This is a genomic window from Enterovibrio sp. QJM3NY_24 (genome assembly GCF_057786035.1).
Window position 1 is genome coordinate 1 of record NZ_CM173520.1, and the last position, 57671, is coordinate 57671.

At 46.9% G+C, this 57671-nt stretch carries 42 protein-coding genes; 27 read left to right on the top strand and 15 right to left on the bottom strand.

The features are described 5' to 3' along the window. Positions 1-1014 (top strand): substrate-binding domain-containing protein, encoded by a 1014-nt coding sequence (locus tag AC3CIC_RS16370; RefSeq protein WP_016960459.1) that lies wholly within the window; start codon positions 1-3, stop codon positions 1012-1014. A 33-nt stretch (positions 1015-1047) separates the two neighbouring features. Then, positions 1048-1893, top strand: coding sequence for a patatin-like phospholipase family protein (locus AC3CIC_RS16375; protein WP_488516376.1), 846 nt, complete (start codon positions 1048-1050; stop codon positions 1891-1893). Positions 1894-1957: 64 nt separating this feature from the next. Here AC3CIC_RS16375 and AC3CIC_RS16380 read toward each other — a convergent pair whose 3' ends face one another. The 4 genes from AC3CIC_RS16380 to zigA form a co-directional block, all read right to left on the bottom strand. After that, on the bottom strand, positions 1958-2725 hold the full coding sequence (locus AC3CIC_RS16380; RefSeq protein WP_488516377.1) for a nuclear transport factor 2 family protein: 768 nt from the start codon (positions 2723-2725) through the stop codon (positions 1958-1960). Positions 2726-2928: 203 nt separating this feature from the next. Continuing rightward, positions 2929-3390: a Fur family transcriptional regulator gene (locus tag AC3CIC_RS16385; protein ID WP_394209446.1), complete on the bottom strand. Its 462-nt coding sequence runs from the start codon at positions 3388-3390 to the stop codon at positions 2929-2931. A gap of 194 nt (positions 3391-3584) precedes the next feature. Then, positions 3585-3788: a hypothetical protein gene (locus AC3CIC_RS16390; protein WP_488516378.1), complete on the bottom strand. Its 204-nt coding sequence runs from the start codon at positions 3786-3788 to the stop codon at positions 3585-3587. Beyond that, positions 3785-4993: a zinc metallochaperone GTPase ZigA gene (zigA, locus tag AC3CIC_RS16395; protein ID WP_016960464.1), complete on the bottom strand. Its 1209-nt coding sequence runs from the start codon at positions 4991-4993 to the stop codon at positions 3785-3787. The genes AC3CIC_RS16390 and zigA overlap by 4 nt, the downstream gene beginning before the upstream one ends. A 346-nt stretch (positions 4994-5339) precedes the next feature. On the opposite strand from zigA, the gene AC3CIC_RS16400 reads away from it, so the two are divergent. Both AC3CIC_RS16400 and AC3CIC_RS16405 read left to right on the top strand, forming a co-directional pair. Then, positions 5340-6236, top strand: a complete 897-nt coding sequence (locus tag AC3CIC_RS16400; RefSeq protein ID WP_488516379.1) for a 1-aminocyclopropane-1-carboxylate deaminase/D-cysteine desulfhydrase — start codon at positions 5340-5342, stop codon at positions 6234-6236. Between the two features lie 178 nt (positions 6237-6414). Next, the gene (locus AC3CIC_RS16405; protein ID WP_488516380.1) at positions 6415-8625 is read left to right on the top strand and encodes a sensor domain-containing phosphodiesterase; all 2211 of its coding nucleotides are present in this window, start codon (positions 6415-6417) and stop codon (positions 8623-8625) included. A gap of 127 nt (positions 8626-8752) precedes the next feature. Here the strand turns inward: AC3CIC_RS16405 and AC3CIC_RS16410 are convergent, their stop codons facing one another. From AC3CIC_RS16410 to AC3CIC_RS16425, 4 genes are all read right to left on the bottom strand, one after another. Beyond that, positions 8753-9106: a hypothetical protein gene (locus AC3CIC_RS16410; RefSeq protein ID WP_017003332.1), complete on the bottom strand. Its 354-nt coding sequence runs from the start codon at positions 9104-9106 to the stop codon at positions 8753-8755. Positions 9107-9187: 81 nt separating this feature from the next. Then, complete coding sequence (locus tag AC3CIC_RS16415) at positions 9188-9910, bottom strand: YebC/PmpR family DNA-binding transcriptional regulator (RefSeq protein ID WP_016960469.1); 723 nt, start codon at positions 9908-9910, stop codon at positions 9188-9190. Between the two features lie 192 nt (positions 9911-10102). Further along, the gene (locus AC3CIC_RS16420; RefSeq protein ID WP_488516868.1) at positions 10103-11668 is read right to left on the bottom strand and encodes a family 16 glycosylhydrolase; all 1566 of its coding nucleotides are present in this window, start codon (positions 11666-11668) and stop codon (positions 10103-10105) included. Positions 11669-11766: 98 nt separating this feature from the next. Next, positions 11767-13170 carry a carbohydrate porin gene (locus tag AC3CIC_RS16425; RefSeq protein ID WP_488516381.1) on the bottom strand — a complete coding sequence of 468 codons (1404 nt, stop codon included), beginning with the start codon at positions 13168-13170 and terminating at the stop codon, positions 11767-11769. Positions 13171-13841: 671 nt separating this feature from the next. On the opposite strand from AC3CIC_RS16425, the gene AC3CIC_RS16430 reads away from it, so the two are divergent. After that, entirely contained in the window at positions 13842-21479 is a 7638-nt protein-coding gene (locus AC3CIC_RS16430) for a glycoside hydrolase family 17 protein (RefSeq protein WP_488516382.1), read from the top strand. Positions 21480-21816: 337 nt separating this feature from the next. Beyond that, positions 21817-22131 (top strand): hypothetical protein, encoded by a 315-nt coding sequence (locus AC3CIC_RS16435; RefSeq protein ID WP_488516383.1) that lies wholly within the window; start codon positions 21817-21819, stop codon positions 22129-22131. A gap of 635 nt (positions 22132-22766) precedes the next feature. Here AC3CIC_RS16435 and AC3CIC_RS16440 read toward each other — a convergent pair. After that, positions 22767-23684 carry an IS5 family transposase gene (locus AC3CIC_RS16440; protein ID WP_488515876.1) on the bottom strand — a complete coding sequence of 306 codons (918 nt, stop codon included), beginning with the start codon at positions 23682-23684 and terminating at the stop codon, positions 22767-22769. A gap of 77 nt (positions 23685-23761) precedes the next feature. Here AC3CIC_RS16440 and AC3CIC_RS16445 point away from each other — a divergent pair, with 77 nt between their 5' ends. The 10 genes from AC3CIC_RS16445 (at position 23762) to AC3CIC_RS16490 (ending at position 38083) form a co-directional block, all read left to right on the top strand. Further along, on the top strand, positions 23762-24016 hold the full coding sequence (locus AC3CIC_RS16445) for a hypothetical protein (protein WP_488516384.1): 255 nt from the start codon (positions 23762-23764) through the stop codon (positions 24014-24016). Between the two features lie 39 nt (positions 24017-24055). Beyond that, on the top strand, positions 24056-25018 hold the full coding sequence (locus AC3CIC_RS16450; protein ID WP_488516385.1) for a transposase: 963 nt from the start codon (positions 24056-24058) through the stop codon (positions 25016-25018). 391 nt (positions 25019-25409) lie between these two features. Then, a complete protein-coding gene (locus AC3CIC_RS16455) occupies positions 25410-26246 on the top strand; it encodes a delta-class carbonic anhydrase (RefSeq protein WP_488516869.1) in 837 nt (278 codons plus the stop codon). Between the two features lie 246 nt (positions 26247-26492). Next, positions 26493-28511, top strand: a complete 2019-nt coding sequence (locus AC3CIC_RS16460) for an alkyl/aryl-sulfatase (protein ID WP_488516386.1) — start codon at positions 26493-26495, stop codon at positions 28509-28511. Positions 28512-28926: 415 nt separating this feature from the next. Further along, a complete protein-coding gene (locus AC3CIC_RS16465; RefSeq protein WP_488516870.1) occupies positions 28927-30561 on the top strand; it encodes an ABC transporter substrate-binding protein in 1635 nt (544 codons plus the stop codon). Between the two features lie 51 nt (positions 30562-30612). Continuing rightward, on the top strand, positions 30613-31593 hold the full coding sequence (locus tag AC3CIC_RS16470; RefSeq protein WP_394209457.1) for an ABC transporter permease: 981 nt from the start codon (positions 30613-30615) through the stop codon (positions 31591-31593). A 48-nt stretch (positions 31594-31641) separates the two neighbouring features. Next, positions 31642-32580, top strand: coding sequence for an ABC transporter permease (locus AC3CIC_RS16475; RefSeq protein WP_488516871.1), 939 nt, complete (start codon positions 31642-31644; stop codon positions 32578-32580). Continuing rightward, entirely contained in the window at positions 32580-33533 is a 954-nt protein-coding gene (locus AC3CIC_RS16480; RefSeq protein ID WP_016961545.1) for an ABC transporter ATP-binding protein, read from the top strand. The genes AC3CIC_RS16475 and AC3CIC_RS16480 overlap by 1 nt, the downstream gene beginning before the upstream one ends. 17 nt (positions 33534-33550) lie before the next feature. Next, a complete protein-coding gene (locus tag AC3CIC_RS16485) occupies positions 33551-34519 on the top strand; it encodes an ABC transporter ATP-binding protein (protein WP_394209788.1) in 969 nt (322 codons plus the stop codon). 102 nt (positions 34520-34621) lie between these two features. Then, entirely contained in the window at positions 34622-38083 is a 3462-nt protein-coding gene (locus AC3CIC_RS16490) for a hypothetical protein (RefSeq protein ID WP_488516387.1), read from the top strand. 83 nt (positions 38084-38166) lie between these two features. On the opposite strand, the gene AC3CIC_RS16495 is transcribed toward AC3CIC_RS16490, so the two are convergent. Then, entirely contained in the window at positions 38167-39168 is a 1002-nt protein-coding gene (locus AC3CIC_RS16495; RefSeq protein ID WP_488516388.1) for a LacI family DNA-binding transcriptional regulator, read from the bottom strand. Between the two features lie 406 nt (positions 39169-39574). On the opposite strand from AC3CIC_RS16495, the gene AC3CIC_RS16500 reads away from it, so the two are divergent. Continuing rightward, positions 39575-40492 carry an alpha/beta fold hydrolase gene (locus AC3CIC_RS16500; protein WP_016961549.1) on the top strand — a complete coding sequence of 306 codons (918 nt, stop codon included), beginning with the start codon at positions 39575-39577 and terminating at the stop codon, positions 40490-40492. A 52-nt stretch (positions 40493-40544) separates the two neighbouring features. Here AC3CIC_RS16500 and speB read toward each other — a convergent pair whose 3' ends face one another. Further along, positions 40545-41459, bottom strand: coding sequence for an agmatinase (speB, locus tag AC3CIC_RS16505; protein ID WP_488516389.1), 915 nt, complete (start codon positions 41457-41459; stop codon positions 40545-40547). A gap of 284 nt (positions 41460-41743) precedes the next feature. Here speB and AC3CIC_RS16510 point away from each other — a divergent pair, with 284 nt between their 5' ends. Next, complete coding sequence (locus tag AC3CIC_RS16510; RefSeq protein ID WP_488516390.1) at positions 41744-42871, top strand: patatin-like phospholipase family protein; 1128 nt, start codon at positions 41744-41746, stop codon at positions 42869-42871. 128 nt (positions 42872-42999) lie between these two features. Here AC3CIC_RS16510 and AC3CIC_RS16515 read toward each other — a convergent pair whose 3' ends face one another. Next, positions 43000-44634: a methyl-accepting chemotaxis protein gene (locus AC3CIC_RS16515; RefSeq protein ID WP_488516391.1), complete on the bottom strand. Its 1635-nt coding sequence runs from the start codon at positions 44632-44634 to the stop codon at positions 43000-43002. A gap of 506 nt (positions 44635-45140) precedes the next feature. On the opposite strand from AC3CIC_RS16515, the gene AC3CIC_RS16520 reads away from it, so the two are divergent. The 5 genes from AC3CIC_RS16520 (at position 45141) to AC3CIC_RS16540 (ending at position 49294) form a co-directional block, all read left to right on the top strand. Next, on the top strand, positions 45141-45476 hold the full coding sequence (locus AC3CIC_RS16520) for a zinc ribbon domain-containing protein YjdM (RefSeq protein WP_016961553.1): 336 nt from the start codon (positions 45141-45143) through the stop codon (positions 45474-45476). 204 nt (positions 45477-45680) lie between these two features. Then, entirely contained in the window at positions 45681-47060 is a 1380-nt protein-coding gene (locus AC3CIC_RS16525; protein WP_488516392.1) for an ABC1 kinase family protein, read from the top strand. A gap of 108 nt (positions 47061-47168) precedes the next feature. Further along, entirely contained in the window at positions 47169-47804 is a 636-nt protein-coding gene (locus AC3CIC_RS16530; protein ID WP_488516393.1) for a YdcF family protein, read from the top strand. Positions 47805-48517: 713 nt separating this feature from the next. After that, positions 48518-48991, top strand: coding sequence for a GNAT family N-acetyltransferase (locus AC3CIC_RS16535; protein ID WP_488516394.1), 474 nt, complete (start codon positions 48518-48520; stop codon positions 48989-48991). A gap of 114 nt (positions 48992-49105) precedes the next feature. Further along, positions 49106-49294: a hypothetical protein gene (locus AC3CIC_RS16540; RefSeq protein ID WP_488516395.1), complete on the top strand. Its 189-nt coding sequence runs from the start codon at positions 49106-49108 to the stop codon at positions 49292-49294. Positions 49295-49302: 8 nt separating this feature from the next. On the opposite strand, the gene AC3CIC_RS16545 is transcribed toward AC3CIC_RS16540, so the two are convergent. After that, positions 49303-51555: a peptidase U32 family protein gene (locus tag AC3CIC_RS16545; RefSeq protein WP_394209464.1), complete on the bottom strand. Its 2253-nt coding sequence runs from the start codon at positions 51553-51555 to the stop codon at positions 49303-49305. Between the two features lie 179 nt (positions 51556-51734). On the opposite strand from AC3CIC_RS16545, the gene AC3CIC_RS16550 reads away from it, so the two are divergent. Then, positions 51735-52388: a glutathione S-transferase gene (locus tag AC3CIC_RS16550; protein ID WP_488516396.1), complete on the top strand. Its 654-nt coding sequence runs from the start codon at positions 51735-51737 to the stop codon at positions 52386-52388. A 215-nt stretch (positions 52389-52603) separates the two neighbouring features. Further along, complete coding sequence (locus tag AC3CIC_RS16555) at positions 52604-53092, top strand: ABZJ_00895 family protein (RefSeq protein ID WP_017006511.1); 489 nt, start codon at positions 52604-52606, stop codon at positions 53090-53092. Between the two features lie 40 nt (positions 53093-53132). Here AC3CIC_RS16555 and AC3CIC_RS16560 read toward each other — a convergent pair whose 3' ends face one another. Beyond that, positions 53133-54128 carry a DMT family transporter gene (locus tag AC3CIC_RS16560; protein WP_488516397.1) on the bottom strand — a complete coding sequence of 332 codons (996 nt, stop codon included), beginning with the start codon at positions 54126-54128 and terminating at the stop codon, positions 53133-53135. Positions 54129-54277: 149 nt separating this feature from the next. Between AC3CIC_RS16560 and AC3CIC_RS16565 the strand changes: the two genes are divergently transcribed. Beyond that, positions 54278-54733 (top strand): Lrp/AsnC family transcriptional regulator, encoded by a 456-nt coding sequence (locus AC3CIC_RS16565; RefSeq protein ID WP_017006513.1) that lies wholly within the window; start codon positions 54278-54280, stop codon positions 54731-54733. 123 nt (positions 54734-54856) lie between these two features. Here the strand turns inward: AC3CIC_RS16565 and AC3CIC_RS16570 are convergent, their stop codons facing one another. After that, entirely contained in the window at positions 54857-55330 is a 474-nt protein-coding gene (locus AC3CIC_RS16570) for a peroxiredoxin (protein ID WP_016961563.1), read from the bottom strand. Between the two features lie 424 nt (positions 55331-55754). Here AC3CIC_RS16570 and AC3CIC_RS16575 point away from each other — a divergent pair. Next, positions 55755-57322 (top strand): IS3 family transposase gene (locus AC3CIC_RS16575; RefSeq protein WP_488516398.1). Its coding sequence is split into 2 segments (ribosomal slippage): positions 55755-56235 and positions 56235-57322, totalling 1569 coding nucleotides; the frame shifts between segments, so codons are not numbered across the junction. Positions 57323-57671 lie beyond the last annotated feature (349 nt).

The following is a 57671-nucleotide window of genomic DNA, read 5'->3' on the forward strand; positions in this document are numbered from 1 at the left end:
ATGGCAACAATGAAAGACATCGCGAAATTAGCCGGTGTTTCCACCTCTACCGTGAGTCATGTGATCAACAAAACACGCTTTGTCAGTGATGAAATTGCAGAGCGTGTGAATACAGCCGCGAAAGAACTCAAATATTACGCACCTTCCGCATTGGCAAGAAGCCTTAAAATCAGTCGAACCAACACGTTTGGCATGATCGTGACCACCTCGACCAACCCCTTTTTCGGCGAAGTGGTCAAAGGGGTTGAACGCAGTTGTTATCTGGCAGGCTACAACTTGATTTTGTGTAACACCGAAGGCGATGCTAAGCGCATGAAAGCCTCCATTGAAACCTTGATGCAAAAGCGTGTCGACGGTTTTATCTTGATGTGTTCAACCCTAGAAGGAGAATACACTGAGGTGCTTGAACGCTTGAGTAGTGTGCCTGTGGTGGTGATGGATTGGGGGCCGATTTCGCTGCCTTGCGACAAAATTCAAGATAACTCCTTGCGAGGCGGTTATCTTGCCACCAAACACCTGATTGAAAAAGGTCATCGCGAGATTGGCTGTATCACAGGGCCGTTGATCAAACACCAAGCAAAAATGCGTTACGAAGGTTTTAAGCGCGCGATGAAAGAAGCGCAATTGCCGATCAAATCACAATGGATTGTCGAAGGGGATTTCGAGTGTGAAGGCGGTTATCAAGCGCTTGAGCAATTTCAGACAAACGGCACGATGCCGAGCGCCATTTTTGCCGGAAACGACATGATGGCGATGGGCCTGATCAATGCCGCACAAGCTCATGGGATTAGCGTTCCTGATGATCTTTCCATCATGGGATACGATGACATCCACATTGCGAAATATATGTCGCCGTCGCTTTCTACCGTTCACCAGCCCAAATATCGTTTAGGCAAAGCGGCGGTCGATGCGCTTATACAGCGCATTAATCACAAAGACAGCGAACGCCAAATTGTCGAGTTAGAACCTGCCGTCGTTGAGCGTTGCTCCGTCGCGCAATATGTCGTCGCGTAAACGCTTAGTCGTGCAATAACGGGGGAGTAAGCCATGAAAACTGTCGGAGCAAATGCGCTGGTCGTTGAAGGCGGTGCAATGCGAGGGATTTTCTCTTGCGGCGTACTCGATCATTTTATGGCGCAAGGTTTTTCGCCGTTTGATAGTTTCTGGGGAGTGTCAGCTGGGGCTAGCAATCTCGCTGCCTATCTGGCAAACATGCCCGGTCGCAACCGCAAAATTTACCTCGACTACAGCCTTCGCAAAGAATTCATCAGACCTGCAAAATTCGCCCTAGGTGGAGATTTAATGGATCTTGATTGGATGTGGAAAATTACCCTCGAAGAGTTAGGGATTGATAAACGTGTTCTACAAGCCGATCCGCGACCTTTCTTCCTCGGCGTGACACGACAAGACACGGGCGAAGCAGAATATTTAACGCCACATGTTGATGTGTTGGCGGAAACCATGAAGGCCAGCAGCGCCTTGCCGGTGATGTATCGCCAAGGTGTTGAACTCGACGGTGTGCATTACGTGGATGGTGGTGTAGCGGATGCGATTCCTGTTGCCGAAGCCATTCGCCGCGGCGCTACTAAAATCATGGTGCTACGAAGTCGCCCCACTTGTTATCGAAAAACTGCGCCTAAATTTACAGCCCTCACAAAACGACTCCTCAAAGATCACCCAGCGTTAATCACGCCAATGCTAACGCGTCATGTTCGTTATAACGAGGCGCTGGAACTGATCAATAACCCGCCTAAGGGCGTCGAAATCATCGAGATCTGCCCACCTGAATCGTTTAGATTAAAACGCCTGAGCCGTGACACAGCCTCACTGGAAAAAGGCTATGACATCGGTGTTGTAGCAGGGCAAGAGGCGATCGCGCGGTGGCTCCGCTAGATGAATGGAAAAGAGATATGCAGGTGACAGATAAGCCGCGTCTGTAGCTGCCAGGCAATAACAATCAGAACTTGCCGTTGAGGTTGTTCCAGTCAGCACGCGGTGGAACGGTTTCGACGGTATCCCAATGCTCGACAATTAGGCCGTTGTCGAGCCGAAATAAATCATAAAAAGCACTGTGAATGCCTTCCCGATAACCCTCACAAACGCTCAACACAAAGTTGCCATCTGCCAATGTGCGATGGTGCTGTTGATAATGAATGCGAGGGGAGCCATCGGCCTCTGTGTCCAGCAGTGCAGTACTTAGCGCCTTGATATCGTCCGTCAGCGCTGGGTTGTGTTCGACGTAGCCCGCAGCAGCAACATAGTCGGGTAGGGCGTTGGTGTTTCGTTCTATCAACACGTCTTTCACAAAGGCGTTGATGCACTGGCGGTTACTCTCGGTTTGATCTTGATCTTTCACCTGCGTTTCGCCATCAATCATCGAATGACCTGACGCATTGCGCGCTTGCTTTAGTTGAAGGTTATCCCAATGCTCGACGGTGCGTTCACCTTCAAACCGGAATACTTCAAAACAAATTTTTTCACTGCTGAAGTCATATTCGGTATGTGCGAAGACAAAATCGCCATCTGAGAAAATTCGAATGATTTCGACGCGTGGGTTGGTTTTGGCTAGTCGGGCGAACAATTCCGCTAGCCCAACGTCGCCTTCTTTGGTGAGCGGGTTGTGTTGTATGTATTGTTCTTGGTCGACGACCCTGACTGATTCTGGATCTCCCGTTTCGATCCCTTTTAATAAGTCATGGATGCTTTGTTTTCTTAGCGTGTTCATGTGCAAGATCCCTTTATCGCATTTTTCTGTCGCCTATGCCCATAGCCTAGCGTGTTTTGAGTATTCAAATTGGCTAGCTTTTGATTCAACGGAGAAATGGTGAGGTGAAGAAAAAGGAGAGGGCGATTTACGTTGTTAACACTGTGCCTATCGCCAACCCAATGCATTCATCGTTCAGGTCTAAGCACAGCGATCAATTGTCTTTATGCCGCTGCGGACAAGCACGTTTCACACACGCAATTGAGTTCTATTTGTGGGGTGACTAAGTGAAATCCCGCGGCTTGGACACTGTTCTTCAGCGTTTCAATCGTGGACTTCTCGATATTGATTTCACTGACTTTATGACACTGATTACAGATCAGAAATTGAGGAACACCATGTGCGTGATCGCAAGTGATGTGGGCACAGGCGACAAATTTGTTGGCAAGGTTCAACTTGTGGACGAGCTTTTCATTCTGAAGGAATACTAAAATTCGATATACCGACATCGCGGGTATCGTCTCTCCAAATTCGTTCCTGCAAAAATCAATCAGCTCGTAAGCAGAGAGCGCTTTATCGGACTTAATCAAGCCCGTGAGTACGTGCTTTCGCTTTTCTGTTAAGCGCGATCCGTTCGCTTTGCAATGCTCCTCAGCATGGTGAATAACTGCTGCTACGCTCTTCATGATTTTTACCTAAATTAATGTGTCTGGTTGGTGCCGCCAGCGATTGTGCTTTCTAGAATCTATATCGCTTAGGCTGTCTTATTCCTCTCGGTACAGCGTGGTTCTGGCGAAGATTAGAGCAGATCATCGGTCGTCTTTTTCTATCCGGAATATATCTGTTATGGCTTCAAAGTCATAGATAAGATCCCGATAAATCATAGGGCTCTGCTGAGAATGTCTTCTGCGGCGACAGCTAACTTGTCTGAAAGCGTGCGCTGCCAGATGGCCATGTTTGTGTCTTCACGATAAATATCGCTTAACACGTCGGCGGTGTTTCCTTCAAAAGAATATCGAGAGAGGATGTGTCTTGGTGGCGCCCCTGCCGTTTGACGCTCATTGTTGATTGCAATGTTACTCATTCACTATGCTCCCACGCCGGAAAAGGGTCACTCAAAGCGGTCCAATAGCGATTGCCAAGTAGCAATTCATCTTCTGATAACAGGCATTCATCCAGAGCACTTATCATGGATGCTTGATCGAGATTTTGACCAATGAAAACGAGCTCTTGGCGCATGTCGCCATAAGGCTTCGTCCACACTTTCATAATTGCCGCGAGATGTTCTTCGTTGGTTGGCCATTGTTCTTTGGGAATGGAATGCCAGAACATGCCAGCAAAACCATATCGAGCCATTCCGCCTGCTTGACTCCACTGACCTGCATATTCAGGGCGTGACGCGAGCCAAAAATACCCTTTGGAGCGAATGAGTTTGCCAAATTGCTCGGTGTTGTGAATAAACTGAAAAAACTTGTTGGGGTGAAACGGACGGCGGGCTGAATAGGTAAAGCTGCCTATGCCGTATTCTTCAGTTTCAGGTTTGTGTTCACCTCGCATTTGTTTTAGCCATCCCGGCGCTTGCTGGGCACGTTCAAAATCAAAAAGACCGGTGTTGAGCACGTCATTGATATCCACATTTCCGTTGGCGATAGGGATGATGCGAGCGTGTGTATTGAGGGCTTTGAGAATAGCGATAAATCTTTCTATCTCTGAAGTTTCGACAAGGTCTGTTTTGCTTATTAGAAGCACATCGGCAAACTCGACTTGGTCAATCAGTAACTCGGCGACGCTGCGTTCGTCATCTTCACCTAGGGACTCTCCCGTTTCTTGCAGATACAGCGCTTCGTCATAATCTTTTAGAAAATTCACCGCATCCACGACGGTTACCATCGTGTCTAGTGTCGCCACATCTGACAGTGAAACCCCGTTGTTATCTGAGAAAGTAAACGTTTCGGCGACAGGCAAGGGCTCGGAAATGCCTGTGGATTCAATGACCAAATAATCGAATCGACCTTCCTCAGCAAGCTTAGTGACCTCCAACAGAAGATCTTCTCGTAAAGTGCAACAAATGCAGCCGTTACTCATTTCGACTAACTTTTCATCGCTTCGATTAAGTGAGACATCGTTTTGTACAATGGCTGAATCGATATTGATTTCGCTCATGTCATTCACAATGACAGCGACTTTTCTCCCTTGTCGATTGTTAAGAATGTGGCTGAGTACTGTGGTTTTTCCTGCACCAAGAAACCCTGAAAGAACAGTGACAGGTAAGCGGAATGGTGGAGTCATGTTGAAGCTTCCATTTTGATACGTTCATTTTATGCTCAATATATTGTTATGTTATAACGTATCATTTATATATTTCAACCTGTGTATCACATTCACTGCGTGGCAATGTGCAATTTGTACTGGATTGAAAGTGTTTGGCGTGATCTTGATAGCTTGATGTTTCTATGGTTATCAATCCATTGAGTCGCTGAGGGAGAAAGTGCGAAGAAAGAGCAAGTTTGTTTGCTTATTGTTCTGTTAGAGATCAAGTAAAGGGTGAATTCTATCGTGTTTGGTTTTCCTTTCTCTGTAAGAGAGCGGGTATACTGCACCTTGTTATTTACCGCCAGTCTTGCAGTCACTATCCATGAAACTTGCCAATAGCCCCGTTACCCAGCATGTGTTTGAAGAGATCCCGTTTTACTTGAAACGCGATGATTTGCTACACAGCCAATTTTCAGGCAACAAAGCGCGAAAGCTGATGTCGCTTTTGCAGCATGACGATCCCAATATTTCGCACTTGATTGGCTATGGTTCACCGCAGGCAAATTCTTTGCTTTCTTTAGCTGCATTGGCGGCCATCAAAGGGTGGCAGTTGGAGTTTTATGTAGACAGGATCCCAAGCTGGCTTAAAGCGCGTCCAATCGGCAACTATCGTGGTGCGCTCGATCTGGGGGCAAAGGTGATCGCGATGTCCGACATTTGCGCCGAACCGATACATCCTGAGGTGTTTATCAAAAAGCATCGGCAGGATGCGCATCATTTACTGGTGCCAGAAGGTGGCCGATCACCCATCGCGGAAGCGGGTGTAAAAACGCTGGCTGATGAGATTGTAGAGTGGGCACGATTTAATCAAGACAAACCCATTGTTGTTGCTTTGCCATCAGGCACGGGCACAACGGCATTGTATTTAAATAAACATCTTAACCAACATGGCATTGACGTGCTGACCTGCCCATGTGTGGGTGGAAAGGACTACCTGACGACACAATTTAATGATCTGAATGAAGCCAACCATCCAAAGGTATTATCGCGCAGCCAGAAACATCATTTTGGCAAGCTGTACGAAGCGGACTATCGAGTATGGCAATCTTTACTCGATCAAACCCACATTGAGTTTGACCTACTGTACGACCCTTTAATGTGGCGTTGTTTACTGGAATGGTATCCGAAAAATGTGGATAAGCAGCTGCTGTATATCCATCAAGGTGGTGTGTTAGGCAATGAAAGCATGTTGCCGCGTTACCAGCGAAAGTTTGATTGAGGCACAACGGCTCCTAATCCCGTGCATTGCTGTGATCTGGATGCATTGCATAATTTCTCCACGTATTGTCTTCACTGCTAAGACACCCGCCGCATAGTCAAAAAAGCATCAACATCAGACTCTTTACGCACTCAGAGGTTGCTACGCTTTCCCCAGCACGCAAAATCCGAGGAAGGTAATGCAAGAAAATACAGCACGACGTTCCTTCGAGAACGCCGTACATCGTCAGTTGCGTAAACCTCTGTTTGCCAATTTAGCTATCTTCTTCGGCATATTGCTGAGTTTCTATTTCTCGTCGTTTTTTACCTTCGAGCCGATGGGTTTCTTTGTCCTGTCGTTTGTTAATGCGTTTATGGTGGCAGCGATGTTGTTGCTAGGGTTGCGTATTCTTCCTGCCATTATTGCCGCACTTTTTGTCCATCAGTTGCTGTTCGTCGATGTGCCCATTGTGCACGTACTTCTATTGGCGACGACGTTACCTATTCCGCCGATTATTACGACCCTTGCGTACAGCAACGCCGTGAAAAGAGTGAAAGCCCACAGTGTTCTTTTGAAAGTGGGGGTCTATTTTCTGTTGTTTGGCATGATCTTACCTGTACTTCAGGCACTACTGCTCACGTTAGTGGCATCCCTTTCTGGTATTTTCCTCGGTGCTGAATTCATCTTATTGTCGTCGGTGAGTATGTCACTCACTCACTTGATCATCACACCGTCACTTTTTGTGTTCTTGAGCGTTTTGTTTTGGTCGGGAAAAGACAAGTACATCGCGTTAGACAAGAATATTTTCAGGATGAATAGCTCACCGTGGGCTTACCGTGTTTGGTTGGCAATGCTCGCTATTTTTATCGTCGTTAAGCTGTTCTTACCCGATTCTCTGATGCTTTACTCTCTTGGCTTTGTCTCAATGGTCATTGTGTTTATCGGAATAGGACGCTTTGGGATTTTACGCCCAATGCTAATCGGCTCTGTTGTGGTCAGTATTATTGTTTACAGCGCAACCACACAAGTTAACGCGGCGATGGCGTTAGACGACGAATATGTCGCATTGATGGAGATACTCACAGCATTTGCTATTTTGGCTTACATTCACGGCAGTTCATCTATCCGAAGTTTCCTGATGTCGAATGAAAAAATCCGCGTAGAACGCACGGATCCTTACACGGGACTCTACAATCTTTCACAGCTCAAAGAGGATATGGTGCACTGTGAGCAGCCTATATTGGTGTTTTTTGATTTGTGGCCAACCCTGACCAAACTTGCCGGAATCGGGCACAGCGGCCAGGCACAATTGCTACGTCAAATCACTCGTGAGCTCTTTGCAGCACGATCAGATATCAAGCGCGCATATCGTCCACCGTTTACGACGGGCGTGTTGTTTTTTCTACCGCAAAAAGAGGATATCCAAGGCGAATTGGTGACTTTGAGCTTAATGCTGGATGAGTTTCAGTTCTACTGGCAGGGTACGTCGATCAGTTTAGTTTCACACACATTGCATTGTTGGACACTGACCAATGATGAGGATTTGGACGCTAAAATATCGGTGTTTTGTGATCAGCCCTATTTAGCGAATCAAAAGATTTGTTGGTTTGATGACAATCAGCTTTCTGGGCAAAGAGTGTCACGGTTGATCACGGTGCAACATGCGCTCAAAAACAATGAGTTTGAGCTTTTCTGCCAGCCCTATCGAAACCTGCAAGACCCATCCGCAGCCAGCAGTTTTGAGGTTTTATTGAGGTTGCGCCCAGCAGATGGAAGCTCGTTAGAGCCCGAAGAGTTCTTCCCCATGATCAATGAGTTTGGTGTAGAAGCGAAATTGGACAGATGGGTGATCGAAAATACATTCAAGCAACTATCGACACATCTTACGCAGTGGAATTTAATTAACCGCTGCGCCATTAATCTCACGGCAAAGTCCTTGGGGGATGAAGATCTTTCCGCTTATGTCCTTTCTCTTGCCAAGATATATCAGATACCGCTAAACCGTATTTGTTTTGAAATCACAGAATCTGCAGCGTTGGAAAATGAAGCGCAAGCCATTACGACCGTTGAAGCGTTGAAAGAGGCGGGTTGTAATATTGCGTTGGATGATTTTGGAACGGGATACGCGAGCTTTTCTTATTTGCGTCGTATTCCGGTGACGGTACTAAAAATCGATGGTGAGTTTATTCGCCATTTGCCGACGAATCCCACAGACAAGCTCATTGTGCAGTCGATCAGTTTAGTGGCGAAGAACATGTCATTGGTGACTGTTGCGGAGTACGTGGAAACGGAAGAGCATGCCACTTTATTAAAGGAATTGGGGATTAACTATGCGCAGGGTTTTGGCATGGCTAAACCTATCCCATTGCTTCAGCACATTGGGGCAATGAACGCATTGGCGCAAACGTAAAACCAATCGGAATACGTATTGCTCGCGCGTGCGTGCGTACACGCTGAATGAGCAGGGCGGCAAAGAAAAAGCCAGGATCAAGATTCTGGCTTTTTCGCTTCTAAACGATTTGAAAACGGTCTGACGTTTAGCTGCGCTTAGGTTGCTTGTAAGTGCGACCCGCTGCCGCGTAAGTATCGCGGTTTTTGATTTCAAACTGGGTGTAGAAGAACCATGCAACGAAAACGATCACGTCATCGCCCACGTTCATCACGTGTTCGACGTATTCTTCTTCTTTGCCTTCATCATTCAGCTCGGTGAAAACATGGTAAACGCGGTTTACGCCACTTTCGGTTTCAGCCAGTGAGAATTGGCCGGTCATTGAACTTGCGGCTTCTGCAACTTCAGCATCATCACACGCTTTCAATACTTCCAGTGCTTCCGGCAAGCTGGTTTTTTCACACAGTGTTTTTACCAGCGTTTCAAAATCTTGTTGTTCCATGGAGGAATCCAACCTGTTACTTAGATATATAACGGAAAATGCCCGGTCGAACCGGGCATTTCGTGACGCAGCGTAGAGGTATTACTCCTCGATTTCTGCGTTGTGGTATACGTTTTGTACGTCGTCGCAATCGTTCAGCATGTCCATGAATTTGTCGAAAGCTGCAACATCGTCGCCTTTCACTTCGGTCATGGTTTGTGGAACGAAGGTGATTTCTTCAACATCAATTTCAACGTCAGGCATTGAATCTGCCAGCGCGTTTTTGACTTTGAAAAATTCAGTCGTTGGGGCAAATACTGTGATCACGCCATCTTCGCATTCAATGTCAGTGACATCAACGTCTGCCATCATCAGAGCTTCTAGTACGGCTTCTTCGTCATCGCCAGCGAACTGGAATACAGCTTGATGCTCGAACATGTGAGCAACAGTACCAGGACCACCAATTTTAGCGTGTGTTTTCACGAAGCACTGACGTACTTCCATGTAGGTGCGGTTGTTGTTGTCAGTTAGACAGTCAACAATCACAGAGAAGCCACCTGGACCAAAACCTTCGTAGCGAGCAACTTCATAGTTTTCACCGCCGCCGCCAGCAGCCTTTTCAATCGCTTTGTCGATGACGTGGCTTGGCACCTGATCTTTTTTTGCTTTTTCGATCATGCGCTTTAGCGAAAGGTTCGTGTCTGGATCGCCGCCACCGTTCTTCGCGATAACATAAATCTCTTTGCCGTATTTTGAATACAGCTTAACTTTGGCGCCTTGGGTTTTCGCCATTGCATTTTTGCGAACTTCGAAACTGCGTCCCATGGGGAGTTACTCTCTATAATTTACGTTTGTTGAAGTAGGTGGGATTTTATCAATCACTGCTTTGGTTTTTCCAGTATTAAAGTGATCTGAGCACCATGAAATGCCATGTCTGATCAAATCTGGTCGCTTTTGCACATTTTATAGGCGTAAAAAAGGCGGCTTACGCCGCCTAGTTATCATGTTACAGAGAGATTACTTCTCGTAACGAACGTTGTCGATGTTAAGGACCATTGGACCAGTAGGCTCAATAACAAAGATGTTTTTCAGACCACCAATGTTCGCTTTTGCACCTGGTGCGAAGCGGTTTCCATTGTTGATCAGTTCGGCAACGTTGATGCGAACTTCTTTCCATTGACCAATTGGAGGAAGCTCAACGTCAATATCACTTGATGCAGGCCAGCCACTATCAACGCGAACCATAATGCCTGTACCAGGCGCTTGTTCTTCGACCATCATGTCAAACACGATCTCTCCACCGTTCATCCAATCTGTCATGTTGACTTCAGGGGATTCGAAGTAGAAGTTACCGATTTCGCCCGTTTTCTTGATGCCCAGAACGTTGCCACGTCCAGCGACTTCTTTGGTCTCAGTGTAGATCTTGAACTGCGGATCGTATTCTTTCGAACGCAGGTGCTTGTCGAGTTTGTCGTCATACAGTGTGAACAATGAACCACGAGCATAATCTGGACCCGGAATGATGATTTCCGGTGCAGCAGTACCTGCTACAAACTGTGCGTCTTCCGATACCGTGGCACATCCTTTTCCAGATGCAGGATCTTTTGAACATTCGTAAACACGAACGAAATCCACTTCCATGGTTTGTGGGAAGATAGCATCGTCGATACCGCCTTCATTGGCGTTAGACGCCCATGAACCACCCAATGCTAGGTTAAGGATCATATGGAAGCGTTGGTTGAACGGCGCATCACTTTCGCCAGTTACCCATTTTCCGCCTTCTTTGTATTGGCTGTACCAACCGTCAGAGCGTTGAGTACCATAGTGAACGTCGTCCACGTACCAGCGCATTTCATCCTTTTCCCACTCGATAGAGTAGGTATGGAAGCCATCTGCTGGGTTAATGTGACCAGGAAGCTCATACTCTGCCGCCGTGCTCACGTTATCAGGCCATTCGCGACCGTAGTGAAGCGTACCGTGGATACGACCTTCTTCTTTACCTGCTTCTGCACCAAGCTCATCCGTTGGTGTCTTCAGGTTAACCGCTTCGACAATATCGATTTCGCCGGACGCAGCCCAACCACCATAAACATAGTCAGTCGGCAGCATCCAAATTGCTGGCCAAGTACCTTGTCCGAATGGCAGTTTAGCGCGAACTTCAAAGCGCCCATATTGCCAATCGCCTTTGTTCATGGTTCTTAAGCGAGCTGACGTATACGGAAGCGTCGCTTTGTGGCGGCTCTTACCTTCTGGGTCAGAAGGGCCAGTAAACTGATAGTTGCGTGCAACGATGTGCAGTTTTCCATCTTCTACGAACGAGTTAACGGGGCGTTTTGTGTAGCATTGACGCTCGGCATTACCGCCCCCGTAGCAGTTTACTTCGTGATCCCATTTGTTCTTATCAATGGTGTCACCGCTGAATTCATCGTTCCAGATCAGCGTCCAAGATGCGTTTGGTTGCACCACAGCAACGCTGGTGTCTGGGCCCGCTTGAACGGGTTGATACACTTTCGACTCACAACCTACCATGGCGCCTAAAATCGCGGTGGCCAACAGTGCACGTCGATAAGGGAAATTACTCATCATTGTTTCCTTACTCGTCGGCAATTCATGAGAATTGCTAAAAATCTCTTATTTTTTAGGGCTACACATTTAGCGTAGCCAGACATGACGTGAACGGCTTACCAGTAGGCATCAGCCTGAATGCCAAAGACGATATCGTCTTTTAATTTCACTGAAGGGTCTGTTGAATCACCCGTTGTCCAAGACAGTGGCAGGTATGTTGCCGTGAATCGAATTTCTGCAGTTGAGAGGCCGTCAGACAATACAAATGTTGGTGCAACAGTAAATTTCGACTGATGCCATGTACCGCCATTCTGGGTATTCTCGTAGTAGCCCGTTTCTGTCTGAATAATAAAGTTGTCACGGACAGGGAAGATGTTACGCATCATCACAGAGACCCAGTAGTTGTAGCCGCCGTCGTCAGCACCTGCAGTGGAGTTAGTCCCTTCATCGTTATACTGTGCTTGGATGGAAGGGAAGAATCCGATACCAGAACTATTGGTATAGCCACCCCAAAGCAGAGCACGTGCAGACAACGCATCTTCTTCACGGTGAGTGATCAAGTAGTATGGGTCGCCAAAGTAGTCTCCCCATTCACCCGTGTGGTAGCCTTGAGTCAGCGAGCCTGGTCGCAGAGAGCCATAATCAGAGATGGTTCCACCAAGGAGGTTTCCTGAACCTAGACCACGACCAACTTGCGCAATGGCATAAGAGAACGCATTCCCTTCAAGACCAAAGAAATTGAGCATGTGGTAAATGGCAGTTGCGTCGTAACCCGTGTCAGCCCACTCTTTACCGGTGAAATCCCAGTTGTTAGGCATGTACTTGTAATTACCTTGAACTGTTAACGCACCCAATGTGTAAGAGGCATGGAAAGTGTGCATTGGGTTATTTTGGTTAGACTGAATACGTTGTCGGTCGGCTTCGTTGAAGATGAATTCATCGTTTAGTGCGATATCACCTGCGTTATTCGTTTGATACGCAGCATCGACAAAATCATCATAGTCGCCGGTTAGACTGATGTTTCGGTCGCTGGAGATATAAGCTACATCGATAAATCCATCGCCGACTTCGTAATCTTGAATACCCACGCCAAGACCATCTAGATCGGTATAGAAAAAGTCGGTCATAAAGATGTAGTTTTCTTCGCCGAGTTTTCTTTTACCGCCCCAAAGTGTCCCTGAACGTGTGAGACCATCCATTTCGACAAAACCGATGAGATCATCAAACTCGGTATCACCGACACCAATGTGGATGCGAAGTTGTTGGTCGTCGTTAATATTGGTAATTGTGGTAAAACCAAAATTACCGTCATTGTCAGACTCCAATCCGAGTCGACCTAGTTGTTCTTTTTGACCACCGATATCCGCCTTCTTGAAGTCATTTTCCTTGCTGGCAAAAAAACCAGCACGGAAGTAACCGTGGAATTCTACTTCGTCAATGATGGCTGCGTTCACAGCGGGCAAACCCGAAAGGGCAGCAGCAGCGCTTAGCACGGCCATCGATAATCTGGACTTTTTCATTCTCACTCCGTCAGAGATTAGGTTACCCCTAAAAGAAAGCGCTTTCTTATCATGGTATTTTAAAACCCGAATTTATCCTTACAAATGTCAGACACCCGAGTGACAGAAGAGGAAGTAAGTATCGAGTTTGACTAGATTTTCAGTGCCACATGTATAAAAAGTTAGCAATAGTGATTCCACATGAAACCAATAAACCGCTAGTCATGTGACAAACTAAGCAGGGTCCTTTGATAGTGCAAATTTTACAGATGAAAACATTAACCATTTCACATTAAATTTACATTTTGTCTTCAAAGTTAGTGACCATTGCATTTTATTATGGATATTGATGCATATTTGTTTTCAATTTGTGTGATGTGACTCATGAGTGAGAATCTTGCATTTCCTACATCTCATACCGTGGATCTTCTCTTTCTATTCAATGTAAATTGGAGATTGTTGTTGAGTTGCACTGCCACTTAACAATAAATTTACATTATGCGCGAGGTTCATACCTTGATGGCAGTAAAGCTGGGTAACCGGCTTTATTTTGAAGATAAAGTGAAAGCGCTTTCTTTTTGGCAATGACACCCACTTTGCAAAAAGATTTCTCCGTTCGGCAGGGGAGCTCTAAGACCAGCGGTAAGCACTGGCTCGTCGCTGATTAGATGTAGGACAAACATACGGACGACATGATGAAGAATTTCTTAGCTAAGACGGTGTTACTAGCTTCCGTCGCATTGGCTGGGTGTGGCGGTGGCGACGATCCAGTTAGTGGAACGTCAGTGACCGGAGATGAAAGCAAAACACCTCAGTTTTATACAGTTCACGAGAATGGCTCAGGTCTGAACTCAGACTTGAACCTCACGAGTTATGGCTGGCAGCTAAATGACAAGTCCGGGTTGACCGGTTTTGCCGGTGCTACTAACGATCATGTTAATGTGGCAGCTCCTCCTTTTGCGGATGGAAATGGTAAATCAGATGATTGGGGTTGGGGTGCGGCGGTCGCAACAACGGATAATACGAACGTGCCGCAGGCGACTCGCCAAGGTTCGTTGGATTTTTCAGGTTATGCAAATGGCTACATGTCGTTTGAAGTTAAAGGCAATCTGACCAAGCCCGTTACGATTGGTTTTCAAACAGGCATGCCAGCAGAAGACCCAGAAGCCATCGGAGCTGATAACACTCGTCCGGGTACCGAAAATGGTGTTGTGTTTTCACCACAACAAAAATCGGCTAACAGCAGCGCTTCGGCTCGAACGACAACCAGAGAATTCAACACTGAGTGGAAGAAGTTCACCATCCCAATGTCAGAGCTTATCGCCGATAAGAAAATTGACTTCACTGACGTTACTTCTCCAGTTTACTTCAAAGGCTTAGAAGACGAAGACGAGCAAGGTAGAACGCTGCAAGTTCGTAATATTGCTTTTGCAAAAAAACTGACTGACATGCCAAGTTTCGATGATGAAGATGCCGGGTCAGGTTCAGGTGGCGGCGGCAGCGTCACACCGGGTGAAGGTGAAGTAACTGCTCAAGCGTTTATTGCTTACAGTGGTGAAGATGATAGTTTTGCAATGGAATACTGGGGTGATAACTGGGGCAGCGGTACGACTTATACTGTGCTTTCTGATGACCAGTATCCAAAGACTTTCGAGCTTACCAGCGGAAATACTTGGGGTGCGGACGCGATAGCGATTGCTTGGGGTAATGAGCCTGAAAACGCGATTGATATTTCGTCTTACAATTTTGCGCGCTTTAAAGTTCAAACTGACGACTATTCAGACATTAAAGTTTCAGTGCAAAGTGCAACTCAAGATAAAAGCGAAATTGTTTACCCATTGTCGCAGAGCACAGCGCTAAGCAATGGATGGGTGGAGATGGAAGTGCCGCTTCCAGCATTCACAGATATGACCTGGTTTGCGTTGTTATTTGAAGGCAATGCAGGTACAGCCAAAATTGCAGATATCGAATTCATTACTCGTTCTGTGACTTCTGTGAAATCCGCTTACATCGCATACAGTGACGAAGATGATACCTTCTCAATGGAATATTGGGGTGATAACTGGGGCAGTGGTGCAGTGCTTAATGCGCTAACTGGCGACCAATACACCAAATCATTCTCTTTAGCCAGCGGTAACAGCTGGGGTGCTGATGCTGCAGCTGTAGCGTGGGGCAATGATGATGCAAATGCGGTTGATGCATCTGCATTTAAATTTGCTCGATTCAAAGTTCAAGCTAGCTCCGCATTTTCTACTGTTGAAGTTTCGGTGCAGAGTGTTTCTGAAGCCGAGGATAAGAATACCTACAACCTATCAAGCGGTACGTCGCTAGAAAACGGTTGGGTTCAAATGGAAGTGCCTATTCCACAAACTTCTGATATGAAGTGGATTGGCTTGATCTTCAACGGTCAAGGCACCTTGAAGTTTGCGGACGTTGTGTTGGTATCAGCAAGTGGTTCTGATGGAAACACTGATGGCGGCACCGATGGCGGCACCGATGGCGGAACTGACGGCGGCACCGATGGTGGCACTGACGGCGGCACCGATGGTGGTACTGACGGCGGCACCGATGGTGGTACTGGCGGCGGCACTCATGGTGGCGTTGAGCTAGCAGCACAACCTGCACCAACAGGAAACTTCCCAGTATCTAGCGTGACTAATGGCGATGCGCCAGGCGAAGCTGTTCTTGGTAACGCAAAGCTCACTGCGATCTCATACGGTGCATTCCGCACAACGACACGCACCGAAGCAAATGTACCCAGCGTGACCGATCTGAAAGAAGATCTTAAAATCATGCACGCTTCAGGTATTCGCATGTTGCGTACCTATAACACACAAGGTTTCTCAGATACTGAAAATCTGCTTATCGCAATTAGCCAACTGAAAGAAGAAGACGCAAGCTTCGAAATGAATGTGATGCTTGGTGTTTGGATTTCAGCGTTGAATGCATTCTCTGATCAGCCTATTGACCATTCTCAGGAAAGCCCTGAGAACGATGCAGAAATGGACAAAGCGGTTGAGTTTGCTCAAAACTACCCTGACATTATCAAAGTGATTGCTGTTGGTAATGAGGCAATGGTTGAGTGGGCAAGCAGCTACCGTGTTGAGCCAGGCATTATATTGAGCCGCGTTAACGAGCTTCAAGCACTGAAAGCTGATGGCACAATTAGCAATAACATCTGGATCACCAGTTCTGAGAACTGGGCGGTTTGGGCCATCAACAACGATTACTACCGTGGCCACGAAGCAGATATCAAAGCGCTAATTCAAGCCGTTGATTATGTCTCTGTTCACGTTTATCCATTCCACGATACACAGTTTGATCCTGAGTTCTGGCGTGTTCCAGCTGACGAACAATCAATGTCTCGTCAAGCACAAGCGGATGCGGCAATGGGTCGTGCATTTGGCATGGCAATGACACAGTTTGACGATGCACAAACGAGCGTATTGTCTGTTGACAGCACCAAGCAAGTTCACATTGGTGAAACGGGTTGGTCAACGCTTTCAAGTGAAGGCTATGGCGCGGGTGGTACAGGTGCAGCGGATGAGTACAAGCAAAAAGCGTACTTTAATGCGATGTCTGACTGGGCAGGTGAATATGGTGCGTCCGTGTTCTTCTTCCAAGCATTCGATGAACCTTGGAAAGGCGATTCAAGCAACCCAAGTCACTCAGAGCAACACTTTGGTTTAGTTGATATCAATGGCAATGCGAAATACGCCATTTGGGATCAAGTTGATGCCGGTGCTTTCGACGGGATTACTCGTGGTGGCAACCCAATCGTTAAATCAAATGGTGGTAACGCGCAAACTGTTATCGACGGCATTCTTGCTATCCCATATGCGTTCAACGCAGGTGGTGTGATAGAAGGCAATGAGTACACGATTTATAACGGTGCGGTTAACGCTAACCTGACGGCGGTTGCGTGGGAAAATACTGCGTGGCTTGCTGCAAACCCAGACAAGCAAGTTCTTGAGCTAACGACGCCGCCAACGGCGGGTACTGCGAAAGATTGGGGTTGGGGAGCAAGTGCTGCTGTTTCTGGCAGTTCTGGCCAAAACCTGACTGGTTTTGAAAACGGTTACCTGATGTTTGACATCAAAGGCACCACGACAACTGCCATCAACATTGGCTTCCAAACAGGTGCATTTGGTGATAGCACTCGACCACAAACGAACAATGGTGTTGCGTTTGGTCCAGGTGGTTACTCAATTACCTCTGAGTGGCAGTCATATAAAATCCCTGTTACTGAACTGACTAGCGCTACTTCGCCTGATTTCACAGACGTGACTTCACCGATTTTCTTCCAAGGTTCAACTGACGACGGCGGTGTTCTAGAACTGCGCAACGTTCGTTTCAGCAAGACTGGGGAAACTGATGGTGGAACCGACGGTGGCGGCACTGGCTCATCAGGTACTGGATACATCCTGTATACAGGTCAAGAAAGCACAATCACTTTTGAAGATTTACAAGCGTGGAATGGTGCGGGCATCGAAAGCGTTACGGGTGGAACCTATGACCCAGCGCTTACGCTGACTGTTACAGACGGCTGGGGTGCATTGGCTTGGGTTAACACCTCAACTACGGTAGACATCACGCCATATACACACGCTGAGTTCAAAGTGCTGACTGATGCCGACCAAGTTCGTGTTTCAATCAGTAGCCAAAGTGAAGGTGAGAGTGCAAATGATTACTCGCTTTCAACAGGCACTGATTTGACCGGTGGCTGGGTGCAAATGTCTGTACCGTTACCTGCCTACACAGATATGACGACGTTTGCTGTTGTACTTGGTCAGAACGGAACATTACAAATTGCGGATGTTGCATTCGTAAACAATGACACTGATGGTGGAACAGAAGCTCCAGAGACAGCGTATATTCTATATACCGGTCAAGAGAGCAACTTTGCTTTCGAAGACCTGCAAGCTTGGAATGGTACGAGCATTGAAGATGTAACGGGTGGTACTTATGACCCTGCACTTGATGTGACAGCCACCAACGGCTGGGGTGCGTTAGCTTGGGTAAGCTCTATCAACCCAGTAGACGTTACGCCATATACACATGCTCAGTTTAAAGTGAAGACAGATCTAGACGCAGTTCGTGTGGCGATCAGTAGTCTGACTCAAGATGAAGATGCAAATGATTACATGCTGTCGACAGGTACTGCGTTAGACGGCGGTTGGGTGCAAATGGAAGTTCCATTGCCTGACTTTGATGATATGACCATCTTCGCTATCGTACTTGGACAAAATGGCGCACTGCAAATTGCTGATGTTGCATTTGTAAATAATGACACCGATGGTGGTACTAACGGCGGTACAACAACCGTTGGTGATGGCATTGATTTCGAAACCAACACGCTAGCGTGGGAAGTGTTCGAAAACGATGACAACCCTGCGATTGAGTTTGTTTCCAACCCAGATGCTTCTGGTACAAATAACTCAAACACTGTCGCTAAAATCATTGCGCGCACCGCTGGTGCGCCATGGGCTGGTGCGATCACGCGTGACGTTGAATCGTTTACGCTGGATGCATCAAACAGTGTTGTTCGCATGATGGTTTATAAAGACAAAGCCAGCACAGTTCGCTTCAAATTGGAAACAGCAAGTGGTTATGCGCAAGAGCTTCTTGCCCAAAACACAGCCGTTAATCAATGGGAAGAACTGACGTTTGACTTTTCTGATGTTGCGTCATTGTTTGATGGTCCAGTGACTGGCGTGGTTATATTCCCAGACTTTGTCGATGCGGATACTACGCGTAGCGCTGATACAACAATGTATTTTGATAACGTCACTTTCAATGCAGAAGGCACCGATGGCGGCACCGATGGTGGTACTGACGGCGGCACCGATGGTGGTACTGACGGCGGCACCGATGGTGGTACTGACGGCGGCACCGATGGTGGCACTGACGGCGGCACTGACGGCGGCACCGATGGTGGTACTGACGGCGGCACCGATGGTGGTACTGACGGCGGCACTGACGGTGGTAATAACGGCGTAACAATCACTGCGAGCGATATCATCGACTTCGAAGCGAACACGGTAACGTGGGAAGTGTTCGAAAACGATGACAACCCAGCGGTAGAACTTGTTGCTAACCCAGATACCTCTGGAGCAAATGTCTCGGCTACTGCAGCCAAGCTCATTGCACGCACCAATGGCGCACCATGGGCTGGTGCTATCACTCGCGACGTGGAACCGTTCACTCTTGATGCGACCACCAGCGTTGTTCGTATGATGGTGTACAAAGACAAAATCAGCACCGTACGCTTCAAATTGGAAACGGCGAGTGGTTATGCGCAAGAGCTTCTTGCCAACAACACGCTTGTTAACCAGTGGGAAGAGCTGACGTTTGACTTTTCGTCTGTTGCAGACCTGTATGACGGTCCTGTTACTGGCGTAGTCGTGTTCCCTGATTTCGTTGATGCAGATACTACACGTGATGCAGACGCAGTCATGCACTTCGACAACATCACCTTCAATGCTGCTGGCACTGACGGTGGTACAGATGGCGGCACTGATGGTGGTACCGACGGTGGCACTGACAGCGGTATCGACAGCATCGACTTCGAAACCAATGCAGTAACGTGGGAAGTGTTCGAGAACGATGACAATCCAGCGATTGAACTTGTTGCTAACCCAGACACCTCGGGTGTAAACAGTTCAAGCACCGCAGCTAAAATCATTGCGCGCGCCGCTGGTGCGCCATGGGCAGGTGCTATTACTCGCGACGTTGAGTCGTTCACCCTTGATGCGACCAACAGCGTTGTTCGTATGATGGTGTACAAAGACAAAGCTAGCACCGTACGTTTCAAGCTGGAGACGGTCACGGGTTACGCGCAAGAGCTTCTTGCTAACAACACGCTTGTTAACCAGTGGGAAGAGCTGACGTTTGACTTCTCGTCTGTCGCAGACCTTTATGACGGTCCTGTTACTGGCGTAGTCGTGTTCCCTGATTTCGTTGATGCAGATACCTCACGTAATGCAGACACAGTGATGCACTTCGACAACATCTCCTTCAATGCAGTTGGCTCGAATGGTGGCACTGACGGAGGTACCGATGGTGGCACTGACGGCGGCACCGATGGTGGTACTGACGGCGGCACCGATGGTGGTACTGACGGCGGCACCGATGGTGGCACTGACGGCGGCACCGATGGTGGCACCGATGGTGGCACCGATGGTGGCACCGATGGTGGTACTGACGGCGGCACCGATGGTGGTACTGACGGCGGCACCACAGGTAACACTCCAATCGTTATCTTTAACGATGCAGCGAACCCTCAGTGGGTAGCGTGGGATTGTTGTGGTGGAACCACGCCACCTGTAATCACTGATAGTGATGCTGAATACGGCGAAGTTACTTCCTTCCAAGTGGTCAGCGCGACAGTAAATGGCTTCAGTTCCCGTGAAGGTGTTGCAACGAACCCACAGCCAATCGATGTGAATGCATGGATGGTAGAAGGTACAATCTCGTTTGATATCAAGCTAGTTGCGGCAGGTGATGCACCAGCAGATGACTGGAAATTCAAAGTTGAATCAAATGGCGGTCCTGATAACGGCGGTGAGTTCGTAGAGTTGAGCTTAGGTACGCTTCCTGAGTTGAATACTTGGAAGCACTATACGTTTAACCTGAGTGACCTATCCAACAACGGGCTAGACCTCACAGCGATCGATCTTGTCATGGTATTCCCAGCATGGGCTACCGGAGTAGGCTCCGAGTATCTCGTCGACAATGTGATTATTTCTCCTACTGGTGCTGATGGTGGTACTGATGGCGGTGGAACCGGAAGCGGTGAAGCCGGTGATGCAAACACTTTCGTCACATTTAATGGTGAGCAAGATACAATTGGTCTTCAGTTCGTTGGTGATCAATGGGGTAGCGGTGTCGTACTTACTGCAAACAGCGGTGATGCACCTTACTCAGATACCATTACCAGTTCGCCAGCGAGCAACTGGACGGGTGAAGGTCAATCGGCGACCGTTCAATGGGCGACAGCAGTGATGGAGACCACTAACACAGCGGGTGCCAACATTGCGTCATATACTCACTTCTCTTATAAAGTGCAGCAAAGCGACTTTTATGAGACGAAGATTGAGTTCCAAAGCGGTAGCAGTGGAACGATGACGTATTTGGTGAGCAGCCAGAATCCAGCTGGCAACATCAATGGTGGTCAAGTTGTGACAGAAGATTTGGGTAACGGTTGGTTGAAAGTCACTGTACCAACACCTAGCCATTCTGATATGAAAGTGATTGGTATCATCCTTAAGGGTGATGTTGCAGACACTGGTGATATTAAATTCGCGGAGTTTGAGTTCACCACTCAGTAACAATCGTTTTTCATTCTCTATTAAAAGGAGCCCACTTTGGACTCCTTTTTTATTTCCCATCGAAAGAAATAGTTGGAGCGGAAGTATAAGGTAAATAACGTGGACACACACCCTGAAAATGGAAATCGGCGTTACCTGACTTGCATCGTAAACGGCTTTCTGGACTTCGTCTGCCAGACCGTTAATTTTTTTTCCTTTCGTAAACACATCCACTTATCAGGTAACGGCCTGAGACTTATGTATGACGAAAAACGCCATATTCAATCAGCTGTCAGCGGCAATACCAACAATCGTTAAATAATGCTCACTTCTGAGATTCCAACCAGCGAATTAGCCAGTGCTTGGGCTCGTATTTTTAACTATTCTTAGGGTGTGTGTCCCTGTATTTTTGCAATTCGTAAGCGGTGTAACCTCTACCTCTGCGGGGGGGATAGTAGGCGTAACAACTGGTACTCTAGCTGCAGCAACTGGTTGGGGAGCACCTTTTGCGCCTGCGTTGGCAGTATCTTCTGGTACTTACACGGCTTATAAGTTAGATCAAGAAATTGATATGATTTGGGATTATCACAAGCCAAAACTAGTTGATATAATATCAGTGGGGTACGAAGTGGGAGCGGATGCTATTGATGATGTTAGAAAGTATTTTGACTAAAACCTCTCTTTGAATTTGATTTAGTTGGATTGGGTTAAATGACCCTGAAATTTCTGTTGAAATCTAATTTTCAATAGAAATTAAGATTTTTACTTTTAAAGAGAACTTGATGCGCATGGAAGAGCTCCTTTTATTCATTGTTTTTTTATTAAGCTGCATGAGTTTTGTCAGCTTTATTTTGTTGTCCATTTACATTGGTTTTCTAATGAAAAAGTTCGACAAGGATCGCTACAATGACATTTACATTATGCATTTTCCAACTTCTCCCTATCTTACAGTTAGTTATGTATTCAATGGCCTTGTGCTTGGAATGTATCCAAAAGATAAGTGGTGGGTGTTCTATGTATCTAGGGTGGCGATAGCTATAAATATGATTAGCTTTTTTATTATGTTGTTAGGTGTATATTTTAATTCTTAATCAATGAGTCGAATAATTTCTGGAACAGACACCCTAAGAATAGTTGGAATATAACTTCCCAGGCATTACTAGCGACGACATTGTGAATTGGCGCTTGCGAGCTCTGAAAGACTTTTAATAAAGGAGCAGTTATCGTGACAGAAAATAGGTGTGTGCCAAAGGGCCTTGTTGATCAAATCGTTAAGCTAACGAATTGATCCTATTTGATTTTAACGGCCTAACCAGTTGGTTTTCTAACAGGCATACCGAGTCTTATGACTTTGTTCATTGCCTTGACGTTCGCTAACGCTTCTCCGACTTGTGCGTTGTAATCTCTTAACGTCAATTTTGGACTGAGTAACTGCTTATAGCGGTACATCGCCGTTTCTGACAATGACCGTTTGTGATAACCACTTTCTTGTTTCCACGTGGCGAGATCACCCGATTTTAAGGCGCTTACAGCTATGTTTCGAGGATGCCCTTCCTCCCAAAAACCTGCGTTACTTCTCGGAGGAATGGTGGGTGTTATCCCCTTATTTTTCAATACACGATGGCACGCTTTAGTATCATAAGCACCGTCAGCGCTCACTTGTTGAATCTTTCGACGAAGCGGATTCAACAACGTCGGTAAGACTTCATTATCACCAACACTATCCAAGCTCACTTCAGCAGCAATGGTCTCGTGCGTAGCGGCATCAATAGCGAGGTGCAACTTACGCCATACTCGGCGTTTTTCTTTACCATGCTTACGCATTTTCCATTCACCTTCCCCATACACTTTTAGACCAGTGGCATCGATGACGACATGAGCGATAGGCCCACGGCTTGGAGAACGATAGTGAACTTCGACGGTCTTTGCTCGCTTGCTAATACAGCTATAAGAAGGAGACGTCAGTGGAACATCCATGAGCACAAACAGCGAGTTAATGAATCCTTCGAGTGCTCGCAAAGGGAGCTTGAAAACTCCTTTGATCATCAATGCCGTCTCAATCGATGCATCACTAAATTGGAAACCCCGACCACGCTTCCCATGGTGTTTATTGCAGCGCCAAGATTTGATGGCAGCAGCATCAATCCAAAAGGTGACCGAGCCACGATTTTTCAGGGCTTGGTTGTATTCTTTCCAGTTGCTGATCTTGTGCTTGGATTTGCCCATCATCATCTACCTGTTTGAGGTCCTGATGATCTGATCGCGGCTATTGATATTAGTTCAATGATTTAGGAAACAACGCCGTGCCAAAGTGTAAACTGGATGATGCCGTCTTCATTGCGGAGACAGCAAACCCCAATTATCCAGATGAAAAAACGGCAAAATATAGTTTGCTAGGTTGTAAGGCTTGTGAGTCATTGAAAGAAATTAGACGAGGGCCTGAAGAGGATCGTTGGGGGTCTTCCAAAACAGAAACTGTTGAAATCGATTATGACTATGCTGCGAAAAACTACGGTTTATCTGCAGAGGAAATCAAAAACAAGATACATAGCGTATAAAACCATCTTTAGCCCAGCTTCTTGCTATTTAAATTTCCAATGACAAAAGCCCGCTCATCTCTTATCAGTGTTGACGCCACGCCTTACTATCACTGCGTTTCACGCTGTGTGCGACGCTCGTTTCTTTGCGGTTATGATGACAAATCCCAGCAAAGCTATGAGCACCGCAGAGAATGGATTGAAAAACGTCTGTTAGCGCTGGCAAAGGCATTTTGTATCGATATTTGTGCATACGCGATTATGAACAATCACTACCACGTCGTATTACATATCAATACGGAAAAGGTCAAAAGACTGTCACCGCACCAAATCGTTGAGCGGTGGCTGGCGTTTCATCAAGGCCCCGCACTTGTTCAGCGCTTCATGCAGGGAGATAAACTCTCCGATACAGAAACAGAGCGATGCAGCGAAATCATAGAAGTTTGGCGAGAGCGTCTTATCTCAATCAGTTGGTTAATGCGGTTACTCAACCAGCACATTGCCTCAGAGGCCAACCGCGAAGACAAATGTACAGGCCATTTCTGGGAAGGGCGATTCAAAAGCCAAGCGTTATTGGATGAAAAAGCCTTAGCCGCTGCCATGGCGTACGTGGATTTGAATCCAGTGAGAGCCGCCATGGCGGAAACACCAGAAACCTCAGAGCACACGTCCATCAAGGCGCGTATTGAATCGCTAAAGAAAGCAGAAATTACCGCTGCCCACTTATTCCCGTTCGCAGGAAACCCGCGACAAGACATGCCTGATGGCATCCCCTTTCGGTTGATGGATTACCTCGCGCTTGTTGATTGGACAGGCAGACAAATCCGAGATGATAAAAGAGGGAATATAGACAACACGCAGCCATCATTGCTTGAACGGCTGGGCTTTGACAGTGAAAACTGGTTGAGCACCTGCACATGTATAGAGCGAGGCAGCATGATTGGCACAGAATCGTCACTGAAAGCGGCGTTACCTGACTTGCATCGTAAACGGCTTTCTGGTCTTCGTCTGCCTGACCGTTAATTCTTCTTCCTTTCGTAAACACGTCCACTTATCAGGTAACGGCCTGAGACTTATGTATGACGAAAAACGTCATATTCAATCAGCTGTCGACTGCAACGTGTCATTCAATTACTCGCCATTTTGATTTCAATGACAAAAGCTCGCGCCCCTCTCATTTCCTCCTTGATTCGTTAATTCGATGTTATTCCCATACACAGTGTCATTCACTTTTGAGAACTGGGTTCGTATGTGTGGCATATGAATGGTTGGAGGGTTAACTTCTGTTAGCCTTTTTGGCATTCGCACTCACAGCGAATGTGGATTGGCGCGTAAAGCCTAAAAGCGTCTTATGAGTCGAACCTCTGATTTGAACTAACAAGGGAGTGAACCTGTGAAAAAAAGCAAACTTTGTATCATCGTATTGGCCAGCATCGCGTCTTTTGGTGTGGTGGCAAAAAGCGGCGATGGGAACGTGTCTGATGAAGCGATTGCAGAACAGCGTAGTGAGCTGGCAGAAAATACGGCTGGTGAAGGATTCGGCCCTCAGTCTCCAAGAGACATCGATTCGCATGAAGGTCGCAACACGTTGTCATTTAACCCAGCGCCGGAATACACACAGATGAATCTGTGTAATATCCACTTCCATAAAAATGCGGAGCACAAAGGGGGAGAATTCACGAAGTATGCAGGCAATGGTGACGGTCATGGTTACCAAAGCGGCTTCCAATATGCCGGTAAGCTGAGTGCAGCTGAGCTTGCGCCTGTGAAAGGTAAAATCTGTTCAAGCAAGCATGGCGACGTGAAGCCGGGTGATACGATCGAAGTGCATTATGTTCATACCACTGCACAAGTTGAACCAGGGGCAACCTTGGGTTCATGTTTTAATGACGCTAACAAAAATCCACAACTCCGCGTAGAAACGCAAGTTTACGTGGTGGTAAATGACAATACTGCGTTGGATTTTGAAAAACTGAATGAGCATGAGAAGAAAGACGGCGTGCATCAGGCGATCAACATGCCAAACAACACAGGTAAACCTATTCAATACGCGGGCTCAACGACGGGCCCTGGATATAATGAAGAAGGCTCACCATTCCAAGTGACGTGGAGTGTTCGCCCTAAGGTTGCCAAAGTAAATATTGCGACCGTTGGTGAATGGTGTGAGGGCAACGATTTTGATGAAGATCATGCTCACGGCGTCAGAAACCTTGTGGTGAATAAAGATCTGCTTTCTGAAATCCAGCAATAGCAATAGCAATGACGAAAGGGCGCATATTTGCGCCCTTTTTGCCTGCCTATCTGCGTACACACTGCTTATCACTTTTTCCCATTCAGGTCGTAGTGCGAGTTTGAAATACTGAAGGTACTGGAAAGACACCCTAGTTCAACACATAACAAATCATGATGTGTTAAATAAATATTCATGCATGTTTCCTGATGGGTTGATGTTTTACATTGTGTTCATAGCAAAAAACATACAAGAGAGAGACAGTCTATGAATACACGTTTTGCACCTTCTACCCTTGCGCTCGCATTAATGGTTTCCTTCAGCGCATCAGCGGATTACGCCAGTTTAGAAACGTACAAAGGAAAACCGGCTACCGAACAAACAAAGCAAGCCAATGCAGGACTGGCAAAGCAACTGCCTTGGCAAGATACCTCAGCGTTTGAGCGCACTCAGCGTGGTTTGATTGCAGAATTCGGCAGCCACCAAGCCGGCGAGTTGAAGCAACGATTTGACTACATGGACACCATGAATGTGGATGAATTGCCTGACACAGTGAATCCGTCAATCTGGCGTCAAGGTATGCTCAATTACACCGCAGGGGGTCTGTATGAAGTGACAGATGGCGTGTATCAAATTCGCGGTGCCGACTTGTCCAACATGACTATTTACCGCACCGACAATGGTTATGTGATTCACGATCCATTGTTATCACGAGAAGCGGCGGCCGCTTCATGGGAATTTGCCAAGCTGCATCTGCCGAAAATTAAAGGTGAACACAAAATCACCGGCATGATCTATTCGCACATGCATGCGGATCACTTTGGGGGTTCACGCGGCATTCTCGAATCTGGTGACATGGTAAAAGACGCGCAGATTTACGCGCCGAAAGATTTCATTAAAGAACTTGCGGATGAAAACGTGATTGCAGGCACCGCCATGGGGCGTCGTGCAAACTACCAATACGGCACAACGTTAGATAACAACCCGCAAGGTATTGTCGATAACGCACTGGGCTTGGGGACATCGCGTGGTGAAGTCACCTTGGTAGCGCCGACGCAAGAGATCCAACCGCGTGAAAAAGAAATCACCATTGATGGGCTAACATTCCACGCGATTAACATGCCAGGGGCAGAAGCACCCGCAGAAATCGTGCTTTATGTACCGGAATATCGATCATTGAATACTGCTGAGCTGACTTATGACGGTATGCACAATATCTATACGTTCCGTGGCGCGAAAGTGCGTGATGCACTGGTGTGGACCAAATATCTCACTGAACTCAAGCTACGTTTTGTGGATAGCGGGCTGGTAGACAACATTCATGCGGCGCACTCTGCACCTGTGTGGAACGATGCTGACACAAAAGTGAATGAAATCTCAGAATACATGGCACTGCAAAGAGACAACTATGGCTTCATTCACAATCAATCCATGCGTTTAGCTAATCACGGTGTCACTGTTCACGATGTGGGTCGTGAGATTGAAAAAATTGTGCCGCAAACACAAAAAGACACCTGGCATACCAACGGGTATCACGGCTCTTACAGCCATAACGCAAGAGCAGTGGTCAACCTGTATCTTGGTTATCATGACATGAACCCAGTGAATACCAACCCACTGCAGACGACAGAAAAATCGTGTGTTTATGTAGAAGCCGCAGGAGCGGATACGCTGTATAAAGCAGGCAAAGTCCACTTTACCAACGGCCAATACCAAGAAGCATCGCAACTGTTCAATGATTTGGTTCAATGCGACCCAAGCAACATTGATTATCGCTTTGCATTGGCAGACAGCTTTGAACAGCAAGGCTACCAGTCGGAAACCATGGCATGGCGTAACTCGTATTTGCAGGGCGCGGTAGAACTGCGTACTGGTGAGATTCAGCCGTCAGTGAAAATTGCATCAGCAGACGTGATTGCAAATACACCAACAGGTATGTTCCTTGATTTTGTAGCGGTGAAGCTCAACGCTGAAAAAGCCGAACTCGCTAATTTGGACTTCCGTTTCGCGGTCTCGCACCCTGAGCTAGAAGAACATTACTATGGCGAAGTCTCTAACGCGAACATGGCGAATATCCAAGTAGAGCAGTTACCGCAAACCGATGTTGCACTGTCAGTGAGCAAGAACGACTTCACGCAAGTTGTATTGGGTAAAACAACGCTAAACGCATTGGTGAAAGAAGGTAAGGCGACACTGAAAGGAGACGCTAGCCTAATACAATCATTGGCAGGGACTTTAGACGAGTTTGACGGTATGTTTGAAATTCTACCCATGCCAAACAAATAAACCCCTAACATAGCGTCATAAAAATCCCTCAGCCTCGGCTGGGGGATTTTTCGTTGGTGACGGGATCAGGCTTTTGGCTTGTCCTTACGTTGTTGCTGACGGCCAAAAATCTGCAATATCGACCACACACTATTCTGTAACAATGCAATAAATCTCATTAGTGATATTACCGATAATTCCCTGTTGGCTTATCTGTGACCGATGTTACAAAAAAGTAAATGGCAGCTTGTCGCTTCTCAGCATTTTTCTAATATCACGTGAAAAGAAAGCGCTTTCTTTTGGTGATGTTTACACCTATGGCTGTTTACGGGTTGGCTACACTTTACAAATGAAAGACATGGTTAGGTTTTTGCTGAGTGCGTGGCAAGGCGTTAGCTCGGCAGATCAATAATTTATAAAAACAAAGGACGGAATGATGCAAAACAAGAAACTCCTCGCTTCTATCGTGTGTGGTGCGTTGCTAAGTGCTGGCATTTCTGCGTCTGAGATTAAGCAGGGTGGCACGCTCAATGTGCCCATCATCACCACCGGCTTTGTTGAAAACTTTAACCCTTATACGTCTAAAGATGTGTTCCACGGCATCATGTTTGAACCTTTAATGGTGTTCAACAACATGACGGGAGAGACGAACTTCCGTTTGGCAGAATCTGCCAATTATTCTGACGATTTGAAAACCATCACCGTAAAACTTCGTGATGGCTTGAAGTGGTCTGATGGCGAGCCACTTGACGCAAGCGATGTGGTGTTCAGTTTTGTGCTGACAAAAAATTCCCCGGCGTTCGATCTCAAAGGTATTTGGTCGGGTGGCAATTTGCAGTCGGTAGAAGCGAAAGACGGCAACACGGTTGTGTTTACCTTGGCAGAGCCAGATTCCACCTTCATTTGGAACCTGGAAAAATACCACATTGTTCCCCAGCACAAATGGTCTGGGGTTGAAAACCTCACCACCTTTACTAATCCAGATCCTGTGGGCAGCGGCCCAATGACCACAGTAAAGTTCCTTAAATCGCAACAAATGGAGCTTTGCCGCAACCCGAATTACTACCTTGAAGGGCGTCCTTACCTTGATTGTGTGAGCTTTCGTTCATACAACGATAACTCCCAAATTCAGCCTGCGCTGATGAAAGGCGAAATCGATTGGGGTTCAAACTTTATCGCGGATATTGAATCTACCTTTGTCGCGCGTGATAAAGCCAACAACCATTTTTGGTACCCCGCAAACGACGCGATCCATTTGTATTTGAATACAAAAGAAGCGCCTTTTAGCGACCTGCGCGTGCGTCAGGCGTTATCCATGGCGCTTGATCGCGACCTGATTGTCGATATCGCTGCTTACGGTTACCCCACTGCCAACTTTAATGCTGGCGGTATCGGCGAGCTTTATGAAACCAACATCAATAAAGACATCTCAAAAAAATACAGCCATTTGACTCAGTTCAACCAAGAGAAAGCCAAAGCACTGCTTGATGAAGCGGGCTTGAAAGATGTCGATGGCGATGGATACCGAGAAAAAGCGGATGGCTCGCCACTGGCGTTTGATATTGAAGTGGTCAACGGTTGGACTGACTGGATTCAAGTGGTCCAAATGGTGACTGAGTTTTACGATGAAGTCGGGATCAAATCTGCCATCAAAACTGTTGATTGGGCGGTATACGACAAGAACCTCAAAGAGAGCAATTACGACGTCGCGATTAACTGGTCGATGGTTGCCACCAATCCGATTATTGCTTATCAAGAATATTTCTCGTCGTCGCGTGTTGGCAAAGGCTGGCATGCTGGCCACGGTGTGAATGACCCTAACATTGATGCATTGATTGATAGCTTTGGTAAGACGGGTTCTGCCGAAGAACAAAAAGAAATCTTGGACAAGCTGCAAGCCTTTACGGCAGAAAACATGCCGTTTATTCCACTGTTCTCAAACCCTACGTGGTTCCAGTACAGCACCAAGAAAGTGGACGGTTGGCCAACCAAAGAAAACCCATACGTTCAGCCAGTTTGGTATGACGGTGGTAAGCGAGTGATCATTTTGAACAACTTGCATCTTAAATAACCAAACCGCGAGCCCTCGCTAGTATCGGGGGGCTTAGAAAGGAGCAATGCGATGCCATTTTTGCTGCGGCGGTTTATGTTTTATTTTTCCGCCTTTTTGATTGCGATTACGTTCAACTTTATGTTGCCACGTATGATGCCGGGTGATCCGGTAGAAGCCTTGTTTGCTGCGTCGCAAGGGCGGATGGATCCCGCGCAAATGGACGCCGTTCGCGAAATGTATGGCTTCCTTGATGGCAATATCTTTGAGCAATATTTGGCGTATATCAAAAGTGTCTTCACGTTGGATCTTGGTCCATCTGTGTTGATGTTCCCAGTGAGTGTGTCTGACGTGATCGCCAATGCCTTGCCGTGGACTTTGTTCTTGGCCCTTGGTTCGCTGATTGTGTCTTTGATCATAGGTGTGAGCATTGGCACGTATGCCTCTTATCGTCGCACTGGCTTTTTTGGTCAGGTTGTTCCGCCGGTATTGGCGTTTGTCAGTAATTTTCCGTATGTCGTGACCGCGCTGTTTCTGTTCTACATTTTCGGTCTCAAATTGGATTTGCTGCCACTGGCTTATACCTATGACCCGTCGCTGGATCCGGGCTTTAATCTCGCATTTATTAGCAGTGTGCTCGAGCACGCCATTTTACCAGTAGGCTCCATGGTGTTGGTGGGCATTGCCTCATGGGTGTTTAACATGCGTAACGCCATGATCAACGTGCTGGGTGAAGACTACGTGACCATGGCGGAAGCCAAAGGCTTAAGTAGCTATCGCGTGATGAGCCGATACGCAGGCAGAAACGCCATTCTTCCGGTCGCGACCGCCATTGCTATGGCCATTGGTTTCTCGTTTGCAGGTTCGATCATGACGGAAGTGGTGTTCAACTATCAGGGGCTTGGCAACATTTTGCTGAAAGGTATTGTCGCGCGTGATTACCCTTTGATTCAGGCCATTTTGCTTATTCTTGTGTCAGCGGTTTTGACCGCTAACTTTGTCGCCGACTTATTGTATGTCTGGCTTGATCCACGCATTGCGAGTGAGGGTTAAGAGATGGACAAAACGGTCGATACAAGCGTCCAAGGCCAAGGCAGCAACATGAAATCGCCAAACGGTGGAATGAAACGCATCAAACGTGCATTTGGCGCAATCTACGCCTTTTTCTACGGTAACCCGCCTGCGATTTTGGGCACGTTACTACTGGCCATCGTGCTGGTGGGCGCAATTTTTGCCAACGTTCTGGCGCCGTATTCACCTGAAAAACGGGTGGCGCGTCCGCATCAGGAACCGAGTGCGCAGTATCTTATGGGCACCACGCGCAGTGGTCGTGATGTATACAGCCAAGTGCTCCACGGCGCTCGTAAAACACTCACCGTGTCTTTGTTTGCCGGTTTGATTGCCATGACATTGGCTGTCGCCGTGGGTGTCTCTGCGGGCTACTTTGGCGGCAAGATTGATGAGCGCCTGAATTTTATAACAAACGTTTTCTTGGTGTTTCCGCAGCTTCCCTTGCTCATTGTGCTCGCGGCATTTTTGGGGCAAGTGGGTTCCGTGGTGATAACACTTTTACTGGGGTTGACCTCCTGGCCATGGGGGGCACGTGTTATTCGTGCGCAGACCATGGCAATTCGCCACAAAGAATTCATCTTATCTGCGGAGGTAATGGGTGAATCTAAGTTGCGGATAATTATGGTCGAGATTTTGCCTAACCTTGTTTCCATTGTGTTTGGCGGCTTCTTGGGTGCTGTTATTTATGCAATGGGCTCCGAGGCAGGGTTAGGTATTTTAGGCCTGGGCGACGCGACCGAAGTGAGCTGGGGTTCCATGCTCTACTGGGCGCAGACGTCCTCAGCGTTATACACCGGCGCGTGGTGGGAAATGATGGTGCCAGCGTTGGCACTGGCCATCACCGGCGGTGGACTCGCGCTAATCAACATGTCGATAGACCAAGTGAGCAATCCAAAGCTCAAAACGGGTCCGCACATGAAGTTGTGGCATAAGCTGAAGAAAATCGCCGATAAGAGGAGAGGGTTGTAATGTCAAAATTATTAGAAATCAATAACCTCTGCGTCGATTATGTGTCACCGAATGGCGTGGCGCGTGCCGTGAACAACGTCAGTATTTCTATTGCAGAAGGTGAAACGCTCGGCATTGCGGGTGAATCCGGTTGCGGTAAAAGTACCTTGGCATTCGCGATATCGCGTCTTCACAAAGCACCGGCACTGATCTCTGAAGGGGAAATCCTCTACAAGGGTCAGGATGTGCTGAAAATGAACGACAAAGCACTGCGCGCATTTCGTTGGAACGAAGTGTCCGTGGTGTTTCAAAGTGCCATGAATTCACTGAACCCAGTGATCACGATTGGGGAACAGTTAACAGATGTCATGCTGGCGCACAAGAAAGTCACGCCAAAGCAAGCGTATGAAAAAGCTGCCGAGCTTCTGCAAACCGTGGGTATTCATCCAGATCGTTTGACCGCGTTTCCGCATCAACTAAGCGGCGGCATGCGTCAGCGTGTGGTGATTGCGATTGCGTTAGCGCTTGAACCAAAACTGATCATTATGGATGAGCCAACCACGGCTTTAGATGTGGTGGTTGAGCGTGAAATATTGAATGAGCTTTACGATTTGAAATCGAAATTTGGCTTTTCGATATTGTTTATCAGCCACGATCTGAGCTTGATGGGTGAAATTGCCGATCGCATTGGCGTGATGTACGCGGGCAATATGATTGAGCTAGGTGACGCGCAAACTGTGTTTGGTGCACCGCAGCACCCGTATACACAAGGATTGATCTCCTCGTTTCCGACCATTCATGGACCGAAAGAGCGTTTATACGGCATTCCAGGTAATCCCGTTAACCTGCTGCAAATTCCGCAGGGGTGTAATTTTCAGGCACGTTGTAGCAAATGCTTTTCGCCGTGTACCGAACATGAACCGATGCTGAAAACGGTCGCACCTGCGCACCAAGTATCGTGCCATTTGGTTTAGAGAGGCAGAGAAGAATGATGGATAACAACGAAACGATTCTCTCAATCAAAAACCTGATGATGGATTTTCGCATTGGGCATTCAAAGACCCATTTGATGCGCGCCGTTAACGATGTGTCGTTTGACCTTAAAAAAGGCGAAGCACTCGCAATTGTGGGCGAGTCGGGCTCTGGAAAAAGCACAGGTGCGCGCATTCTTACTCGCATCTACAAAGAAACGGGCGGAAGCATTACGTTCAAAGGCAAGCCGTTGGCAGACTATGTGTCTGAATATGGCGAACTGGAGTATGCCCGACAGGTACAAATGATTTTCCAAGACCCGTTTAGCTCGCTAAATCCGGTGCACAATATTCACCATCACATTGCGCGTCCGTTGTTAATACACCAGCGTGCAACCAAGCAGAATGTCACCGAGAAAGTGATTGCCTTGCTAGAACTGGTGGGGTTGTCGCCAGCCGTAGAAACGGCACAAAAATTCCCGCATGAGCTTAGCGGAGGTCAACGCCAGCGAGTCGCCATTGCGCGGGCGATTGCGGTTGACCCAGAAGTGATTCTGGCGGATGAACCGATTTCAATGCTTGACGTCTCAGTGCGTCTTGGCATTTTGAATTTGATGGCGGATCTCAAGGACAAACATGGGATCGCCTTCATGTATATCACACACGATATTGCAACAGCGCGCTATTTTGCCGAGAAGACCGCAGTTATGTATGTGGGTCATATGGTGGAATGGGGCGAAAGTGACAGCGTGACTCAGAACCCGCAACATCCGTATTCTAAATTGCTGTTATCAGCAGTGCCAGAAGTCGGAAAAGCAGGACGTCGCGATTTGTCTGTTAAGAAAGGTGATATTCCGCTCTGGAAACCAAGCAGTGTCGGATGTCCTTTTGCGTCGCGTTGCCCAATAGCAACCGATACATGTACGCAATCAATGCCCGAGGCGACACGTGTTCGTCCCGGTCATTATGCAAGGTGTCACCACCTATAAATCGCTTTTACCTAGAGATTTCCCGATGAAGGATAGAAATCCGAGTCGGGATTTTATTTGACTAGAAAAGAAAGCGCTTTCTTTTGTTAGGAACCAAGAATTATGGACAAGTGTTTTAAGTTGACAAGTGCCGCAGTTAAAGGGCAATTCGTTGATAATAAAGGCGAACGTTTTTATCGCATTGAGAATGTCGATCACATGCCCGCGTTTTTCATGAGCGTGGTATCGGCTAACGATCACTGGTTATTTGCGTCATCAACTGGCTGCTTGTCAGCCGGTCGCGGTAATCCAGAAAATGCGATTTTCCCTTACCGTTCAGTCGATTTAATTCATGAAAGTGCGGACAACACCGGCCCTAAGACCTTTATTCGTCTAGAAGTTAATGGCGGCGATGTGGTCACGTGGGAACCGTTCAACCAACAACATGACGGCAAATTCTCCGTGAGCCGTAACTTATACAAAAACATCACTGGCGATAAAGTGGTGTTTGAAGAAATTAACCAGACATTGCGCCTGACCTTCCAGTACAGCTGGGAAAGTGGCAACAATGTTGGTTTTGTTCGCCGCAGTGAACTCACGGATTTCTCCGGTCAACACCGCGCGATTGAAATTCTTGATGGCGTGCAAAACCTATTGCCACACAGTGCCCCGATGGCGGCATTGCAAACGCGCAGTGCATTAGTTGATGCCTACAAGTGGAACGAAAAAGAAGAAGGTTCCACGCTGGCGCTTTACAGCATGTACGCCAAACTGAGTGACCGTGCTGATCCCGCGGAAGCGCTGCTGACCAACACGGTATTCAGTATTGATAGTGATGAATCAGACATCCTACTGAGTAGCCAACAGTTGCCAGCGTTTAAGCGCGGTGATGTGATTGAAAGTGAAAACCTGACACGTGGTGTGCGCGGCGCTTACTTTATCCATAAGTTGGTGAGCCTAAAAGCAGGCGAATCAAATCAATGGATGATGGTGCTTGATACTGGGAAAGATCACGCAGACATCGTGGCATTGCGTGCGCAACTCGAAGATACATCCGCGTTGAAAGCACGGATTGACAAAGATTGCCTAGAGAATCGCCAAGAGCTAGTGGCATTGATCAGTGCCGTTGACGGGTGGCAGTTCTCTGCGGATGAAGCAACCAGCAACCATCACTACGCCAACGTATTGTTTAATGCCATGCGCGGGGGTGTGTTTGAGCAGGGCTATACGCTACGTAAAGAAGATGTATTGCATACAGCTCATCTCACCAACCAATATGTGTTCCAACGCAACCAGGCGTTCTACAACGCGCTGCCTGAGCGCTTCACACAGAGTGAGCTGATCAAACTTGCCGAGCAAGCAGATGATATTCAGTTAGTGCGCCTTTGCTACGAATACCTGCCGTTGACCTTTGGCCGTCGCCATGGCGACCCGAGTCGCCCTTGGAACCACTACGATATCAAGGTCAAAGATAAGGAAGGCAACCCGCTGTTGGCTTATCAAGGTAACTGGCGTGACATTTTCCAAAACTGGGAAGCGTTGGCGTTGAGCTATCCGGGCTATCTGCGTTCGTTCATTGCCAAGTTCGTCAATGCATCCACCATTGATGGGTATAACCCGTATCGCATTACCAAAGACGGGATCGATTGGGAAGTATTGGAACCTGATGATCCGTGGAGCAATATCGGTTATTGGGGTGATCATCAGATCATCTATTTGCTGAAATTCCTTGAGTGGTCAGAGCGCTTTGAGCCGTCACAGCTTTCAGCCAATTTGACGCGAGAAATCTACAGCTACGCGAACGTGCCGTACTTGATAGGCGACACGAAAACCTTGTTTGATACCCCGAAAGACACGGTGACGTTTGATACTGACCTGCAAGCGAAGACAGAGAAGCTTGCTTCAATGGTAGGCAGTGACGGTAAGCTGTTACTGGACTCGGATCGCGAAGTGTATCTGGTCAACCTGTCAGAAAAACTGCTGGTGCCTTTGCTTGCGAAGCTTAGCAACTGGGTGGTTGACGGTGGCGTGTGGCTGAATACTCAGCGCCCTGAGTGGAACGATGCGAACAATGCGATTGTGGGTAATGGCTTGTCAATGGTGACGCTGTATTACATGCGCCGCTATGTTGAGTTCCTACAAGGTGTGTTTGTGAATGCACCAGAGAAAATCCGTTTTTCTTCGGAAGTCGCGACTTGGCTAAAAGAAACCACGGATATTCTGAACACTGCGTTGCGTGATGTGAAGAAGAAAGCCGTGACACGTCAGACTAAACACAAATTGCTGACAGAATTAGTGGAATCCGCGAGCCGTTATCGCGCGCAGGTTTATCACCAAAATGGTTTCTCTGGCAAAGAGCATGTAGATAGCGCGGATATTGCCGCATTTCTGTCAACCAGCTTAGATCTGTTGCACAGCAGCACACTGGCGAACGTTCGTGAAGATGGCCTGTTCAATGCTTACAATGTGGTGCAATACAGCAACGAGTCTGTGGAATCATTGCCGCTATACCCAATGTTGGAAGGGCAGGTAGCTGCACTGAGTTCGGGCGCGCTAACAAGCTCGCAAGCGGTTTCATTGCTGGATAGTTTGTTCAACAGCGACATGTATCGTACGGACCAGAAATCGTTCATGCTTTACCCTGATCGTGATTTACCGAACTTTATGAACCGAAACAGTATTTCTCTGGACGCAGTGAAAGAAAACGGTCTGTTATCTGAAATGCATAAGAGCGGTGACAAGCGCATTGTGAAAGCTGATCAGAATGGCGTTTTCCACTTCCATGCAGACTTTGAAAATGCAGGTGCTTTGAAAGAAGTCCTGAGTGCAGTACGCGCTGATTACCCTCACATTGTTGATGCGCAGTTTGACGACGTCAAAGCGCTTTACGAAACCGTGTTCAACCACAAAGAGTTCACGGGACGTTCAGGCACGATGTTTGGTTATGAAGGTTTGGGTTGTATTTACTGGCATATGGTGTCTAAGTTGCTACTTGCTGTACAAGAAGTGTACTTTGAAAGCCTTAAGGAAAACCCAGACAGTTCAGACACCAAGGCGTTGGCGGCATATTATTATCGCGTAAGAGATGGCATCAGCTTTAATAAAACGCCCACTGAATATGGCGCCTTCCCCGCTGACCCTTATTCGCATACGCCAAAACATGCCGGTGCACAGCAACCTGGCATGACCGGTCAAGTGAAAGAAGAAGTGATCACGCGCTTTGGTGAGCTGGGTGTGCGAGTGGAAAGCGGCACGATTCGTATTGCGCCCACACTGCTGATGAAGAGCGAATTCAGCCCGAAACAGGCAAGTTTTGAGTTCGTGAGCGCTGATGGTGTCGCGCAGAACATGACATTGAATGCAGGTGAATTGGCGTTTACCTATTGTCAGGTGCCGTTCCTATATCGTCTGACAGATAGCGAGAAAGCGACCATTGTTGTCAAAATGGCATCGGGAGAGATGATTTCAGTGGTGGGTAATAGCTTGCCGGAATCGATCTGCAAACTTATCTTCAGCCGCTCTGGTGATGTGGAAAGTGTGATTGTAGATGTGCCTGAAAGCGTGCTTTATCAAGCCGCAAGCTGATCTAAGAAACCATCTCGCAGCGTTGATAACAAAAACAGCCGCATTAGCGGCTGTTTTTTGTCTGTCACACGCCGTTTTTCGTCTCAGCTAATGTCTTTTACTGAGCCGCGCTCCATAAGAGCGGGGAAAAGACGTTTTGTTACGTTGTTTAGCGGTTTGCCATTCAGGATGTTCAATACGCCTTTTGCCGCTTCGCATGCCATCTCTTCCAGTGGGAAGTTAATAGTCGAAAGGCTCGGGGTCATGAATGGGCTGTATGCGTGGTTATCAAACCCGACAATGGAAATATCCTCACCGACTGTTAGGCCGCGATCATGGCACACGCCGTAAGCAGACAAGGCGATGCTGTCATTGAGGCAGAAAATGGCGGTAATCTCGTCATCCCTGTCCATCAGACGGCGGATTGCAGTGTCATTGCCATCGTGATCAAAGCGACCTTCAATCACTAAGTTTTGGTCGTATTCGATTTCATATTTTGCTAGCGCGTTACGATAGCCTTGAAGGCGTTCACGGCTATCAATTTTGCTTAGCTGGCCAGTAATACAACCAATTCGGCGATGGCCATTTTTGATCAGATATTCTGTCGCAATATAGCCCCCCCATTCGTTATCCATGCAAATACATTGGTCCGAAATCTCAGGGATATAACGGTTCATCAGCATGGTAGCAGGGGTTTTCTCTACAATTTGCAGAATCTCAGCATCGCTGAGCATGTCAGATGTGAGCACTAAACCATCAATTTTTTTCGCATTTAAAAAGCGGATAGACTCTTGTTCTTCTTCATGCTGCTCATGACCACTCGTGATGATCAAATGGTAGTTTTTCTGTCGAACCATGCGTTCAACATGGTGCATCAAGGGGCCAAAATAAGGGCCATCAAATGTACCAACTAACATACCAATACTGTGCGAGCGGTTAGAGGCAAGTGCTTGTGCGAACGCATTGGGTTGATACCCTAAGGTTTCGATAGCCTCGAATACCTTAATACGGTTTTTCTCCTTAACTGACTCGTGGCCGTTTAGCGCACGCGATACAGTCGACTGAGAAACGTTCGCGAGTTCAGCCACCTCTTTTATGGTAATCAAATGATCTTCCTTAACGTACCAGTACATGCCCTCGTTTTATATTCGATACGAGACATGCCATAAAACACATTCACAAAGGCTTTTTGGAAAGCGATGAAGGTGAAAAGCGCAACATTCTAAACAGTTATCTACCTCACAGCCTTATAAACAACGGCTTTAACGCGAGGGTCATACCAAATTACTTCCGAATGCAATCGATAGTTGTGCCACGAATAACGCGTCATTTCTAGTTTGAAAGCGGTTGCATTATGTGCAAATGCCCACTGTTAACACTTTTGATACCAACGTCTTTATAAAGTGGCGCTTTAAGGGGGCATTCTGGGAGTAAAAAAAAATATTTTGCATTCTACGTTGAGAAAATGTGAATTACGTCAAATAATTTAATACTCAGGAGGAGTGACTGACTATGTCTGAAATGCTGCAACAGTATCCAATTATCAATGGGCGAGAGCTTCATGTTAGAACGTGGAACCCCGAAGGTGGGGAGACCGTGATTTGCTGGCACGGTTTAGCACGTAATAGCATCGACTTCGTCGCGCTTGGCGATGAACTGGCAGCGAAAGGCTATCGTGTTATCGCGCCTGATACGTTAGGCCGAGGCCTTTCGCAGTGGGCGGAATCCCCTAAAAATGAGTATAGCTACGCCAACTATATTGATATGGCAGTCAAGTTGATGGACTTCTATCATTGCGACCGCGTGCACTGGGTAGGTACCAGTATGGGCGGGCTAATTGGTATGTTGCTGGCCTCGAGCGATGACCAACGCCATCGCATTGGGTCACTAGTATTAAATGATATTGGGCCCGAAGTGCCTGCCGACGCTTTGAAGCGCATTATTCATTACGTGCAGAAACCGATTTCTTTTCGTCGTTACAGCGAAATTAACCAATACCTTCAAACCCTTTATCAACCTTTCGGACCGCATACCTCACAGCAGTGGCAAACCATGATTTCAGCCTCGATCAGACGGTTGGATAACGGTCACTACACGACGCATTATGACCCCAATATTCTTGCTGGATATGATGAAAATGCACCTGTATTGAATCTTTGGCGTCAATTTACCAAGCTAGGACAGCCAACGATGTTGATGCATGGTTTGCATTCCGACGTGCTCACTAAAGACATCGTTAAACGCATGCGCATAGTGCAGCCTGCGATGGCAGTGAATTACTATCTTGGCTGCGGTCATGCGCCCAATATGTTTTTTAAATCTTACCGGCAGGATGTGATGCACTTTATCGAAAATCATTCTTTGCCACTTCAGCCGAATGAACGCGATATACAGCCAGCAGCCGATGAACAAAAACGAAACGCGGGTTAACAATGAGGGGTGGAAACGCGCGTTCGTCGCAGCTGTTAACGGATATTTCTTACTACTTCGATGCCCAAAGGTGAAGCAACTCTGTGGCGATGGTTGCTCCCGCCAATGCGGTGATCTCTGAATGGTCAAAAGGTGGGCTCACTTCAACCACGTCCATTCCCACCAAATTGATACCTCGCAATCCGCGTAGAATTCGTAGCGCTTTATCAGAGGTCATGCCGCCGATCACTGGTGTGCCTGTGCCCGGGGCAAAGGCGGGATCTAAGCAGTCAATATCGAAAGTCAAATAGACAGGCTGGTTGCCCACCAATGCTTTGACGTGGTTGGCAATATCCTCGGCGGACATATCAATGGCGGCTTCCGCGCAAATCACATTGAACGCGTGATTGTCTTTGTCATAATCGGTACGGATCCCGATTTGTATCGAAGACGATGGGTCAATCAACCCTTCTCTCGGGGCGTGATAAAACATGGTGCCGTGATCGTAACGACTACCTTGGCTGTAGGTATCTGTGTGTGCGTCGAAATGGATCAATGCCATTTGACCATATTTGGCATAGTGGGCGCGAAGCAGGGGGAGTGTCACAAAGTGGTCACCGCCAAGCGTTAGTAAGGCTTTGTCAGAGGCTAGAATGTGACTTGCCGCGTCCGTTGCCATAGCAACGAAGTTTTCACTGTCACCACAGGTAAAGACCAGATCTCCGGCGTCAACAATATTGCATCGATCTCTAAGATCAAACGGCCAAGGGTAACGAAAACCCTCCCACGCCAAATTCACTGAAGCACGTCTTACTGCATCTGGGCCTAAACGGGCGCCGGAGCGTCCTGTTGTCGCCATATCGTAAGGCATCCCCAAAATGACGATATCCGCTTCCGTCTCGGTGGGATCGTTGACCATGGGGAGACGGAGAAACGAGTAGGGATTGGAATAAAGTGAGTCATCTTTTCTCGAAAATACGTTTTCCATTGTCGCCTCTTTTTCACGTTCGTGCGCTTTTGTTAAAGCGCAATTGGGTCAGGCGCGATAACCATAACTTATCAAGTAAACGCGTGCCTTTCTTCAAGGTAGCAGCAAGGGGAAAATGCTTTGTCTATTTTCTGCGGCAATCAGCCATTGTTTGTAATGAAGCGGCAGGGCTGCAACAAACTGTGATTCCATTCGGTTTGTTGTCCGGTGAATAGAAACCTTCACCATGATGTCTTGAATAGTGGTCTATACAGAGTGCAGAACTTTCACATTGAGGGAATATCATGGCGACAACGCGTAGAAAGAAAAAACCGACAGTTTGCTTAGTGCTTCAAGGTGGTGGCGCACTCGGTGCTTACCATATTGGTGCGTATCAGGCGCTTGAAGAAGCAGGGTTTACACCTGATTGGTTTGCAGGAATTTCTATTGGCGCTCTAAACGCTGCTATTCTTGCGGGGAATGCGCCAGAGCAACGACTGAGTAAACTTGAGCAATTTTGGGAGCGCATATCACGCCCCGGCACAGACATTGATATACCGCCTGTGATGGCGCAAACATTCAATAATGCGAGCGCACAGCAGGCATTATTGTTTGGTCAGCCTGATTTTTTCACACCGCGCCCGATTAGCCCTTTACTTGCTCCTCCAGGTGAAGGCGCAACCAGCTTTTATGACACAACACCGTTGTTTTCCACGTTGAGCGATCTGGCTGATTTTGATCTGATCAATAAAGGCGCAGCGCGTTTGACCGTTGGGGCAACCAGTGTGACTAATGGCGACTTGGTTTACTTTGATAGCCTTACTGACACGATTGAACCTGCGCACGCAGTCGCCAGTGGCTCATTGCCTCCCGGTTTTCCCGCCACCAAAGTGGGAGATGATTATTACTGGGATGGCGGTGTGGTTTCCAATACACCATTGAACGGCATTCTTGACTTGGCAGGCGATGACGAATTGCTGATCTTTATGGTGGATTTGTGGAATCCGAAAGGTGAGTTGCCTCAAACCATGAACGAAGTCTTATGGCGAGAGAAAGAAATTCAATACGCGAGCAGAACCAGTGAACACATTGAGGCACTGGTGGCCAAGCGCAATCTCGACCATTTGCTGACTAAAGCCCCAGAACTCTTAACCAACAAGGACGTGCCAGCGGCGACCAGCCTTAAGGCGGATAAGAAAATTGATATCGTGCATATTACATTTGATCCGATACAAGGTCATATCGCACTGAGTGATACCGAGTTTTCCCGCCGTTCCATTCGTCTGCGCCGTGAAAGTGGTTACACAGATATGAAGCAAGCGTTGGAAGCGTCTCCTTGGACGCAGCCAAACGAAGGTTTACCGGCTCACGTTTACCGTCGTCAATGTCATGGCGGATGGCTGGAAAAAAAGAAGCTAGATAAAGTGTCGTAGAAAAATCACGGCGGTAGTTCACCGTGCAGTTTCTAGTATAAAAACAGTATAAAACGCAAAAAGCCCCGATCTCGGGGCTTTTCACTTTCTCACACAGGCAGTGGAGGAACGAAGTGTGAAAAATTCGGTTAAGCGGGCGCAGACACTTTAAAGCGTCCCACAGAGCGCCTAAATTGACTCACAAGGCCGTTTACCTCGCGGGCCGAACCTTGTACATCAAACGCGGATTGGTGGTTGTTTGTTGCCATGTCAGCGATGTCTTGAATCCGTCTTGCCAGTTCTTGGTTCGCGCTGGATTGCTCATGTAGCGATCGCGACACTTCTTCAATGATATTGATGAGATCTTGCGATTTCTGGTGCATTTCACGCACAGATTGCTCGGCTGAGTGGGTTTGCGACATATTGTCATTGACCACAAGCACACTGTCTTCAATATGGCTGACAGTGGCTTCAATACCTGAGCGCAATTCCTGAATCGTGGACGCTATTTGTTTGGTCGAATCTGACGTGCGTACCGCTAGGTTTCGTACTTCATCGGCAACAACAGCAAAACCACGTCCTTGATCGCCAGCGCGCGCCGCCTCTATTGCCGCATTCAACGCTAGAAGGTTGGTTTGCTCAGCCACATCGTTAATGACGCTGATAATGCCTTCAATCTCTTTCGAGTGTTGATCAAGTTCCGAAACGGCACTGCTAGAGCGCTGAGATTTCTCCGACATTTGGTCCATGTTCGCAATGGTTTGGCGCATGTTGGTGGCACCTTGCTGCGCTTGAATACCACTTTCGTCAGAGAGCGACTTCATCTTGTCCGCATCATGGGAAATGGTATGAATACTGGCAGAGAACTCTTCCACTAAGGCCGCGATACTGCCTGTGTCTTCAGATTGACGGGTGGATGCCCCAACAATGTGGTCTGAAAGATCTTCCAGTTTCGCGACTTCATTATTCAGCTGATTTGCGCCAGACGCGATACTCGTTAGTGTTTCTTCAAAGGCATTCATCAAGTTGTTAAATGCGCGGCCAAGATCGGTGATTTCATTTTTGCCTCTTGGGCGAAAGCGAACAGTGAGATCAAGATTTTTTTCCGCGCTTTGCAGCAGGTTTTTCAAGTTATTGATCGGCGTTGTGATGCTATTAGCAATCGTAAAAGAGATAGCCATCAATACTGCGGCGATAGCGGCGACTAACAGCAATAAGCGGCGAACATCTTGATAAAATACTGTATCGACGTCATCCACATACAAGCCTGTATTTAATACCCATCCCCAAGGTGTAAAGGGAAGGGAATAGGCCACTTTGGGATAAGGCGTATCGTCTCGTCCTGCTTTTTTCCAATGGTACTGCACGAAGCCACCCCCGTTTTTTGCCGCTTCCACTTGATCTCTGATGATATGAACGCCGTTAACATCTTTCAAATCAGCCAGATTCTTACCAATCAGATTGGTCGCGATAGGGTGGTGAACCATGTCCGAGTTCATGCTGTAAATCATGAAGTAGCCATTTTCGCCGTAGCGCATGGCATCAAGAGCGTTGACCGACTGTTGCTTGGCTTCCTCCATGCTGATATCACCGGATTGCGCTTGTTGATAAAGCCGTGTGACCAAGGTCTCCGCTGTTTCGACAAGTACTTGGATCTGATTCTTACGTTCTTCCAGCATGTTGTCTCGTTTCACGACAAGGGTAATCGTCGTGACTGAAACCAAAGACAGCACCGCAATGGCAATGATTAATGACAATCGTTGCCGAATGGACAAGGCATTCATGATTTCCTTCCTTAAATGATATTTAACTCATTAAATAAAATGAAAATTATCTGCCATGAGTCTAGCAATTCGCGTCAATGCTGCTCGGTTTTCATACAGGTGTTTAAACGGTAAAAGCACGTGATAGAGAAGGTGTTTTTCGTCTATTAAAATAGGCATCAAGAAAAACAAAGGGCTGGCGAGTCATGGTTAGCGAAATTATTCACCACATGAATTTTTTGTTGCGAATTATCTCATCTCAAATATGTGAACTGGTACGGTTTAGCATGTAGAGAAAGAGGCGAAATTGGCGAGGGGAAAGGCAATTTCGTAACAAGACATGGGGCAATAAGTAAGCGTTAAGTAAGAGATAAGTGAATGGGAAGAGTGAGATAGGAATAGGCGCTAAGGGAACTAAGTATTAACCCTATAAAAAAAGTGTGCTTATCACGTTTGGCTATATCCGTGCTGCAATGATTGGTTTAGACTACCGCCCTCTTTACCCATGTGAACCGAGGTAATCATCAATGTCTCTACCAAATTGCCCACAGTGCAACTCTGAATACACCTACGAAGATGGCGCACTATATGTCTGCCCTGAGTGTGGTAACGAGTGGTCACAAGATGCATCTGCTGATGCTGACGACGTTAAAATCATCAAAGATTCTAACGGTAACGTCCTGCAAGATGGTGACACAGTCACAGTCATCAAAGACCTGAAGGTGAAGGGTTCTTCACTGGTGGTTAAAGTGGGTACTAAAGTTAAAAACATCCGTCTGGTAGACGGTGACCACGACATCGATTGTAAAATCGACGGTGTTGGCGCGATGAAGCTGAAATCTGAGTTCGTGAAAAAAGTGTAATCCACACAACATTAACTGAAAAAGCCGCGCCTTGACGTAAATTCAAAGCGCGGCTTTTTTGTCTCTGCTGTTTTATCCTGGTTGAGTTTACCCACTGATTCGTACCGGCGACTTGCCTTTATTGGCGATGGTTAATATCGTCAAGAGTGAACGATTCTTATCGAGACTCGTACTGGAAAGTAAATCAAACACGCTGGAGGCATTGTGGCCGGGTACGATAACGGAAAAGACGGTAAGAAAATTCCTAGTAATAGACTCAGCCGCGTCGGCATGTTCGGTTCTGTGGTCACCAAAGTCGCCACCAACATGGCCACTGAAGGTGCCAAGCAATTCTTGTCAGGTAAACGCCCTTCAGCGAAAGATTTGCTGCTGACCCCAAAAAATATTTCCAGCATTACCAACCAACTCGCGCAACTTCGCGGCGCGGCCATGAAGGTTGGGCAATTGCTCAGTATGGATGCGGGAGATGCGCTACCCAAAGAGCTTACCGACATTCTTGCCAAACTGCGTTCCAATGCAGCCCCAATGCCTGCAAAACAATTGGCGTCGGTGTTGGAAACTGAATGGGGGAAAACCTGGCAACAGCACTTCATTTCATTCACGTTCAAACCCGTTGCGGCCGCTTCTATTGGGCAAGTCCACTTTGCGTATGGTGATGATGCCTCTGAACTGGCCATTAAAGTGCAGTACCCCGGCATCAAAAAAAGCATCAGCAGCGATGTAGACAATGTTGTTACTCTGCTGCGTTTGACTGGTTTAGTGCCGAAAGAAGTGGATTACAAAAGCCTGTTAGATGAAGCGAAAAAGCAGCTTCATGATGAAGCTAACTACGAACTCGAAGCGGAAATGGGCGACACCTTTTATCAACTACTCAAAGATGACAACCGTTTCATCGTGCCCAAAGTTTATAAAGAACTCACTACGCCTTCCATTTTGACCATGAGCTTTGAACAAGGCGAGGCGATCGAGAATTTGCAAGATTTACCTCAAGTGGGGCGGGATAATTTGGTGACTAACTTGTTTGAGCTTCTGTTCAAAGAAGCGTTCCAATTCAAACTGGTACAGACTGACCCTAACTTCGCCAATTATCTTTATCAAAAAGAAAGTGGGAAAATCGTGCTACTCGATTTCGGCGCGACGCGACGTTATGGTGATGCGATCAGCGAGGGTTATCAAAAACTGCTGACATGCGCGGTGAACAACGACAAAGATGGTGTGTCAGATGCCATGGCACAAATCGGATTTTTCAGTAACCATATCTTCCCTGAGCAAAAAGCCGCGGTGGTGAACATGGTGATGATCGCTTGCGAGCCGATCCAATATGACGGCGACTACGACTTTGGCAACACAGACCTGGGCAGCCGTATTCACGAAGCAGGCATGGCACTGAGCATGGAGCAAGGCTATTGGCACACCCCGCCAGCCGATGCATTGTTTCTGCACCGAAAAATCGGCGGCTTGTTTCTACTTGCCGCACGGTTAAACGCCAAAGTGAATTTGCGAGAAGTTTTTAAACCGTTTCAATGGGAAACCCCGCCAACGTGCAAGCGAGCAGGTTGGGTGCGAAAGCAACCAAGCATTTAAAATTACAGGCTTAGGGTCATACTTTTGATCACCCTCTTTTGAAAAAGAGGGTGGGTAGGAGTAAAAGCGAAGTAACGTTTACCCAAGTTCATACAAAGGACAGCCTGTATGCCAAGCCGCATTTATAAACATCTCGAAACCCTTTGGGATTACCACCAACTTGGCCATGCTCCTCAGCCTTCAGATTGCATCTTCATTCTTGGCAGCAACGACGTACGCGTCGCGGAATATGCCGCTGCACTTTATCGCCAAGGCTTCGCACCTTACGTGTTGGTATCCGGCGGATTTGGGCGATTCACCAAAGATGAATTCGACAAAACCGAAGCGGAAACCTTTGCCGACGTCCTCATGGACGAAGGCGTACCAGAATCCGCAATTGTTCTAGAAACCAAGGCCACCAACACTGGCGAAAATGTCTCTTTCGGGTATCAAGTCATGCTCGAAAACGGACATGATTTCAAACGTTTTTTATTGGTTCAAAAGCCCTTCATGGAACGTCGCGCTTACGCCACTTTCGTTAAACAGTGGCCGGGTCAATACAACAGGGCGTTAGTCACTTCACCGCCGCTCTCGCTGGTGGAATACCCAACAGACAACATTCCCTTTGATATGGTGGTAGAAGCCACGCTGGCAGACTTCGAACGCGTAAGAGATTACCCCGCCCAAGGCTATCAAATTGAACAAACTATTCCTGCGCATGTTACTGCTGCTTATGATGAGATTAAAAAACAGGGGTTGTGGTGAGAGCAGTGGTTAATTCGCTGGCATAACAACCTTAAAAATACCGGTTCGATCAGTGTGGTGAGCCATAGCGTTGATCGAACACTTCCCCACGCTTGAAAAGCCGGTGAAAAGCCGGTGAAAAGCCGGTGAAATGCTTATGGACAAGTTTCACTCTTAAACAATAAGCAGACTCTAGAAGCAGTCGAGGAAGTTGTTACTCAATATGAGCCAACACTTCTTACTCACTGAGATGTTGTGACCGATGAGTATCGTGATAAGTTATTATCAGGTGTCGTTGGATTTAAAATTGTACTAACAAAGCTCGATTGTAAATTAAAGCTAGGCCAACAAAGAAAAAACGATGAGCATGTTGGTGTTTAGAATGCGCTTAAAAATTCTGATAATTTAGCAGCGCGAAGTTTGGTTGATCATATGGAAAGTAAATCTATAGGAACCGGAAGCTAACAGAAAATTGAAACGGAACATAAATACTTGGATGGGTTTCCTACCGCTACAAAATTTCATCCCACAATGTTGCTCGTTTAATCTGGACGTTATACATCAAAAGAAAGGTTAGGTCGAAAAGTCAATTCTAATAGCTTTCTTGTTAATGCCCCGATTCCACAATATACAGTTGAGACAAAGATGGAATCCTCGGGTGTTTCTGTTGACACCTCGCATGTCTATCCTCTTTAAGGAGAGACCATGCGATTGGTTCTGAGTTGGGAGTAAAAATGGAATTTAGGTTTGAAAAAGCGAACCCAGAAGATCTAGATGTGATCCTCAAGTTAGGTGAATCAAGCAATGAAGAGCACGTTGTTCCTCTACTCAGTGCTGATGGAAAGAAAGCGTTTCGAATAGCGTTTACGGCCGATATTAACAACGTAAAAGATGCCCAAATTTACTCTGTGATCAAAGCGACTGTTGACGACGAAATTATCGGTTATGTCGCTTGGCGGGATGAAAGTTATATTGGTCATCTTTATGTTAAAACCGAATATCACGGTTTTGGTGTGGCTAGGCGTTTAGTTGAAGAAATGAAAGCAGCAAGTGGCGCAGCGTTAGTTCGCGTGAAGGCATCGATTTATGCGCTTGGTTTCTACAAGAAGGTGGGATTCGCGCCAACATCTGACGAGTTAAGCATAAACGGTATTCGTTATGTTCCAATGGTACTTGATGTTGAGCAGAACAAAGAGCAGCGTATTTAAGCGGGTTGCTTTACGCGTAGTTCGCTTTTCCCTTGAGAAAGTTGAGCGACGGGTATTTGAAAGCGACGAGCAAGTATAGAAATCCAAGTTGCGCGTTGTAACGGGAGGTCAAAGATGAAGAAGTCGATTGCTCCCGAGGAGTTTAAGCACTATTTCGATGATTGGCACTTTTCCCCCGTGGTCGAATCAGACGGAACGGTGTACTTAGCTGGCGTACTGCCGCAAGAAAAGATAAGCCAATTAGCCGCGATTCATCATCGCGGCTTCGTTGACTTTTTAATGCGCCTCAACAAGGTTAACTAGGGGCAGTCTTACAAACCTTGTTGGTATTGATCGTTGGTGTTGATTGGCACCATCGTAAACAACTCTTCTCGAACACTGACATCGCCATTCACGAGCTTTTCGAAGTGCTTAACGAGTTCAACTTTGTCCGCTTTTTCTTTCGAGCCGCCACCGATGTTGGTCAAATCAATAAAGAACTCATCAAACAAGTCAGAGAAATCTGTCACGATGTCCATGTTTAGGAATTGTTCGTGGTTATAGATGCTTGGGTAGCCACCTTTTTGCTTATCAACCGCAAACGAAATGCCTTTTACATTGGTAATCGTCGTTGCTTTCTCACATCGCAACATACAGCCCGCTTCAATCGCCGGTTTGTTACAGCCCACCGTTTGTTGGAAGAAACACTGACGGCTTGTCATCATCAGAATCGGGTGATAAATGCTGTAAGCCAACTTGAAGTTTTCAGGACGACGAATATGTTTAATCTGACCTTTGTTGATCTCGTTTGAAATAAACGCACCCGCACAGTTTAACGATTCTTTCATCGTGACTAACGCGTGTGAGTTTGTTGTGTTCAGGAACGGACCCGCAACCCATTCAATGCCCATTTCATAGGCCTTATACGCAATACCCGTGTTATTGGTGACGATGCGTGCTGGTTTGACTTCTTCTAGCACTTTTACGGCTTCATCGTAGTCTTTACCAATCAACACTGCAGGGAACCATGGGATCAAGCGTGGGTTTTCTAAGAAGATGTTGATGTACTTGCGATCGCGTTTTTTGAAGCTTTCAGGGAGCTTGAAGTAGATATCAGCATCCGTGACATCGCATACATTTAGGTCTGCGGTATCTGCAATCAGCATAGAGAGTTTTGGCTTCTCTTCTACTTTTGGCTGTTGCGGGAATGCAGGGACGTCCACGTGCTTAATGACGTCTTTAGATCCGTTCATTAAGAATGCAACGCGATCTTTCATTTCCGTCAGTTCTCGGAATGGGATCGCTAAGTTTTCGCCTAAGTTAGAGAAATCATAACCGAGTAATTCGTAGTTAGGATTGATCACACCTTTAAAGCGTTTTTCTAGCTCTTTTGAGGTGATGGCTTTTTCGCCCGCTTCTCTAAGCAGTGACGTTGATGTCACTTCAAACACTTGTTGGTCTTGTTCACTTGGCGTGACAACCACAGTGAGTGGCTCACCCAGCGTTGCCTTGAAGGCAATGGTTACGGCAATTTTGTCGATACTGAGCGCTTTCACTTTTTCTTCGAGTGTCGCGCCAATAGCATTCTTGTCGTTATAAAGGTCGGTTCTGACTTCTTGAATTTGAACCACGTCAATCGCATTGCTCTTTTCAACCGCATAGTTAACGCTGTTGTCACGAGGGTTATCGATAAACATGTCTTTGGTTAAATTGCCTTTTAAAAATTTGTTGGTTAAACCACGGTTGAATACTTTATGCAGATTGGAATCATCTTCATACAACTCACCCGTTTCAACAAATTTATTAATATTTTTACGCCAGTTTTCAACAACCGTATAAACGTAGTGAGCACCTTTAATACGGCCTTCAATTTTCAATGAGTCAACTTGCGCATCAACCAGTTCAGGCAGGTCAAAATACGCGGAGTTATCTTTTAGGTTTAGTGGGTACTTAGTACCGACGTTGGTCACTTCGTATTCGTCACGACAGGCTTGGCTGCAACGACCACGGTTACCTGAGTTACCGACGCTCACAGAGCTTGAGTAACACTGACCAGAGAAAGCAATACATAGTGAACCGTGAACAAAGACTTCCGTTAGCATGTCATGTTCATGCGCCACAGCTGTCATCTCTTTGATTTCGTCGATATTTAATTCACGAGATAAGTTAACGCGTGAAGCACCGACTTTTGATAAAAAGTGAAGCTGGCCTTCATTGTGGGTCGTTAACTGAGTCGAGGCGTGAACATCTAACGTAGGGAAATGCTTTTTAACGAGGTTAAACACACCTAAATCTTGAACAATGATGCCATCGAGTGTCGTGTTCACTAATTGATTGAGTAACTTCACGAGTGATTTTATTTCATGTTCTAGGATAACAACGTTTAAAGTCAGAAATACTTCACAACCGTATTCATGAGCTAATCGTAATACGCCATTTAACTCATCAAATGAAAGATTGGATGCACGGTTACGGGCATTGAAAATGTCTAAGCCACAATAAACGGCATTTGCCCCTGCTACGATGGCTGCTTTGATCGCTTCTACATCGCCACCAGGTGCCAATAATTCAATTTTTCTACTCATTGTGAGATTGCTCGCTTCGTTTTTGTCATCGAATTTTTTGAGGAGGCATTCTACTCGCCTCACGCTTTCATTGCCACTCATTAGGCTTTTGTTGATCTAGGTCATGTCTGCACAGGCGTGAATCCCATTGCCAATTCAGTTACCATTGCGCTATTGCGTTCTTTTTTAAGTCTTTCATCATGACAATGCCGATCCTATATTCATTGAGACAGTGCCCTTACGCAATGCGAAGCCGTCTTGCCATTTTACATGCTGGCCAAATCGTCATTTTGCGCGACATTGATATGAAAAATAAGCCTGAAGACATGCTGTCTGTATCACCTAAAGCCACGGTGCCGGTATTGGTGCTGGGTGATGGGAATGTGATCGATGAAAGTATTGAAGTGATGGTTTGGGCGCTAACGCAATCTGACCCGAGAAACCTCCTTTATTCGCACGATAAAAATCAGTTACCCGACATGCTTGAGTTGATAAGAAGCAATGACGTGACGTTTGTCGGCGCATTGCAAAAATACCGAGCGGCTTCTCGTTATCACGATGACAATAAAACAGAGCACCGCGATACATGTTGTGAGTGGTTGATGCCTATTGAACAGAGGTTGTCTCAGCACGCCTACATAATGGGAGAGCAACCGAGTTTGGTTGATTACGCCATCTTGCCATTTATTCGCCAATTTTCCCGTGTAGATAAGAAATGGTACGCCCAAGCGCCATTACCGAATCTACGCGCGTGGCTAACCAAGCATTACAACGATCCGACGTTTTCTAAAGTGATGGTGAGTTATCCCAAGTGGAAAAAGGATGATAAGCCAGTTGTATTTGGTGATGTATAGAACCCTATGCCGCCCAAACTCTAGCTTCCCCGATTAAACGGTTGCAACGCCTCATTCAATACTTGAATCCCCTCGTAAATGACACTGTCACTTGTTGTGTTTCCCATAAATGAGTCTGTTATCACATGGAGGCAGTGATTTAATACGCTCCGTATTCAATCATCATAACAACAACACACCACCGTCAGATTAAATGGCTGTACAAGGACGTAACCATGACCGCAAACGAACACATTGCAAACTTTCAAACCAACACCAAGGAACCCAAACTTTGGCAAGTATCTCTCTCCTTATGCCTTATCTCTGTGCTGATGGGGATCACCATTTTGGCCGTCGAGGTCATCTTTGGTTTAGAAATGCCAAATTCCGGCGTGCTTTCTACCGTTATTCCTACCATGATGACGGGCTTTTACTTTGGTCATAAAAACGAAGCCTTGATGGTTTCCAGAACGCGTTGGCTTGCCGTGATGGTTTGGACTGGCATGAGCTTGCTCTATGTTGCCGGCCTTATGCGGTTTTACGACTTTACGTTAGCCGACCTGACCGCTGAGTTCGGTAGTTTGTTTGTGTGGATCGGTTTTGTTTTCATTTTGATCATGACAGTAGTGAGTTACTTCATGATCAAATCTGGTGAGAAGATAGGCATTAAGAACAGGGTTAAGGTGAGGGAGAAACAACTAGCTAAAGAGAAACAAAGCGAATAAATAGTTCGCTCTGACACTCTGGTCGCTGGCATCACAGACATTATTTTTGGTGCGAGGGCGGTTGATAGTGCATTGAAGTATCTTGTTTCAAGAAGATATTACTCGCCACTAAGCTTCCTAAGCACACAAACACCAGCGCGAGACTTGTCATTGCATCAGGTTGCTCGTTGAAGATTGGAATAGCGAGCAGGGTAGCAATAACAGGTGTCGCACTACCAAATGCCGCACTTCGTTCCGCACCGAGTTGTTTAACGGCATATAAGTAAGTACAAGACGCGAGAATGCCCGCCCCCACGCCCTGCAATAGCGTATGACTGAGCACGTCTTGCCAAGGCCATGCTGAAGCGGGGGTGCTGCTCAGAGTGCTTGGCAGCCACCCCGCACTAATGGCAACGCCTAAAGTAAGGCACGAAATGACCGCCAATATGCCCGAACATGCAAGGGCTTCAAGGTTGGCGACACGCGCACAAATCGTGAACGTCGCCCACATCAGGCTGCCAAGCAAAAACAAGAGATGTCCCTTTGATTGCGCCCAGTCATAATCGCCCCCGAAGCTGCTTCCTAGGTTGGTGGCGAGAAAAAGTGCTGTTCCGATGGCAATAGCGATTAGCCCAATAATGCGATGTGAGCTTAAAGGCTGCTTAAAAAACAATACGGCAATGGCGGTCACAAATAGCGGCAGCGTGCCCGGTACGAGTGCGCTGCCATGAGAGACAGGCACTGTTTGCATCGCGGTGCTTGCCACCAGTAAGTAGGGCAAGCCACTCCCGATGAACATGCCAATCAGGTATTTACTTGGAATGGCTCTAATCTGGAGTCGAGCTTTATAGACGAACGGTGCAAGCAACAACGCGGGAACCAGAAAGCGCATCAACGCGAGATCGGCAGGTTGAAGTTCTGAATTCGCACCGCCTTTTAACGAAATAAAAAAGCCAGCCCAAAGCAGCAATGTCGCCAACATGGCGAGATAGCCGGCTGTTTTGCTTTTTGAAGATGATCTTTCTGGTGTTTTTGACGCTAGCTGACTTGCCGTCATGAATGATTCCATTTCTGCACATGATCCTAAAACGCTATTATCGTGCACCACGATTGGCGATAGGTGGCAACTTTGAGCTTCATATCGTTATGCGTTGATGGTTTCCGCTATTATTTTTGTATAATTTGATGATTAGCGGCGTGTGGTTGATGGATCGTATTGATAAGCAACTTTTGGAATTGATGCAAAAAGACGCGAGACTGACAACTGCAGAGCTTGCGGATTTAGTCGGGCTTTCACCGTCGCCCTGTGCAAGGCGAATCAAGCGGCTTGAAAAGGACAAGATAGTCGCGGGTTATCACGCTTCACTTTCTCGCGATAAAATTGGTATTGCGATGACCATGTTTGTTGAAGTGAGTTTGAACAATCACCAAGTGACGTCAGTGGATGATGTTGAACAAGCCATTAGCGATATGCCGGAGGTGGTGAGTTGCCACGTGGTGTCAGGCGCTTACGATTATTTGCTGGAAGTGGTTGCGAAAGATCTGGCTGGCTATGAGCAATTTACCCGCAAGCTACAATGCCTGCAAAACGTGAAAGACATTCACACGCAATTGGCGATACGAAAGGTGAAAGATCGCGGAATTTTACCCATCTATATTTAATACTAGCGTTTAGAGCCGAGTGTTTTGGACTTGCGGTGTAATGCCAGTAGTTTGATGTTAGCGCTATGTTCAAGTGACAAAAAACGGAAGCTGACGCTTCCGTTTTTTGTTCTACAAAGCGAGTTACAGCGCAGTAAGGATCGCTTCAGCTGAACTCACTTCAAACGTTTTTGGTGCTTCAACGTTGAGTTGTGTCACGACACCATTTTCAACAACCATTGCGTATCGTTGTGAGCGAATACCGCCAAAAGTTGCGGTGTCCATTTCTAATCCTAATGCTTTCGTGAAGCTGGCGTCGCCATCCCCAAGCATCATGATTTCGTCCGCATTTTGTGTTTCACCCCACGCTTGCATCACAAACGCATCGTTAACAGACACACAGATAATGCTGTCGACGCCTTTTGCCTTAATTTGGTCGGCCAGTACGATGAAACCAGGCAAATGAGATTCTGAACAAGTGGGTGTAAACGCGCCAGGAACAGCAAACAAAACGACTTTTTTGTTGGCAAATAATTCGTTGGTATCGTGATTCATCATGCCATCTTTGGTGAGTTCGCTCAAAGTGGCAGACGGGAGGGTTTGGCCTTGCTGAATCATGTTAGCTGTCCTTATTGTTGTGATTGCAACCAGACTAGCCCGATTCGCCGTTGAATACCACGGAGAGAAACTAGGTGTATAAATTGATAACTGTCAGTCTCCTCTCTAAGTCATCAAATGTACTCGCAGAATAACGACTACCAACAACTAATCTACTGACCCGCAGTGACATTTAGTTAGCAAAGTGCTGAAGAAATCTTTAGGTTCAGTCGACGCTTTAATCTTGAAAATGCTAGGCAACGTATTTATTCAAGTTTTCAAACTACACCCGATAACAGAGCGGTGATTCAAATTAGCTGAAGTTTGGTGACAATCACGTTTAACGTTGCACTTATCAATATGCATCATGCCCCCGGTGTCAGGATAGTTGTCCAGATCTTAGAACGCCCAAAAATCCAGCAATGGAGGGCTAACGAAGGACACTATGCCGAGATATTCCGAAGAAAGAAAAGCTGCCATCTTGAAGAAGCTACTGCCACCGCATAACAAAACCATTCCAGAAGTTGCTGCGGAGGATCACATCAGCGAAGCAACGTTATACAATTGGCGTAATAAACTCCGCTCCGAAGGTAAACCTGTGCCAGGTAATCAAAAAAATTCTGAACATTGGTCAGCTGAAGCCAAGTTCGCCACCGTCATCGAAACCGCCAGTTTGTCAGAAACTGAGCTTAGCCAGTATTGTCGCCAGAAAGGTTTGTACCCTGAACAAGTTAAAGCGTGGAAACTCGCTTGTATCAGCGGTGCGGGTCAAGCAGAGCAATCTAAGAAAGCAGAGCAGACAGAGCGTAGAGCGGATAAAAAGCGTATCCGAAAATTGGAAGCAGAGCTGCATCGTAAAGACAAAGCCCTGGCAGAAACGGCGGCGCTATTGGTGCTGTCAAAAAAGCTCAAGGCCTTGTACGGGAGCGACAGCGAGGAGGACTGACTCCTCTCGATATGCGCGAGACATTGCTGGCGCTTTTTGATGAAGCGGTTGCTAATGGCGCGCCTCAGTACAAGGCTGCAGACCTCATGCAAGTTCCACAGCGAACGTTGCGCCGCTGGCGTACGTCACAGGGTCATGTGTTGCCCGATCTTCGTCCTCTGGCTATCAGACCAGAGCCGAAAAACAAGCTGTCAGAGCAAGAGCGCCAACATATTCTGAATGTCTGCAATGAGGCTGACTATGCCAATTTACCGCCCAGTCAAATCGTGCCGAAACTGGCCGATCAGGGAGAATATATGGCCAGTGAGTCAAGCATATATCGTGTGCTGAAAGCTAACGACCAACTGCACCATCGAGGACGGGCGAAACCGCCACAGCCTACGACGGAGCCCGCTTCTCATGTGGCGACAAAGCCCAATGAGATCTGGACTTGGGATATCAGTTATCTGCCCGCGAAGGTTCGAGGTCTGTACTGGTATCTTTATATGGTCATTGATATCTACAGTCGCAAAATTGTGGGTTGGGAAGTCCATGACTGCGAATGCGGGACGCTTGCTTCTCAGCTGATTGAGCGAGCCACCTTCAGTGAACGCTGCTTCGTGAAGCCTCATTATTTACATTCTGACAACGGGGCCCCCATGAGGTCACTCACCTTGCGTGCAAAGCTTGATGAAATGGGCATCCGAACATCCTTCAATCGTCCGGGCGTTAGTAATGACAATGCCTATTCAGAGTCATTGTTCCGTACAGCCAAGTACCGGCCTAACTATCCGGAGCATGGCTTCAAAACGCTGGCAGAGGCACGTGAATGGATGCTGAATTTTGTAAACTGGTACAACAACGAGCATCACCACAGTGCGATTAAGTTCGTCACTCCAGCAGAAAGACACAGAAACTTAGATACAACAGTGCTGGCGAAGCGGCATGCCGTGTATCAGCAGGCAAAAGCCAAGCATCCTGAACGTTGGTCAAGGGAGACTCGCGACTGGTCACCCGTTGGTTCGGTAATACTCAACCCCAAAAGCGCAGACAATAACGAACATGGCGGTCAAAAAAGAGCCGCTTAATGAGAAAATCTGGTCAACTACCTTGAAATCTACCGCATGGCTAAAGATGCGATGTATCATATTGGGTAGTAGTGGGGTATAAATCGTTTAAATGACGATTGTGTCTTTTATTTGAAATCTGAGTAATGTGTTTTTTACCATCAGCCTCTAATTTAGCTATAGTTGATATCTAATTTTTAGACGGTTATTTATAATTAGTGTGTCAGTAATTATCATGAGGTTTGGCTTATATTTTAAGTTGAAACATTAATGGATGACAATTTAGGGAAATGTGCTCTCACCCTGTGAGGGTTTCTGATAACCTCACGGAAAATCACCCCTGAAAGCAGTGCGCGCAGCGTTTTATTGG

Bases quoted from the DNA above. Each gene is read 5' to 3' on its own strand.
- AC3CIC_RS16370 (WP_016960459.1), top strand. From the start codon at position 1: ATGGCAACAATGAAAGACATCGCGAAATTAGCCGGTGTTTCCACCTCT.
- AC3CIC_RS16375 (WP_488516376.1), top strand. From the start codon at position 1,048: ATGAAAACTGTCGGAGCAAATGCGCTGGTCGTTGAAGGCGGTGCAATG.
- AC3CIC_RS16380 (WP_488516377.1), bottom strand. From the start codon at position 2,725: ATGAACACGCTAAGAAAACAAAGCATCCATGACTTATTAAAAGGGATC.
- AC3CIC_RS16385 (WP_394209446.1), bottom strand. From the start codon at position 3,390: ATGAAGAGCGTAGCAGCAGTTATTCACCATGCTGAGGAGCATTGCAAA.
- AC3CIC_RS16390 (WP_488516378.1), bottom strand. From the start codon at position 3,788: ATGAGTAACATTGCAATCAACAATGAGCGTCAAACGGCAGGGGCGCCA.
- zigA (WP_016960464.1), bottom strand. From the start codon at position 4,993: ATGACTCCACCATTCCGCTTACCTGTCACTGTTCTTTCAGGGTTTCTT.
- AC3CIC_RS16400 (WP_488516379.1), top strand. From the start codon at position 5,340: ATGAAACTTGCCAATAGCCCCGTTACCCAGCATGTGTTTGAAGAGATC.
- AC3CIC_RS16405 (WP_488516380.1), top strand. From the start codon at position 6,415: ATGCAAGAAAATACAGCACGACGTTCCTTCGAGAACGCCGTACATCGT.
- AC3CIC_RS16410 (WP_017003332.1), bottom strand. From the start codon at position 9,106: ATGGAACAACAAGATTTTGAAACGCTGGTAAAAACACTGTGTGAAAAA.
- AC3CIC_RS16415 (WP_016960469.1), bottom strand. From the start codon at position 9,910: ATGGGACGCAGTTTCGAAGTTCGCAAAAATGCAATGGCGAAAACCCAA.
- AC3CIC_RS16420 (WP_488516868.1), bottom strand. From the start codon at position 11,668: ATGAGTAATTTCCCTTATCGACGTGCACTGTTGGCCACCGCGATTTTA.
- AC3CIC_RS16425 (WP_488516381.1), bottom strand. From the start codon at position 13,170: ATGAAAAAGTCCAGATTATCGATGGCCGTGCTAAGCGCTGCTGCTGCC.
- AC3CIC_RS16430 (WP_488516382.1), top strand. From the start codon at position 13,842: ATGATGAAGAATTTCTTAGCTAAGACGGTGTTACTAGCTTCCGTCGCA.
- AC3CIC_RS16440 (WP_488515876.1), bottom strand. From the start codon at position 23,684: ATGGGCAAATCCAAGCACAAGATCAGCAACTGGAAAGAATACAACCAA.
- AC3CIC_RS16450 (WP_488516385.1), top strand. From the start codon at position 24,056: ATGACAAAAGCCCGCTCATCTCTTATCAGTGTTGACGCCACGCCTTAC.
- AC3CIC_RS16460 (WP_488516386.1), top strand. From the start codon at position 26,493: ATGAATACACGTTTTGCACCTTCTACCCTTGCGCTCGCATTAATGGTT.
- AC3CIC_RS16465 (WP_488516870.1), top strand. From the start codon at position 28,927: ATGCAAAACAAGAAACTCCTCGCTTCTATCGTGTGTGGTGCGTTGCTA.
- AC3CIC_RS16470 (WP_394209457.1), top strand. From the start codon at position 30,613: ATGCCATTTTTGCTGCGGCGGTTTATGTTTTATTTTTCCGCCTTTTTG.
- AC3CIC_RS16475 (WP_488516871.1), top strand. From the start codon at position 31,642: ATGAAATCGCCAAACGGTGGAATGAAACGCATCAAACGTGCATTTGGC.
- AC3CIC_RS16480 (WP_016961545.1), top strand. From the start codon at position 32,580: ATGTCAAAATTATTAGAAATCAATAACCTCTGCGTCGATTATGTGTCA.
- AC3CIC_RS16485 (WP_394209788.1), top strand. From the start codon at position 33,551: ATGGATAACAACGAAACGATTCTCTCAATCAAAAACCTGATGATGGAT.
- AC3CIC_RS16490 (WP_488516387.1), top strand. From the start codon at position 34,622: ATGGACAAGTGTTTTAAGTTGACAAGTGCCGCAGTTAAAGGGCAATTC.
- AC3CIC_RS16500 (WP_016961549.1), top strand. From the start codon at position 39,575: ATGTCTGAAATGCTGCAACAGTATCCAATTATCAATGGGCGAGAGCTT.
- speB (WP_488516389.1), bottom strand. From the start codon at position 41,459: ATGGAAAACGTATTTTCGAGAAAAGATGACTCACTTTATTCCAATCCC.
- AC3CIC_RS16510 (WP_488516390.1), top strand. From the start codon at position 41,744: ATGGCGACAACGCGTAGAAAGAAAAAACCGACAGTTTGCTTAGTGCTT.
- AC3CIC_RS16515 (WP_488516391.1), bottom strand. From the start codon at position 44,634: ATGAATGCCTTGTCCATTCGGCAACGATTGTCATTAATCATTGCCATT.
- AC3CIC_RS16520 (WP_016961553.1), top strand. From the start codon at position 45,141: ATGTCTCTACCAAATTGCCCACAGTGCAACTCTGAATACACCTACGAA.
- AC3CIC_RS16530 (WP_488516393.1), top strand. From the start codon at position 47,169: ATGCCAAGCCGCATTTATAAACATCTCGAAACCCTTTGGGATTACCAC.
- AC3CIC_RS16535 (WP_488516394.1), top strand. From the start codon at position 48,518: ATGGAATTTAGGTTTGAAAAAGCGAACCCAGAAGATCTAGATGTGATC.
- AC3CIC_RS16540 (WP_488516395.1), top strand. From the start codon at position 49,106: ATGAAGAAGTCGATTGCTCCCGAGGAGTTTAAGCACTATTTCGATGAT.
- AC3CIC_RS16545 (WP_394209464.1), bottom strand. From the start codon at position 51,555: ATGAGTAGAAAAATTGAATTATTGGCACCTGGTGGCGATGTAGAAGCG.
- AC3CIC_RS16550 (WP_488516396.1), top strand. From the start codon at position 51,735: ATGACAATGCCGATCCTATATTCATTGAGACAGTGCCCTTACGCAATG.
- AC3CIC_RS16555 (WP_017006511.1), top strand. From the start codon at position 52,604: ATGACCGCAAACGAACACATTGCAAACTTTCAAACCAACACCAAGGAA.
- AC3CIC_RS16560 (WP_488516397.1), bottom strand. From the start codon at position 54,128: ATGACGGCAAGTCAGCTAGCGTCAAAAACACCAGAAAGATCATCTTCA.
- AC3CIC_RS16565 (WP_017006513.1), top strand. From the start codon at position 54,278: ATGGATCGTATTGATAAGCAACTTTTGGAATTGATGCAAAAAGACGCG.
- AC3CIC_RS16570 (WP_016961563.1), bottom strand. From the start codon at position 55,330: ATGATTCAGCAAGGCCAAACCCTCCCGTCTGCCACTTTGAGCGAACTC.